General features: G+C 74.4%; 55 protein-coding genes and 1 riboswitch (2 of these 56 running past the window's edge). Of the genes, 38 read left to right on the top strand and 17 right to left on the bottom strand.

What is annotated here, in order from left to right; genetic code table 11:
• The 3 genes from JOL79_RS09505 to JOL79_RS09495 all read right to left on the bottom strand — a co-directional run.
• Window positions 1-1,317, bottom strand: partial view of a cellulose binding domain-containing protein gene (locus JOL79_RS09505; RefSeq protein WP_210155347.1) — the 5' portion only. 33 nt of this gene lie to the left of the window's left edge; the window shows 1,317 of its 1,350 coding nt (coding positions 1-1,317); it begins with the start codon at window positions 1,315-1,317; its stop codon lies off the left edge, out of view.
• 168 nt (window positions 1,318-1,485) lie between these two features.
• Window positions 1,486-1,704 carry a hypothetical protein gene (locus JOL79_RS09500; protein WP_210155346.1) on the bottom strand — a complete coding sequence of 73 codons (219 nt, stop codon included), beginning with the start codon at window positions 1,702-1,704 and terminating at the stop codon, window positions 1,486-1,488.
• Between the two features lie 97 nt (window positions 1,705-1,801).
• Window positions 1,802-2,443, bottom strand: a complete 642-nt coding sequence (locus JOL79_RS09495; protein ID WP_210155572.1) for a hypothetical protein — start codon at window positions 2,441-2,443, stop codon at window positions 1,802-1,804.
• Window positions 2,444-2,475: 32 nt separating this feature from the next.
• On the opposite strand from JOL79_RS09495, the gene JOL79_RS09490 reads away from it, so the two are divergent.
• Window positions 2,476-2,634, top strand: a complete 159-nt coding sequence (locus tag JOL79_RS09490) for a hypothetical protein (RefSeq protein WP_210155345.1) — start codon at window positions 2,476-2,478, stop codon at window positions 2,632-2,634.
• An 84-nt stretch (window positions 2,635-2,718) separates the two neighbouring features.
• On the opposite strand, the gene JOL79_RS09485 is transcribed toward JOL79_RS09490, so the two are convergent.
• Window positions 2,719-3,681, bottom strand: coding sequence for a sulfite exporter TauE/SafE family protein (locus JOL79_RS09485; RefSeq protein ID WP_307848434.1), 963 nt, complete (start codon window positions 3,679-3,681; stop codon window positions 2,719-2,721).
• Between the two features lie 52 nt (window positions 3,682-3,733).
• Here JOL79_RS09485 and JOL79_RS09480 point away from each other — a divergent pair, with 52 nt between their 5' ends.
• From JOL79_RS09480 to JOL79_RS09470, 3 genes are read left to right on the top strand one after another with little or no spacing between them, the layout of a single operon-like run.
• Complete coding sequence (locus JOL79_RS09480; protein WP_210155344.1) at window positions 3,734-4,192, top strand: hypothetical protein; 459 nt, start codon at window positions 3,734-3,736, stop codon at window positions 4,190-4,192.
• Complete coding sequence (locus tag JOL79_RS09475) at window positions 4,177-5,019, top strand: HTTM domain-containing protein (RefSeq protein ID WP_210155343.1); 843 nt, start codon at window positions 4,177-4,179, stop codon at window positions 5,017-5,019. Before JOL79_RS09480 ends, JOL79_RS09475 begins: the two co-directional genes overlap by 16 nt.
• A gap of 36 nt (window positions 5,020-5,055) precedes the next feature.
• Entirely contained in the window at window positions 5,056-6,090 is a 1,035-nt protein-coding gene (locus JOL79_RS09470; RefSeq protein WP_210155342.1) for a LacI family DNA-binding transcriptional regulator, read from the top strand.
• A 28-nt stretch (window positions 6,091-6,118) separates the two neighbouring features.
• Here JOL79_RS09470 and JOL79_RS09465 read toward each other — a convergent pair whose 3' ends face one another.
• A complete protein-coding gene (locus JOL79_RS09465) occupies window positions 6,119-7,492 on the bottom strand; it encodes a GH1 family beta-glucosidase (protein ID WP_210155341.1) in 1,374 nt (457 codons plus the stop codon).
• A gap of 237 nt (window positions 7,493-7,729) precedes the next feature.
• Between JOL79_RS09465 and JOL79_RS09460 the strand changes: the two genes are divergently transcribed.
• Window positions 7,730-8,272, top strand: a complete 543-nt coding sequence (locus JOL79_RS09460; protein WP_210155340.1) for a hypothetical protein — start codon at window positions 7,730-7,732, stop codon at window positions 8,270-8,272.
• Between the two features lie 30 nt (window positions 8,273-8,302).
• Here JOL79_RS09460 and JOL79_RS09455 read toward each other — a convergent pair whose 3' ends face one another.
• Window positions 8,303-8,767, bottom strand: coding sequence for an SPW repeat protein (locus JOL79_RS09455; RefSeq protein ID WP_210155339.1), 465 nt, complete (start codon window positions 8,765-8,767; stop codon window positions 8,303-8,305).
• A 210-nt stretch (window positions 8,768-8,977) separates the two neighbouring features.
• Between JOL79_RS09455 and JOL79_RS09450 the strand changes: the two genes are divergently transcribed.
• Window positions 8,978-9,853 (top strand): DMT family transporter, encoded by an 876-nt coding sequence (locus tag JOL79_RS09450; protein ID WP_210155338.1) that lies wholly within the window; start codon window positions 8,978-8,980, stop codon window positions 9,851-9,853.
• Between the two features lie 80 nt (window positions 9,854-9,933).
• Here JOL79_RS09450 and JOL79_RS09445 read toward each other — a convergent pair whose 3' ends face one another.
• A complete protein-coding gene (locus JOL79_RS09445) occupies window positions 9,934-11,121 on the bottom strand; it encodes an MGDG synthase family glycosyltransferase (RefSeq protein ID WP_307848433.1) in 1,188 nt (395 codons plus the stop codon).
• A 29-nt stretch (window positions 11,122-11,150) separates the two neighbouring features.
• Between JOL79_RS09445 and JOL79_RS09440 the strand changes: the two genes are divergently transcribed.
• The 7 genes from JOL79_RS09440 to hpnH all read left to right on the top strand — a co-directional run bounded on the left by JOL79_RS09440 (window position 11,151) and on the right by hpnH (window position 19,157).
• On the top strand, window positions 11,151-11,858 hold the full coding sequence (locus JOL79_RS09440; protein WP_210155337.1) for a polysaccharide deacetylase family protein: 708 nt from the start codon (window positions 11,151-11,153) through the stop codon (window positions 11,856-11,858).
• A 321-nt stretch (window positions 11,859-12,179) separates the two neighbouring features.
• A complete protein-coding gene (hpnC, locus tag JOL79_RS09435) occupies window positions 12,180-13,037 on the top strand; it encodes a squalene synthase HpnC (protein ID WP_210155336.1) in 858 nt (285 codons plus the stop codon).
• Window positions 13,038-13,041: 4 nt separating this feature from the next.
• Entirely contained in the window at window positions 13,042-14,034 is a 993-nt protein-coding gene (locus JOL79_RS09430; RefSeq protein ID WP_210155335.1) for a phytoene/squalene synthase family protein, read from the top strand.
• Window positions 14,007-15,449, top strand: a complete 1,443-nt coding sequence (gene hpnE, locus JOL79_RS09425; protein WP_307848432.1) for a hydroxysqualene dehydroxylase HpnE — start codon at window positions 14,007-14,009, stop codon at window positions 15,447-15,449. The genes JOL79_RS09430 and hpnE overlap by 28 nt, the downstream gene beginning before the upstream one ends.
• A complete protein-coding gene (gene shc, locus JOL79_RS09420) occupies window positions 15,446-17,503 on the top strand; it encodes a squalene--hopene cyclase (RefSeq protein WP_307848431.1) in 2,058 nt (685 codons plus the stop codon). Before hpnE ends, shc begins: the two co-directional genes overlap by 4 nt.
• Window positions 17,500-18,153: a phosphorylase family protein gene (locus JOL79_RS09415; protein WP_210155334.1), complete on the top strand. Its 654-nt coding sequence runs from the start codon at window positions 17,500-17,502 to the stop codon at window positions 18,151-18,153. Before shc ends, JOL79_RS09415 begins: the two co-directional genes overlap by 4 nt.
• A complete protein-coding gene (gene hpnH / locus JOL79_RS09410) occupies window positions 18,153-19,157 on the top strand; it encodes an adenosyl-hopene transferase HpnH (RefSeq protein ID WP_210155333.1) in 1,005 nt (334 codons plus the stop codon). The genes JOL79_RS09415 and hpnH overlap by 1 nt, the downstream gene beginning before the upstream one ends.
• Before the next feature lie 25 nt (window positions 19,158-19,182).
• On the opposite strand, the gene JOL79_RS09405 is transcribed toward hpnH, so the two are convergent.
• The 4 genes from JOL79_RS09405 to JOL79_RS09390 all read right to left on the bottom strand — a co-directional run bounded on the left by JOL79_RS09405 (window position 19,183) and on the right by JOL79_RS09390 (window position 23,711).
• A complete protein-coding gene (locus tag JOL79_RS09405; protein ID WP_210155332.1) occupies window positions 19,183-20,700 on the bottom strand; it encodes a pectinesterase family protein in 1,518 nt (505 codons plus the stop codon).
• A 176-nt stretch (window positions 20,701-20,876) separates the two neighbouring features.
• On the bottom strand, window positions 20,877-21,722 hold the full coding sequence (locus JOL79_RS09400; RefSeq protein ID WP_210155331.1) for an LLM class flavin-dependent oxidoreductase: 846 nt from the start codon (window positions 21,720-21,722) through the stop codon (window positions 20,877-20,879).
• A gap of 196 nt (window positions 21,723-21,918) precedes the next feature.
• Window positions 21,919-22,677: an SDR family NAD(P)-dependent oxidoreductase gene (locus JOL79_RS09395; protein WP_210155330.1), complete on the bottom strand. Its 759-nt coding sequence runs from the start codon at window positions 22,675-22,677 to the stop codon at window positions 21,919-21,921.
• 80 nt (window positions 22,678-22,757) lie between these two features.
• Complete coding sequence (locus JOL79_RS09390; protein WP_210155329.1) at window positions 22,758-23,711, bottom strand: AraC family transcriptional regulator; 954 nt, start codon at window positions 23,709-23,711, stop codon at window positions 22,758-22,760.
• A 127-nt stretch (window positions 23,712-23,838) separates the two neighbouring features.
• Here JOL79_RS09390 and JOL79_RS09385 point away from each other — a divergent pair, with 127 nt between their 5' ends.
• The 5 genes from JOL79_RS09385 to JOL79_RS09365 all read left to right on the top strand — a co-directional run bounded on the left by JOL79_RS09385 (window position 23,839) and on the right by JOL79_RS09365 (window position 27,964).
• On the top strand, window positions 23,839-24,393 hold the full coding sequence (locus tag JOL79_RS09385; RefSeq protein WP_210155328.1) for an anthrone oxygenase family protein: 555 nt from the start codon (window positions 23,839-23,841) through the stop codon (window positions 24,391-24,393).
• 71 nt (window positions 24,394-24,464) lie between these two features.
• Entirely contained in the window at window positions 24,465-24,698 is a 234-nt protein-coding gene (locus JOL79_RS09380) for a ribbon-helix-helix domain-containing protein (protein WP_210155327.1), read from the top strand.
• Window positions 24,695-25,144, top strand: a complete 450-nt coding sequence (locus JOL79_RS09375) for a hypothetical protein (RefSeq protein ID WP_210155326.1) — start codon at window positions 24,695-24,697, stop codon at window positions 25,142-25,144. Before JOL79_RS09380 ends, JOL79_RS09375 begins: the two co-directional genes overlap by 4 nt.
• A 216-nt stretch (window positions 25,145-25,360) precedes the next feature.
• Window positions 25,361-26,299: a ZIP family metal transporter gene (locus JOL79_RS09370; protein ID WP_210155325.1), complete on the top strand. Its 939-nt coding sequence runs from the start codon at window positions 25,361-25,363 to the stop codon at window positions 26,297-26,299.
• 93 nt (window positions 26,300-26,392) lie between these two features.
• Window positions 26,393-27,964: a M28 family metallopeptidase gene (locus JOL79_RS09365; protein ID WP_210155324.1), complete on the top strand. Its 1,572-nt coding sequence runs from the start codon at window positions 26,393-26,395 to the stop codon at window positions 27,962-27,964.
• A 167-nt stretch (window positions 27,965-28,131) separates the two neighbouring features.
• On the opposite strand, the gene JOL79_RS09360 is transcribed toward JOL79_RS09365, so the two are convergent.
• Complete coding sequence (locus JOL79_RS09360; RefSeq protein ID WP_307848476.1) at window positions 28,132-29,136, bottom strand: family 2 encapsulin nanocompartment cargo protein polyprenyl transferase; 1,005 nt, start codon at window positions 29,134-29,136, stop codon at window positions 28,132-28,134.
• A gap of 507 nt (window positions 29,137-29,643) precedes the next feature.
• Between JOL79_RS09360 and JOL79_RS09355 the strand changes: the two genes are divergently transcribed.
• A complete protein-coding gene (locus JOL79_RS09355) occupies window positions 29,644-30,621 on the top strand; it encodes an aldo/keto reductase (protein WP_307848429.1) in 978 nt (325 codons plus the stop codon).
• Window positions 30,622-30,722: 101 nt separating this feature from the next.
• Here JOL79_RS09355 and JOL79_RS09350 read toward each other — a convergent pair whose 3' ends face one another.
• The 3 genes from JOL79_RS09350 to JOL79_RS35385 all read right to left on the bottom strand — a co-directional run bounded on the left by JOL79_RS09350 (window position 30,723) and on the right by JOL79_RS35385 (window position 32,489).
• Entirely contained in the window at window positions 30,723-31,046 is a 324-nt protein-coding gene (locus JOL79_RS09350) for a nuclear transport factor 2 family protein (RefSeq protein WP_210155323.1), read from the bottom strand.
• A gap of 67 nt (window positions 31,047-31,113) precedes the next feature.
• Window positions 31,114-31,401 carry an SDR family oxidoreductase gene (locus JOL79_RS09345; protein WP_210155322.1) on the bottom strand — a complete coding sequence of 96 codons (288 nt, stop codon included), beginning with the start codon at window positions 31,399-31,401 and terminating at the stop codon, window positions 31,114-31,116.
• Window positions 31,402-31,463: 62 nt separating this feature from the next.
• A complete protein-coding gene (locus JOL79_RS35385; protein ID WP_210155321.1) occupies window positions 31,464-32,489 on the bottom strand; it encodes a helix-turn-helix transcriptional regulator in 1,026 nt (341 codons plus the stop codon).
• A gap of 229 nt (window positions 32,490-32,718) precedes the next feature.
• Window positions 32,719-32,838, top strand: a riboswitch (cobalamin riboswitch).
• Between the two features lie 225 nt (window positions 32,839-33,063).
• Here JOL79_RS35385 and JOL79_RS09335 point away from each other — a divergent pair.
• The 15 genes from JOL79_RS09335 (at window position 33,064) to JOL79_RS09265 (ending at window position 51,844) form a co-directional block, all read left to right on the top strand.
• On the top strand, window positions 33,064-34,593 hold the full coding sequence (locus JOL79_RS09335) for a cobyric acid synthase (protein ID WP_210155320.1): 1,530 nt from the start codon (window positions 33,064-33,066) through the stop codon (window positions 34,591-34,593).
• A 49-nt stretch (window positions 34,594-34,642) separates the two neighbouring features.
• Window positions 34,643-38,185 (top strand): cobaltochelatase subunit CobN, encoded by a 3,543-nt coding sequence (gene cobN / locus JOL79_RS09330; RefSeq protein ID WP_210155319.1) that lies wholly within the window; start codon window positions 34,643-34,645, stop codon window positions 38,183-38,185.
• Entirely contained in the window at window positions 38,182-40,203 is a 2,022-nt protein-coding gene (locus JOL79_RS09325; RefSeq protein ID WP_210155318.1) for a putative cobaltochelatase, read from the top strand. Before cobN ends, JOL79_RS09325 begins: the two co-directional genes overlap by 4 nt.
• Complete coding sequence (gene cobO, locus JOL79_RS09320) at window positions 40,204-40,818, top strand: cob(I)yrinic acid a,c-diamide adenosyltransferase (protein ID WP_210155317.1); 615 nt, start codon at window positions 40,204-40,206, stop codon at window positions 40,816-40,818.
• Window positions 40,819-40,822: 4 nt separating this feature from the next.
• Window positions 40,823-42,193, top strand: coding sequence for a cobyrinic acid a,c-diamide synthase CobB (locus JOL79_RS09315; protein ID WP_210155316.1), 1,371 nt, complete (start codon window positions 40,823-40,825; stop codon window positions 42,191-42,193).
• On the top strand, window positions 42,190-42,912 hold the full coding sequence (gene cobI, locus JOL79_RS09310; RefSeq protein ID WP_210155315.1) for a precorrin-2 C(20)-methyltransferase: 723 nt from the start codon (window positions 42,190-42,192) through the stop codon (window positions 42,910-42,912). The genes JOL79_RS09315 and cobI overlap by 4 nt, the downstream gene beginning before the upstream one ends.
• A complete protein-coding gene (gene cobM / locus JOL79_RS09305) occupies window positions 42,909-43,745 on the top strand; it encodes a precorrin-4 C(11)-methyltransferase (RefSeq protein ID WP_210155314.1) in 837 nt (278 codons plus the stop codon). The genes cobI and cobM overlap by 4 nt, the downstream gene beginning before the upstream one ends.
• Window positions 43,742-44,905, top strand: a complete 1,164-nt coding sequence (locus JOL79_RS09300) for a cobalt-precorrin-5B (C(1))-methyltransferase (RefSeq protein ID WP_307848427.1) — start codon at window positions 43,742-43,744, stop codon at window positions 44,903-44,905. The genes cobM and JOL79_RS09300 overlap by 4 nt, the downstream gene beginning before the upstream one ends.
• Entirely contained in the window at window positions 44,902-46,200 is a 1,299-nt protein-coding gene (gene cbiE / locus JOL79_RS09295) for a precorrin-6y C5,15-methyltransferase (decarboxylating) subunit CbiE (RefSeq protein ID WP_307848426.1), read from the top strand. The genes JOL79_RS09300 and cbiE overlap by 4 nt, the downstream gene beginning before the upstream one ends.
• A gap of 16 nt (window positions 46,201-46,216) precedes the next feature.
• Window positions 46,217-48,007, top strand: coding sequence for a precorrin-3B C(17)-methyltransferase (cobJ, locus tag JOL79_RS09290; RefSeq protein ID WP_307848425.1), 1,791 nt, complete (start codon window positions 46,217-46,219; stop codon window positions 48,005-48,007).
• Window positions 48,008-48,027: 20 nt separating this feature from the next.
• Entirely contained in the window at window positions 48,028-48,231 is a 204-nt protein-coding gene (locus JOL79_RS09285; RefSeq protein WP_307848424.1) for a 4Fe-4S binding protein, read from the top strand.
• Window positions 48,228-49,286, top strand: coding sequence for a HoxN/HupN/NixA family nickel/cobalt transporter (locus tag JOL79_RS09280; RefSeq protein WP_210155313.1), 1,059 nt, complete (start codon window positions 48,228-48,230; stop codon window positions 49,284-49,286). Before JOL79_RS09285 ends, JOL79_RS09280 begins: the two co-directional genes overlap by 4 nt.
• Complete coding sequence (locus tag JOL79_RS09275) at window positions 49,283-49,873, top strand: precorrin-8X methylmutase (RefSeq protein ID WP_210155312.1); 591 nt, start codon at window positions 49,283-49,285, stop codon at window positions 49,871-49,873. Before JOL79_RS09280 ends, JOL79_RS09275 begins: the two co-directional genes overlap by 4 nt.
• Before the next feature lie 31 nt (window positions 49,874-49,904).
• Entirely contained in the window at window positions 49,905-50,771 is an 867-nt protein-coding gene (locus tag JOL79_RS09270) for a sirohydrochlorin chelatase (RefSeq protein WP_210155311.1), read from the top strand.
• Window positions 50,772-50,863: 92 nt separating this feature from the next.
• Entirely contained in the window at window positions 50,864-51,844 is a 981-nt protein-coding gene (locus JOL79_RS09265) for a zinc-binding dehydrogenase (RefSeq protein WP_210155310.1), read from the top strand.
• A gap of 139 nt (window positions 51,845-51,983) precedes the next feature.
• Here JOL79_RS09265 and JOL79_RS09260 read toward each other — a convergent pair whose 3' ends face one another.
• Window positions 51,984-53,144, bottom strand: coding sequence for an MFS transporter (locus tag JOL79_RS09260; protein ID WP_307848423.1), 1,161 nt, complete (start codon window positions 53,142-53,144; stop codon window positions 51,984-51,986).
• An 82-nt stretch (window positions 53,145-53,226) separates the two neighbouring features.
• On the opposite strand from JOL79_RS09260, the gene JOL79_RS09255 reads away from it, so the two are divergent.
• Window positions 53,227-53,700 carry a MarR family winged helix-turn-helix transcriptional regulator gene (locus tag JOL79_RS09255; RefSeq protein WP_210155309.1) on the top strand — a complete coding sequence of 158 codons (474 nt, stop codon included), beginning with the start codon at window positions 53,227-53,229 and terminating at the stop codon, window positions 53,698-53,700.
• A gap of 38 nt (window positions 53,701-53,738) precedes the next feature.
• Entirely contained in the window at window positions 53,739-54,194 is a 456-nt protein-coding gene (tsaA, locus tag JOL79_RS09250; protein ID WP_210155308.1) for a tRNA (N6-threonylcarbamoyladenosine(37)-N6)-methyltransferase TrmO, read from the top strand.
• A gap of 67 nt (window positions 54,195-54,261) precedes the next feature.
• Here tsaA and JOL79_RS09245 read toward each other — a convergent pair whose 3' ends face one another.
• Entirely contained in the window at window positions 54,262-54,894 is a 633-nt protein-coding gene (locus JOL79_RS09245) for an HNH endonuclease family protein (RefSeq protein ID WP_210155307.1), read from the bottom strand.
• Between the two features lie 415 nt (window positions 54,895-55,309).
• Between JOL79_RS09245 and JOL79_RS09240 the strand changes: the two genes are divergently transcribed.
• Together JOL79_RS09240 and JOL79_RS09235 are read left to right on the top strand one after the other, a co-directional pair.
• Complete coding sequence (locus JOL79_RS09240) at window positions 55,310-56,020, top strand: CBS domain-containing protein (protein WP_210155306.1); 711 nt, start codon at window positions 55,310-55,312, stop codon at window positions 56,018-56,020.
• 142 nt (window positions 56,021-56,162) lie between these two features.
• Window positions 56,163-56,511: the start of a hypothetical protein gene (locus JOL79_RS09235; protein WP_210155305.1), read on the top strand. 557 nt of this gene lie beyond the right edge of the window; only the first 349 of its 906 coding nucleotides appear in the window; it begins with the start codon at window positions 56,163-56,165; its stop codon lies off the right edge, out of view.

The raw sequence follows: 56,511 nt of genomic DNA, 5'->3' as shown, positions 1-56,511 counted from the left end.
GGAGGGGCCGGACGCCTGGAGGCCGAAGGTCGCCGACGCGCCGGGCGCGAGGCTCGAGCCCCAGGAGGGCGCGGTCGCCGTCCACCGTGAGCCGCTGATGCTGACGCCCGCGTTCCACGCGCTGTTCAGAGCCACCCCGGAGGGCATCGTCCAGCTGATCTTCCACGGGTTCCAGGTCGTCGTGCCGGTGTTCTTCACGGTCACGTCGGCCGTGAAGCCTCCCTGCCAGGAGTTCGTCACCCGGTAGGTGACCTGGCAGGGGCCCGTACCGGGACTGGTGGACGGGCTCGCGGAGGGCGACGGGGAGGCGGAGGGAGACACCGACGGCGACACCGAGGGGGACGCCGACGGGGACGGGCCGGATCCGCCGCTGGTGGTGTAGGCCGCCCCCGTGTAGGCGGCGGAGCAGCGCGAGCCGCACGAGCCGGGCAGCGAGAAGCTGTAGACCCGGCCGCCGTTGATCAGCGTGTCGGTGACGTCCTTGACGCGGATCTGGAACTGGGTGGAGCCGGAGGTGGTCCCGCCGATGATGTACGACTGGCCCATGTCGCCGTTCATCTGGGCCGGCCGCCAGGAGCCGTCCGCGTAGTACTCGACCCCGTGGATGCCGTTGGCGAGGTGGGAGACGGCGATGGCGGGCCAGTAGGCCTGGGCGCCCTGCATGAAGCCGATCCTGATGTCACCCGAGTAGTCGGGGGCCGGGACGAACGACCAGGTGATATGCCGGTTGTTCCAGTGGTTCGGGTACATGTCGCCGACCGGGGCGCCGTTCTTGACGAACTGGTTGAGCGACGGCTTGGACAGGTCGAGGTGGTAGCGGTCGTCCCGGCACCAGGCGTTCGTGTCGCCGCAGCTGTCGGCGACCAGCATGGTCAGGGTCGCCCCGTTGTAGGCGTCCTGCGTCCACGCGCCGTTGCGGCAGAACGCCTGCCCGGCCGCGCCGTCGTTGACGCCCGTGCAGTAGTCGGCGATGGTCACCTTCACGTACCGGCCGCAGTTGAGCCCGTTGTTCCACATGCCGGTCTTCGAGGCGTTCGCCCCGGTCAGCGGTCGTGGATAGAACGAGTAGTCGCCGGGCGTGTCGTACACGTTGAGCGCGACGAAGTCCTGCGAGTCGATCTCCGACTGCGGCAGGCCACAGCCGCCGTACGGCGAGCCAAGCGCGTCGAAGTAGGTGGCGTTGCCGGTGACGGGCGCGGGCGGGTCGGCGACCGCGGCGGCCGGGAGCCCACCCGAGGCGAGCCAGGCGGACAGCAGCACGGCGACGACGGCGAACAGCCGGGCGCGGCTCCAGGTGAAGGGTGCGTGGCCGGACATGGGGCTCCCTGCGGTCAGGTCCTGCTCCGAACCCGGCGATGGTCGCGGCCCGGCCGCGGCCCGGTCAAGGACGACCGCCGGCCACGGCCCGCTGAACTGCGCCCTCACGCTCCCGGCACGTGCAACTTTCAGCTCCCGGCGGCCGCCGGGCGGGCCCTGCGCCGGGCGTCAGCGCGGCCCGAGTAGCCGCGCCAGGTCGCTCTCCATCTTGGCCATGACCCGCTGGTACCCCTCCCAGCCGTACAGCCGCACGAACTCCGCCTTCATCCGGAGTGTCTCCTCCTGCACCGCCTCCGGGCCCTGCCGGCGCAGGGCGTCGAGCACGTCGTGGGCCTGGCGGCTCCGGTGCCCGGTGAAACCTTCGTTTCTGATCTCAGGAGTAGGCATGGGGTGGTGCCCTCCGCGTCTCGACGAACGGTGCCTACACCTGACGCGCCGCTTGCGCGGAAGGTTGACGAGCCGGTGAAATTCTTTCCGTGCGGCCTTACTCCCCCCGACTCCCCTCCCGAACAGGGATGTCCACGGCGATCTCCCCGCCCAGCCTGGCGCCGCCGGACAGGTCCAGATCGTCGCCGCTCCAGAACCGGCCGGGGTCGTACCAGTTGGGCCGGCGGCCGGGCGGCAGCAGGCCCATCGCCTCGTAGGTGACGGCCACGACCTCCGCGCAGTAGGCGGTCTCCAGGGCCGAGTCGTACCCGCCGCGGCGCAGGGCGGGCAGCCGCCCGCGCAGCCACCGGCCCGCCAGCCGGGCCGTCGAGGGGAACGGCGTCCCGTCGAGCCGGGCGATCGCGCGCAGGGCGGCGTTCTCCATCTCCGCGCTCGCGGGCGGCTCCAGCTGGCGCAGCCACGCCCGCTGGCCGTACCGGCCGGCCCAGACGCACACCGCGTCGCGCAGATCGTGCAGCTGGACGCCGCGCTGATGGGTGCCCGACCACAGGTCGGGCAGAGACCGTCCCAGCTCGGCGTGCCACATGAGCGGGGGCAGGTCCTCGATGACGACCGCCATGCCGACGTGGTTGACGGGACTGTTCGTCGTGACCTGAATGGCCCGGTCTGGGATGGAACGCCCTCGGAAGACCCACACATCGCCGGTCCGGCTGAGCTCGATGGCTTCGTCAAGACTTATCCGTGTATCGGGCACGCCAGTAGCCTAGGCACATGCGCTGGTGGAAAGTACTGGGCCTGGCGGCTTTCGCCGGGGTCGCGGCGACAGGTGTGGTGATCGCCCGGGCGGAGCGCCGCAGGCGTGCCTACACGCCGGAGGAGATCAGAGAACGGCTCCGCGCCCGGCACGCCGAAGTGGCCGACCGGCGGTAGGACCCTCTCGGTTCCCGGCTCTCCCCGCGTCCACCGGTTCGGATCGGCTCTCCGGCTGATTGCGTCTGAGGTCGCCGGGCGCGGTCAGCCGCCGTAGGCGTCGATCCCGAGCTTGATCGCGAGCGCCGCCCCGCAGACCGCCGCCAGCACCCGCAGCGACGCGCCCGGCAGCCGCCGGGCGACCGCGGGGCCGACCCAGCCGCCCACCAGGAAGCCCACGGCGAGCGGTACGGCCGCCGACCACCGGACCGGCCCGAACAGGGCCAGCTCAACGGCGGCGACGCCGTTGGCGGCGGCCGTCACCACGTTCTTGACCGCGTTGACGCGGGCGGGCACCTGGTCGAGGACGGCGGTGAGGACGGCGAACATCAGGATGCCGCCCGCGGCCCCGAAATATCCGAGGTAGACGGCGGTGAGGAAGAGGGCCGCGCGCAGGGCGAAACCCATGCCGCCGCCGATGTCCCCAGCGAGGCCACCGCCGGCGCCACCGCCGAGCCCCGGCCGGCCGAGCCTGAGCGGCCGGAGAAGGAGCAGCGAGGCGGCCCCGATGAGCCACGGGGCGATCGCCCCGAAGGCCTCGGACGGCGTGACCAGCAGCAGCACCGCCCCGGTGGCGCCGCCCGCCGCCGTCACCAGTCCCAGCCGCCCGACGAGGCGCGCCTGACCGGCCAGTTCCGGCCGGGATCCGGCGGCCGCCCCCAGACCGGTGAACAGCAGGGCGACCGTGTTGGTGACGTTCGCGGTCAGCGGGGGCAGCCCGAAGGCCAGCAGCGCCGGATATGACACGAGCGAGGCGACGCTCACCACGGTCCCGGCCACCCCGGCCAGGATCCCGGCACCGATCAGCCCCAGCGACTCGACGAACACGGCCACGACCCAACCACATCCCGCCGGGCGGGCGTCGGGCGGGGCCGGCGGCGTGACCGGTGGAATGGCCGGGAACGTGGCCGGTGGAATGGCCCGCGGCGTGGTCAGCGGCATGAGGTCTGCGGCATTTCCCGTTAGATCACCCGCCGTCACCTGCGCGGCCGCGTCCGCGGCCGACACCGTTTCGTCATAAGTCCTCACCCGCGCGGTTTCCGGTGCTACGTTCCCGATCATGAACGGGTCCGACGGCACGACGACCCTGGCACGGGGCGGGCGGGTGTGGCGGCTGGCCGCCACGGGGGCCGCTCTCGCGGTGCTCGGCTACGGCACGGTGGCCGGCGACGACGATCTCTTCCCGCTGGGCCCAATGGTCCAGTATGCCTTCAGCATCCCGCCCGACGGCGAGATCCACTCGCTCTTCCTGGAGGCCGACACGGCCGCCGGGGCACGCGTCGAGGTGCCGATCGAGCCGCAGTACGTCGGCATCCGGCGGGCCGAGCTGGAGGGCCAGCTCGGCCGCTTCATCCGGCGGCCCGAGCTGCTGCAGCAGCTCGCCGAGGCGCACGCGCGCCTGCGCCCCCATGATCCGCGGCTCACGGCGCTGCACGTGATGACGAAGGTCGTCACGCTCCGGAACAGGGTCCCCGACCGCACGTACGCACAGGAGCGGGTGTCATGGGTGGTGCGCTGACCCGCTGGTGGTTCGCCCCGGCCGACCCGCGGCGGGTGACCGTGCTCCGGCGGATCGTCTATCTCTTCCTGCCGCTCGACATGCTCCTCTTCACCGGCAGCGTGCTCGGCCACACGCAGACGGCCTCCGCCTACCAGCCGGTGTTGCTGGCGCGGCTGCTCCACCTGCCCGGGGCGGGGCCGGTGCTGGTGCCGGCGCTCTTCGCCGTGGTCGTGGTCGCGGCTCTGACGGCCGCCGCGGGACGGCTGCCGCGTGCCGCCGGATACACCGTGGCGGCGGGATATCTCTACTGGGCCCTGCTGGCCATGTCGTACGGCAAGGTCGACCACGACCACCTGGCGCTGATCACGGCCCTGTGGGTGCTGCCCACGGTCACCCCCGGAGGCGGGAGGCAGGCCGCCGGCTGGGCGGTGCGCTGCGTCCAGGTCGCGGTGGTGGCGACGTACTTCCTGTCGGCCTACGCCAAGATCCGGTGGGGCGGCTGGGAGTGGCCGAACGGCGCCACCTTCGCCTGGGCCGTCAGCCGGCGGGGCACCTTCCTCGGCGTCTTCTTCGCGGGCGTGCCGAACCTGCTCTGGTTCGCCCAGTGGGGGATCCTGCTCGCCGAGACGGCCTCACCGGTCCTGTTTCTCCTGCGCGGCCGGTGGCTGTACGCCGGGGTGGCGTTCTTTCTCGGCTTCCATCTGATCACCTGGGCGACGATCACGATCCACTTCCTGCCGCACGTGATCTGCCTGACCGCCTTCCTTCCGCTGGAGCGGCTGGGCCGCCGGGGACCCGGGCCCGCGGCGGCACGACAGTTCTCGGAGAGCGCTCTCCCGCTGTAATAGCGCATGTTATAGCGCGTGGTATTAATGGGCGGCATGAGCACCGATCTCCCGGGCTCCCCCACTCTGGAGGACGTGGCGCGGGTGGCCGGAGTCTCCCGGGCCACCGTCTCCCGGGTGATCAACGGGATCCGCAACGTGGCGCCGGAGATCCAGGAGGCGGTCAACCGGGCCGTCGCCACGGTCGGCTACGTCCCCAACAGGGCCGCCCGGTCGCTCGTCACCCGGCGGGCGGGAGCGGTCGCGCTGGTCGTCTCGGGAGCGGGCGACGAACGGCCGTCCGAGGCGCGTGTCTTCGCCGACCCGTTCTTCGGCCGGGTCGCCGGCGGGATCCTGGGCTTCCTGCGTCCCCGGGCCGTCCACCCGGTGCTGATGCTGGCCGAGACGCCCGAGGCACGCGACGAGGTGATCGCCTTCATCCGGCAGGGCAGCGCCGACGGCGCGCTCGTCGTGTCGGCCCACGGTGAGGACCCGCTGCCGGGGCTGCTCGCGGCCGCCGGCGTGCCGGCGGTGTTGTGGGGACGGCCCGCGCGGCCCGTCCCGATCAGCTACGTGGACCTGGACCAGCGGCTGGGCGCGGCGCTGGCCGCCGGCCGCCTCGTGGAGCGCGGACGCCGCCGGGTGGCCACGATCTCCGGACCGCCCGGACTGCCCGCGAGCCAGGACCGGCTGTCGGGCTTCCGGGAGGCCATGGCCAGGAGCGGGCACCCGTACGTGCCCGACGCCGAGGGCGACTTCAGCGTCACGGGCGGAGAGTCGGCGATGCGCCGGCTGATCGCGGACCATCCCGGCCTCGACGGGGTGTTCGCGGCCAACGACCTGATGGCCGAGGGGGCCCTGCGCGCGCTGCGCGACCGGGGCCTGCGGGTGCCCGAGGACGTGGCGGTGGTCGGCTTCGACGACGCCCCCGCGGCCGCCCAGTGCCTGCCTCCGCTGACCACCGTGCGGCAGCCCATGGAGGAGATGGCGGCCGAGATGGCCCGGCTGCTGCTCGCCCACGTCGACGATCCGGGCCTGGAGGCGACCTCGCGCGTCTTCCGTCCCACCCTGGTGGTCCGGGGGTCCGCGTGACGGGCCCGGGCCCGTCACGCGGGGCCGGTCAGGACACCCGCGGGCTCCTGCTCGCCCGGATCAGCTCGGCGTACCGGCGGCCGCTGGCCTTGACGGTCCGCTCCTGCGTCTCGTAGTCGACCCGGACGAGGCCGAACCGCTTGTCGTATCCGTACGCCCACTCGAAGTTGTCCATCAGCGACCAGGCGAAGTATCCGGCCAGGGGGGCGCCGCGGCGGATCGCCCGCGCGCACGCGGCGACGTGGCCCTCCAGGTAGGCCGTGCGCTCGGGGTCGTCCACCGCGCCGTCCGGGCCGGCCGTGTCGGGCCAGGCCGAGCCGTTCTCGGTCACGTAGATCCGCCGGGCCCCGTACTCCGAGGTCAGGCGGAGCAGCAGTTGCTCCAGGCCGGCCGCGTGGACCTCCCAGCCCATCGCGGTGGTGGGCGCGTCCGGCACGGGCACCTGCCGCGCGTACGGCGCCGGGCCGTCCGGGTCGTCGGCCGCGATCTGCCGGAAGTAGTAGTTGAGCCCGAGGTAGTCGAGCGGCTGGGCGATCGTCTCCAGGTCGCCGTCGCGCAGCGGGAGATCGACGCCGTACACGCTCACCATGTCATCGGGGTAGCCGCGGCCGGTCACCGGGTCCATCCACCATCGGTTGACGTGCCCGTCGAGACGGCGGGCGGCCGCCACGTCCTCGTCGCGATCGCCGGCCGGCTCGCACGGGCTGAGGTTGTTGACGATGCCGACCGACGGCGTCAGCCGCGCCGCCGCCCGGATGGCCTGGGTGGCGAGACCGTGGCCCAGGTGCAGGTGGCAGGAGGTGCGCACGGCCGCCTCCAGGTCGCGCAGCCCCGGAGCCATCGTCCCGTCGAGGTGACCGATCCAGGAGGAGCACAGCGGCTCGTTGAGCGTGGTCCAGTCGGTGACGCGGTCGCCCAGCGCCGCGGCCACGGCCTCCGCGTACTCGGCGAACCGGTACGCGGTGTCGCGCTCCGGCCAGCCGCCGCGGTCCTGCAGCGCCTGCGGGAGGTCCCAGTGATAGAGGGTGAGGAACGGGCGGATGCCGGCTTCGAGCAGCCCGTCCACGAGCCGGTCGTAGAAGGCGAGGCCCTTCGGATTGACGGGCCCGGAGCCGGTGGGGATCACCCGCGGCCAGGCGACCGAGAAGCGGTACGCGTCCACGCCGAGGCCGGTCATCAGGTCGACGTCCGCGCGCCAGCGGTGGTAGTGGTCGCAGGCCACGTCGCCGGTGTCGCCGTTGGCGACCGCACCGGGGACCCGGCAGAAGGTGTCCCAGATGGAGGGCAGGCGGCCGTCCTCGTCGGCGGCGCCCTCGATCTGGTAGGCCGCCGTGGCCACACCCCAGACGAACTCATCCCCGAAGGCCGCGAGATCAGGACCGTCGGCGGGCAGCGGCTGCATGTGGCGGTTCTCCTTCTGGTCGTGGCGGCGACCTGGGGCCACCGGGAGCCCGTCGGAGAGCGCTCTCCGCACGGGAGAGCGTGTCGCGGCCGGGCGGTCACTGTCAAGCCACCGATCGCGGGCGGGCGACGCCGGTCCGGCCGGGGGCCGGATATCGGCAGGTCAGCCGGGGCGGGGTGGAAAAGGGCGGCTCCCGATGGGGGTTTTGCCGGAATCGGCCGGGGGCATCGACCGCCTATGGAAACCCAGGACGGCAGGGGCGCCGTGGCTCTGGCCCGCGCCCATGGGCTCTTCAACATCGCCGGTGGGCTGTGGCCGCTGATGCACCGCCCGAGCTTCGAGACGGTCTTCGGCCAGAAGGCCGATCGGTGGCTGGAGCGCACCGTCGCCGGGCTGCTGGTGGGAGTGGGCTGGACCCAGCTCCGGGCGGCCTCCACTCCCGAGGGCGTCCAGCACGCCCGCAGGATCGGCATGGCCACGGCCGCCACGCTGCTGGCCGTCGACCTCACCTACGTGCCCATGGGCCGGATCCGTCCGACGTACCTGCTGGACGCGCTGGCCGAGGCGGCCTGGCTGCGGGCCTGGCGCGGGTCGGCGGTGCGCGCGGGCACCGCCGAGACGGGACGCACCGGTCTGGCCACGGCCGCCGCCCTCGTGACGGGCTGCGTGGCCGGCGCCGTCCTGGCCGCCCGGACGTACAAGGGCCGGCCGGGCCCGGGGTCCGAGCCCGCCGACCTCTCCGCCCGGGCCAGGTACGTGCGGCGCCCCGTGGCCCGCTGACCCGCCACCCGCCCCCTCAGGGGCGTGCTGTTACCAGGTGCCGAGCCGGTGACCGGCCCGCTCTCCGCGCTCGTGCCGGCGGAAGAAGTACGCCGAGGCGAGCGCCCCCGCGCCGAACAGCAGGATCAGGATCCCGGCTCCGACGTTGTTCCAGACCGCGCCCGGGGTGCCCGGCGCTCCGCGGACGACCCAGGGCGAGATGATCGACCAGACACCGAGCAGGGGCAGCACCCAGCTCACGCCGTACGTGCGGCCGAAGGCGGACGCACATCCCAGAGCGAGCGCGGCGACGGCGAGACCGACGATCAGGTTGTTGACGGTGAGGGACGTCGACGGGTGGAACCCGATGACCCACGGCGAGATGGCGAGGTAGAGCCCCGCCAGGAAGGTGAGTCCCTCCATTATCTGCGCGGGCGCGGTCGATCCCGCGCGATCATAGGTCTCCCGCAGTTCTACGACGTCGGGATGGCCAGCCAGGCCGGTCGGTCGCACCATTTCTCGTTCCGCCTTTCGCGATAGTCGAGATGGACAAACCGCCCGTACCCTGAATTGAGATCTTTTTCTGACAAAAAACCAATAAACAGCTATTCGTTTGGTATTAGGACGATAAAGCACTACGCAGCGCGGCCGATCAGACATGGATACGTCATCGCCGGGGACGGTGACGATACCGGAGACAGCCCGGCGCGAAAGTGAGGCCCGACCGTGCTGCTGTTCGAGGTGCCACTCGCGGTGTCCGCCGCCGCCGCCAACGCCGTCGCGTCGGTGCTGCAGCGGCGGGCCGCGCGCACCGCCCCGCCGAGCTACGCCTTCCGGGCGGCCCTCATCTGGGACCTCGCCCGCAACCCGTGGTGGCTCGGCGGCATCGGGGCCCTCATCGCCGGATTCCTGTTCCAGGCGGCCGCGCTGACCCGCGGCGGGCTCGCCCTGGTGCAGCCCCTCCTCGTCGCGGAGCTCCCCATCACGATGCTCCTCGCGGCGCGGATGTTCCGGACGCGGATCGACCTGGTTTCCTGGATCGCCATCGGCATGGTGACCGCCGGCCTCGCCTCCTTCCTCGCGGCGGCGTCCCCCTCTCCGGGCGACCGGATTCCCGGACTGGCCGGATGGCTCGTGTCCGCGGGCGTGACGGGGGCGGTGATCACGTCGCTCGCCGTGGTGGCGGTGGGCATGGGCGGCGCCGCGCGGGCGGTGCTGCTGGGCGTCTGCGCGGGGCTCGCCTTCGCGTACACGGCGGTGCTGATGAAGCGGGCGACGCGGGTGCTGGAGTACAACGACCTGTCCGCGCTCCCGGTCACCTGGTCGGTGTACGGCATGGTGGCGGCAGGCCTGTGCAGCCTGTTCCTGCTCCAGAACGCGCTGCAGAGCGGGCCGCTCGTCGCGGTGCAGCCGGCGCTGACCGTGACCGACCCGGTCGCCAGCACGGCGTACGGCGTCGTCCTGTTCGGCGAGGACATCCGCACCGGGCCGTGGATCCTGCTCGAACTGGCCGGGCTCGGGCTGATCCTCTACGGCAGTGTGCTCCTGTCGCGGTCGGCCCCGTTGCGGCGCGACGTCCCCGTCATGACGGCCGAGGGTTGACGGCCGAGGGTTGACGGCCGAGGGTTGACGGCCGAGGCAGGACGACCCGCCCTTCCGGGGGCGGGACTCATGGGCGGGACTCACGCCGTGCCCGGCCCGAGCGGGAGCAGGTCCTCGGCCTGCGGAGCGAGGAACAGGGCGTCGGCCCGGGCGAGCAGCGCGGCCCTGCCGGTCGCGCCCGGCCCGCCGCGCCACCCGTCAAGCCTGTCAAGCCCGCCCGGCCGGTCGAGCTCGCCGAGCGCGTCAAGCCCGTTCAGCCCGCCCGGCCTGTCGAGTTCGCCGAGTTCGCCGAGTTCGTCGAGGGCCTCGACCAGTTCGGCCGGGCCGCGGGCGTAGCGGCCGAGCCCGGCCCGCGCCATCGCGAGGGCCCCGTCCCTGCCGTGGCCGGGAATGGGCCGGTAGGAGATCACCGGCACCCCGGCCGCGAACGCCTCCTTGCACGTCAGCCCGGCCGCGTTGTCCACCAGGGCGTAGGCGGAGGCGAGCAGGCCTGGCACGTCGTCGCGCCAGCCGAGGGCGAGCCCCGGCCCCACCGCGCTCCGCAACCGGCGGCGGAGCCGTTCGTTGCCGCCGCAGAGCACCACGGGCACATACCGGCCCGTCGCGGCGAGGACCCGGGCCGCCTCCTCCACCCGGCCCACGCCCCACGACCCCGCCGAGATGATCACCCGGCGGCCGTGTTCACGGGACCCGGACGCGGCCCGTCTCGCCGCGGCGAACTCCGGCCGTACGAGCGGGGCGTGCGGGCGGGCCGGACGGCCGGTGGCCTCCGCGACGTACGCGGCGGTCGCCTCGTCGGAGCACAGGTACGCGTCGTTGCCCGGGTGGAGCCACAGCCGGTGGGCCGCGAAGTCGGTGACGACCACGACGCTCGGCGCCCCGAGCCGTCCCTTCGCCCGCAGGTGCCCGGCCGCCTGCGCCGCCACGTGGAAGGTCGAGACGACCGCGGCCGGACGCGCGCGCCGCACCAGCCGTTCCAGCCGGGCGGCCACTACCAGGGTCAGCGGCGAGGCCGGCGGGGGGTGCCGGGAGACGAAGAAGACCCGGTAGACCAACTCGTACAGCCAGGGCGCGTTTCCGACCGCCCAGCGGTAGCCGCGGCGCAGCGCCGCGCCCAGGCGCAGGGGCAGCAGGTCGAGCACGTCGGCCGTGTCCGTCACGACCCCTCGTGCGGCAAGGCGGCGGGCGAGCTCGGCGGCCACGCCGTCGTGCCCGGCTCCCATCCCGGCGCTGAGGATGAGCACCCGCGGGACCCCGGGCGAGGTCACCTCCGGCCCCCTGTCGGACACTGGAGGTCATGACCGGTGTCCTGGCGCCGTTCGCGCTCGCCGCCGCCCTGCTGCACGCGGGGCCGGGAGCCGCGTGGCTGCCCGTCGTGCGCCGGCGCCTGCCCCGCCTGGCCGGGCTGGGCGCGCCGGGCCATGTCGCCCTGACGTTCGACGACGGGCCCGACCCCCGCTCGACCCCGCTGTTCCTCGACGAGCTCGACCGGCTCGGCTGCCGGGCGACGTTCTTCCTGCTGGGCGAGATGCTGGAGCGCCATCCGGAGGTGGGCCGCGACGTGGTGCTCGCGGGCCACGAGGTGGCCGTGCACGGCTGGGGTCACGGCAACGCCCTGCTCGCCCCGCCCGGCCGGGTCACGGCCGAGGTGGGGCGGGCCGCCCGGCTCGTGCGCGCGGTCACCGGGCTCCGTCCCGTCTGGTACCGGCCGCCGTACGGGGTGCTCAGCGCGGAGACGCTGTTCGCGGCCCGGCGGCACGGGCTGCGCCCGGTGCTCTGGACGGCGTGGGGCCGGGACTGGACGGCCCGCGCGACACCGGAGTCCGTCATGGCCACCCTGGCTCCCGGTCTGCGCGGCGGCGCGACGCTGCTGCTGCACGACTGCGATCACACCTCCGCCCCCGGTTCGTGGCGCTCGGCGCTGGGCGCCCTCGCCCCCGTCGTGGACCTCTGCCGGCGCGCGGGCCTGCGGGTCGGGCCGCTGGGCGAGCACGCCGCGCGCTAGGCACTCGCCGGTCCCGCGCCGGCGGCCCCGAGTTCTCTCGCCGCGTCACGCTTCACGGGCGGGAGTTCTACCCGGGTTCTTCCCCGGCCACCGGGACGGACCGGGCAGGGCTTGGCGGCAACCTTTACCCTCCGCCCGGCCCTCGTGGACGGCGCGGAGGTACGGCGAGCGGGCGCGGGCCCCCATCTTCGCCAGACCTTTGCCCCGCCAGCGGGGCCGTTGCCGGGACTGGGCCGCCGCGTTTCCCCGCTCTTTGCCACCCCCCGGCCACCGTCCGTTATGTCACGTTTTGTAGCTACTTGCGAAGGACATTCTCCAGGCATGCTCTCCCGGGGAGGCGCCCTGGCGCACAGTTCGGACGATCTCGGCGCGGCACGGGCTCGCCGGGAGAACTTCCCGGTCGCGTCACGGCTGCTCCCCCGCCCCGTCCGCCGCCACCTCCTCGCCGTGTACGGCTACGCCCGCTACGTCGACGACGTCGGCGACGAGGCGGAGCCCGCGGACCGGCCCGCCCTGCTCGACGCCGTGGACGCCGATCTGGACCGCCTCTACGCGGGCGCCGCCCCGCGCCTGCCCGTCGTCAGGGCGCTCGCCCCCACCGTCGCCGCGTGCTCCATCCCCGCCGAACCGTTCCGCCGCCTGGTGCGGGCCAACCGGCAGGACCAGACGGTCACCCGGTACGAGACGTTCACCGACCTCCTCTCCTACTGCGAGTTGTCCGCCAACCCGGTCGGCCGGATCGTGCTGCACGTCTTCGACGCCGCCACCCCCGCGCGCCAGGAGCTGTCGGACCGGATCTGCTCGGCCCTGCAGGTGATCGAGCACTGCCAGGACGTGGGCGAGGACCACGCGCGCGGGCGGATCTACCTGCCGGGCGCGGACCTGCGCAGGTTCGGCTGCGCGGACGCCGATCTCGCGGGCCCGGCGACCCCGGTCCGGCTGCGCCGGGTGGTGGCCCTCCAGGCCGCCCGCGCCGCACGGCTCCTCGACCAGGGCGCCCCGCTGGTCGGCACGCTGGACGGCTTCGCCCGCACGGCCGTGTCGGGCTATCTGGCCGGCGGCCGGGCGACCATGGCGGCGCTCTCCCGCGGCCGGTACGACGTGTTGCGCCGGCGGCTGCGCCCGCGGCCCGCGCGCCTGCTGGCCGAGTGGGTGCTGATCCTCACGAGAGGGAGGTGAGCGGGTGAACGTGTCGGAGGCATATCGGCACTGCGAGTGGGTCGTCCGCGTCCGGGCGCGGAACTTCGCCTACGGCATCCGGCTGCTGCCGCCGCCCAAGCGGCGGGCGCTCAGCGCCGTCTACGCGTTCGCCAGGCGCATCGACGACATCGGCGACGGCGCCGGTTCGGCCGAGGAGCGGCTGGCGGCCCTCGCGCGCGCCCGGGCGCGGCTGCACGAGACGCCGCCGCGCACCGGCGACCCCGTGCTGGTGGCGCTGCACGACGCCGCGGCCCGCTATCCCATCCCGCTGGCCGCCTTCGACGAGCTCATCGACGGTTGCACCGCGGACGTCGCCGGGGCGACGTACGAATGCTTCGACGACCTGCTGGCGTACTGCAGGAACGTCGCGGGATCGATCGGGCGGCTGTCGCTCGGCGTGTTCGGCTGCGCCGCCTCTCAGGGCGGCCCGCACGGCCCGGGCCGCATGCGCGGCACGCACGGCCTGAACGGCCTGAGCACCATGAACAGGCCCGACGGCCTGAACGGCCTGCACGGTTTGGACGGTCTGAACGGTCTGGACGGCGCCGGTCACGGACGGCCCGATCGGCTGGCCGACTCCCTCGGGGTGGCGCTCCAGCTCACGAACATCCTGCGCGACCTGGTGGAGGACCGCGCCGCCGGGCGGATCTATCTGCCCGCCGAGGACCTGCGGCGCTTCGGCTGCACCCTCGGCCTCGACGCCCGGGGCAGGTTCACCGACCCGCCGGAGCGTCTGACGCGGCTGGTCAGGTTCGAGGCGGGCCGCACGCTCGACTGGTACGCCGAGGGGATGTGCCTGGTGGGCATGCTCGACCGGCGCAGCGCCGCCTGCACCGCCGCGATGGCCGGCATCTACCGCCGGCTGCTCGCGCGGATCGCGGCCGACCCGCTGGGCGCGCTGTCGGGACGCGCCTCGCTTGCCCCCTGGGTGAAGGCGGTGGCGGCGGCGTGCGCCGTCGCGGGGGCGGGCCGGTGACGGCCCGCGCGGCGGGCCCCGCCCGGCCGCCCGTCGCCGTGGTGGGCGGCGGGCTCGCCGGGATCGCCGCCGCGCTCGCCCTGGGCGAGGCGGGCGTCCCGGTGACGCTGTACGAGGCCCGGCCGCGGCTCGGCGGCGCGACCTGCTCGTTCGACCGCGGCGGCCTGGTCGCCGACAACGGGCAGCACGTGTTCCTGCGCTGCTGCACCGCCTATCTCGGGCTGCTGCGCCGCCTCGGCACGGCGGACCGCGTGCTGCTGCAGGACCGCTTCGACGTGCGGGTGCTGACCCCGGAGGGCAGGCGCGGGCGGCTGCGCCGGGCTCGCCTGCCCGGGCCGCTGCACCTGCTGCCCACGCTCGCGGCCTACTCCCTGATGTCCCCGGCCGACCGTGCGGGCGCCATGTGGGCCGCGCTCGCGATGCGCCGGCTCGACCCGGGCGATCCGGCCCTGGACGGGATCCGCCTGGGCGACTGGCTGGCGGCTCACGGGCAGCGTGCCGCCGCCAGGGACGCCCTGTGGGACCTGTTCGCGGTGGCGGCGCTCAACATCGGCGCCGACGAGGCGTCGCTCGGACCCGCGGCCATGGTCTTCACGACCGCCCTGTTCGGGCGGGCGGACGCGGCCGACATCGGCGTCCCCGCGGCGCCGCTCGGTGAGCTCCACGGCTCGGCGGCGCTCGCCGCGATCGAGAAGGCCGGCGGCCGGGTCGCGCTGTCGGCCAAGGTCCAGGCGGTCGGCCCCGGTCCATCCGTCATCGTGGACGGCACCCGGGTCGCCGCGTCGGCCGTCGTCGTCGCCACCCCGCACCAGCAGGCGGCCAGGCTCGTCCCCGTGGAGGCCGCGCCCGACCGGGACCGGTGGCGGGGTCTCGGCGCCAGCCCGATCGTCAACGTGCACGTCGTCTTCGACCGGCCCGTCATGTGCTCGCCGTTCGCGGCGGTGGCCGGCTCACCCGTTCAGTGGATCTTCGACAGGAGCGCGCCGGGAGGGCTGACGCGTGGTCAGTACCTCGCGGTCTCGGTGTCGGCCGCGGGCCGCTGGATCGACGTCCCCACCGCGGAGGTGCGCGACGTCTTCCTGCCCGAGCTGGCCAGGCTCCTGCCCGCCGCGAGAGGAGCGCAGGTGAGGGACTTCTTCGTGACCAGGGAACGTCGGGCGACGTTCCGGCAGGGGCCGGGCAGCGGGGCGCTCCGCCCCGGACCGGCCACCCGGTGGCCCTGGCTCCACCTCGCCGGCGCGTGGACCGACACGGGATGGCCCGACACGATGGAGGGGGCGGTGCGCAGCGGGCTGGAGGCAGCCCGTCTGACCCGCCGCCACCTCGACACCCTCCCCCACGCCCTCTCCGGCTCTTTCACCGCCGGCGACGCGCGGGGCGCTGAGGGCGCTGAGGGCACGGAGGTGGCGTCGTGACGCCCCGCACCTCGGGCACGGCGGCCCGGGCGGTCAGCGGCACGGTCGCGAAGACCGTGGCGGGCACGAGCACGGGCACGAGCACGGGCACGGGTTCGGCCGCGGGAACAGCCGCGCACCCCCGATCCGCCCGATCCGGCGGCGCCCCGGCTCGCGAGGACGTGGCGGCCGCGCTGACCGCCGCCCGCGACCACCTGCTGGGGCTGCGGTCGCCCGAGGGGTGGTGGAAGGGCGAGCTGCAGACCAACGTCACCATGGACGCGGAAGACCTCCTCCTGCGCGAGTTCCTGGGCGTCCGGACGGCCGCCGACACCGCGGGGGCCGCGCGGTGGATCCGTTCCCAGCAGCGTGACGACGGCACCTGGGCGAACTTCCACGACGGGCCGCCCGACCTGTCCACCACCGTGGAGGCGTACACGGCGCTGCGGCTCGCCGGCGATCCGCCGGACGCCCCGCACATGCGGGCCGCGGCCGCCTACGCGCGTGAAGCCGGGGGCGTCGAGGCAACCCGGGTCTTCACCCGCGTGTGGCTGGCCCTGTTCGGGCAGTGGCCCTGGGACGACCTCCCGGTCATGCCGCCGGAGCTGGTCCTCCTGCCGTCGTGGTTCCCGTTGAACGTGTACGACTGGGCCTGCTGGGCCCGGCAGACGATCGTGCCGCTCACGATCGTGAGCGCGTACCGGCCGGTCCGGCCGCTCCCGTTCGACCTGGCCGAGCTCCGGACCGGGCGCCCGCCCCTGGCCCGGACGAGGGACGGATGGGATGTGGCCTTCGGTCTGCTCGACCGGGCGCTGCACCGGTATGCGCGGCGGCCGGTCCGCGGCCTGCGGGAGGCCGCGCTGCGCCGGGCCGCCGACTGGGTCGTGGCCCGCCAGGAGGCCGACGGCTCGTGGGGCGGCATCCAGCCGCCGTGGGTCTACTCGCTGATCGCCCTTCATCTGCGCGGATACGGTCTCGACCACCCGGTCATTCGCCGCGGGCTCGACGGGCTCGAGCGGTTCACCGTCCGGGAGGGCGGCGTCCGCCGGCTGGAGGCGTGCCAGTCGCCCGTGTGGGACACCGCGCTCGCCGTCACGGCCCTGCTCGACGCCGGCCTGCCGGCCGGCCATCCCGCCGTCGCGGGCGCGGCCGGGTGGCTGCTTGACGAGGAGATCCGGGGGCCGGGCGACTGGGCGGTCCGGCGGCCGGGGCTGCCTGCGGGCGGGTGGGCCTTCGAGTTCGACAACGACGATTATCCCGACACCGACGACACCGCGGAGGTGCTGCTCGCCCTGCTCCGCGCCGGCCTGCCGGAGGCGGCGCCCGCGATCGAGCGGGGGCTGCGCTGGATGGCGGGCATGGCGTGCCGGGACGGCGGCTTCGCCGCGTTCGACGCCGACAACACGCGGACGCTGTGCGCAAAGCTGCCGTTCTGCGACTTCGGCGCCGTCATCGACCCGCCGACCGCCGACGTCACCGCGCACGTCGTCGAGGCGCTCGCCGCGGCGGGCCAGGCGCGTTCGCGGGTCGCACGGCGGGCCGTCCTGTGGCTGCTGCGGGCCCAGGAGGCGGACGGCTCGTGGTTCGGCCGGTGGGGCGCCAACCACGTGTACGGCACCGGCGCGGTGCTGCCCGCTCTCGTCGCCGCCGGGGTGCGCCGCGACGCCGCCTGCGTACGGCGCGCGGTGGCGTGGCTGGACGCGCACCAGAACGACGACGGCGGCTGGGGCGAGGACATGCGCTCCTACCGCGACCCCGCCTGGATCGGACGGGGCGCGTCGACCGCCTCCCAGACGGCCTGGGCCGTCATCGGGCTGCTGGCGGCGGACGGCCACACCCCCGCCGTCGAACGCGGCGTGCAGTGGCTGGTGGAGCGTCAGCGCCCCGACGGCACCTGGGACGAGCCTCACTACACCGGCACGGGGTTCCCCGGCGACTTCTACATCAACTATCACCTGTACCGGCTGGTCTTCCCGGTCAGCGCCCTCGGCCGCTATCTGAGCCCACCCGTGTCACCACTCGCGTCGCCGCTTGTGTCACCGCCTGTGTCACCGCCTGGGGAGGCGGGGCCGTGACCGCGCTGGTCATCTGCACCGCGCTCGGGGTCGAGGCGCGTGCCGTGCGCAGGGGCCTGCGCGGGCTCACCGGGCTCGCCGGGGTCGCCGGGGTCAACGGGCTCGCCGGGCTCACGGAGCCGCCGGTCGTGTTCCGCACCGGCATGGGACCGGAGCGGGCCGCCCGCGCCGCCGCACGCCTGCCGCCCTGGACGGCCCTCGCCGTCACCGGCTTCGGGGGCGCGGTCGACGCGACGCTGCGGCCGGGCGACGTGTTGGTGGCGACCGAGGTCCGGTGCGGGAACCGCAGCTGGCCCTGTCCCTCCGCGGCGTTCCTCGAAAGCGAGCTGGCCCGCGCCGGGCTGCCCGCGGGCACCGGCCCGCTGGTGACCAGCGCCAGGATCGTCGGCGGCGTCACCCGGGGGCGGCTGGCCCGCCAGGGGGCCAGGGCCGTCGACATGGAGAGCGCCCCGCTGGCCGAGGCGGCCGGTCCGCGCCCGTTCGCCGCCCTGCGGGTCATCGTGGACGCCCCCGGGGCGCCGCTGCCGAGTCTCGCGGCGCTGCGCGGCGCGCTGTCGGCGCGGATCACGCTCGGCCGGATCGGTCCCGTCCTCGTCCGGTGGGCCGCCCGGGAGACCTGTCCGCAGAACCGGAAGGAGGCCGGTCCCTGATGCCCATGCCCATACGCCAGAGCCTGCGGGTGAGCGGCTACATCCTCCGCCAGAGGCTGCGCCGGCGGGCGCGGTTCCCGCTGCTGCTCGAACTGGAGCCGCTGTTCGCCTGCAACCTGAAGTGCGCCGGTTGCGGCAAGATCCAGCACCCCGCCGACGTGCTGAAGCGGCGCATGCCGGTCGAGCAGGCCGTCGCGGCCGTGGAGGAGTGCGGCGCCCCGATGGTGTCCATCGCCGGCGGGGAGCCGCTCATGCACCCGCAGATCGGGGAGATGGTGCGGGCGCTGACGGCCCGGCGCCGGTATGTCTTCCTGTGCACCAACGCGCTGCTCATCCCGCGCAAGATCGACGAGTTCGAGCCGTCGCCGTACTTCGCCTGGACCGTCCACATCGACGGGCTGCGCGAACGGCACGACGAGTCCGTGTGCAAGGAGGGCGTCTTCGACGAGGCGGTCGCCGCGGTGCGCGAGTGCCGCCGGCGCGGGTTCCGCGTCACGACCAACACCACCTTCTTCAACACCGACAGCCCGCGGACGGTCATCGAGGTGCTCGACTACCTCAACGACGACCTCGGCGTCGACCAGATGATGATCTCCCCGGGGTACGCGTACGAGAAGGCGCCCGACCAGGACTGCTTCCTCGGCGTGCGGGAGACGCGGGAGCTGTTCCGCAAGGCCTTCGCCGACGGCAACCGGAAGAGGTGGCGCTTCAACCACTCACCTCTCTTCCTGGACTTCCTGGAGGGGAAGACCGACTTCCCCTGTACGGCCTGGGCCATCCCGTCGTACTCGTTGTTCGGCTGGCAGCGGCCCTGCTATCTCATGTCGGACGGCTACGCGAAGACCTACCGGGAGCTGGTGGAGGAGACGGACTGGGACGCCTACGGGCGCGGACGGGACCCCCGGTGCGCCAACTGCATGGCGCACTGCGGATACGAGCCGACCGCGGTCTTCGCCACGCTCGGCTCGCTGCGCGAGTCCATCCGCGCCCTGCGCGGGGTCTGACCCGTACGTCTGATCTCCGCCCGGTTCAGCCGATCGGGCGCCAGCCGTCGGATCCGGCCAGGTATCGCTGCGGGGTGTAGTTGGCCGCCTGCGCGTCGCTCATCTGCGGCCGGTTGGAGTTCACACCGGCGCCCGCCCCGGTGTTCTTGTACTCGAAGAACCGGGCGTTCTTCCATGAGTTGCCCGACATGTCGGTCCACGGCTGGGAGGTCTTGATCGTCGAGCTGAGGGTGGACTCGCGGTAGAGCACCTGGGCGCTGGGCCCCCACGGGCGGCCCAGCTGCGTGGTGTTCGCGGTGGCGCCGGTGATCCGCGATCTGTAGATGAGGAAGCCGTACGTCTTGGCGGGGTCGGTCCTGGCGGCGGTGATGGGCGCGCCGGTGCTGCGCTTCTCGTAGATGTCGCTGTTGTCGATCACGATGGTTCCGTCGCCGAAGATGAAGTCGACGGTGCCCTCGACGTAGGAACCGCTCATGTAGGCGCGGGCGGACGCGTTGACCAGGAAGGTGTCCTGGTCGCCGAGCAGCCGCACGTTCGACAGGACCGAGCGGTCGGCGTTGAGGTTCAGCGCGACGGCCTGCTGCCCGACGGTGGTGGAGTTCTCGACGTAGTCGTTGGAGATCGTCAGGTTGGTGAGGGCGGCGTCGTGGCCGTTGACGAAGGCCGTGGCGCTGTTGAAGGTGCCGTAGACGTCGGCGTTGTGGTTGTTGACGATCACCACGTCCCTGGGCGACGAGCCGAGACCCTGCAGGGTGATGTACGGCTTGTTCGCGGGAATGGTGACGATCTCCCGGTACGTCCCCGGTTTGATCGTGATGACCTTCCGGCTGGCGTTGCCGGTGGGCACGGCGTCGATGGCGGCCTGCACCGTCCGGTACCTGCCCGTCCCGTCCGCCGCCACCGTGGGCGTCCCGGTCGTGGGCGACGCGCTGGGCGACGCGCTGGGTGACGCGCTGGGCGAGGCCGACGGCGACACCGTGGGCGATGCCGTGGGCGATGCCGTGGGGCTGGCCGAGGGAGACGCACTGGGGCTCGCCGACGGCGACACGCTGGGGCTCGCGGTGCCGGTCGAACCGGTGCAGGTGACGCCGTTGAGCGTGAAGGCGGCCGGCTTGGGGTTGGACCCGGACCAGGCGCCGTTGAAGCCGACGGAGACGCTCCCGCCGGTCGGGATCGCGGCGTTCCAGTCCAGATTTCTGGCGGTGACGTCCTGGCCGCTCTGGCTCCAGGTCGCCGACCAGCCGGAGGTCACCGCCTGACCGGAGTCGGGGAACCGGAACCCGAGCGTCCACCCGTTGACGGCGTCGCCCAGGTTCTGGATCGTGACCGAGGCGCTGAAGCCGCCCGCCCAGTCGCTGGTGGTGTAGGTGACCGCGCACCCCGTCGCGGCCGCCGCCTGTGTGACGGGCCAACCGGCGGCGAGGCCGCCGACGACCAGCGCGGTGACGGCGGCGGCCGTCCGCCCTCCGGACGGTCGCGCGCGGAGGGCGCTCTGGCGATGTCCACGCGCCGCGGACGGGCGCGCCGATTCCGATGCGTTCACAGAGGGTTCCTTTCGACCTTGCCGTTGGCTCGTGAATCATCGGATTCTCGCCCGCCACACGAAAAGCGCCCGTCCGGTGGCATATGCGTTCCACCAGGCCAAAAGGATTTCCGGCCCGAGGATTTTGAAATTTTCAGATTTATTCCGAAATTTCGAGTTATTCGCCGCTGCTTACGTCACACGACGTCGGCGAGCCGGTCCACCTGTTCCGGATCGAGGCCGTAGCAGTAGAGCATGACCTCGTCGGCGCCCAGGTCGGCGAACCGGGCGATCGCGTCGCGGATCTCGCCGGGCGTGGTGAGCATTCCGGCGACCATCCGATCGGCCATGCCAGTGAAGCTGTAGTAGGCGCCCATGGCCGCGCGGGCGTCGTCGATCACGTCCTGAGGACCGAGAGCGGCGTTGACCTGCGCGACGATGCGGGGCGCGCCGGCTCTGCCGTACTCCTCCCAGTGCCCGCGGACGGTGTCGAAGAGGCGGCCGGCGAACGCGGGCGCCGCGGCGGCGAGAAAGCCGTCGCCCCAGCGCGCGACGCGTTCGAGCGCGGCGGGCGCGAAGCCGCCGAAGAGCACCACGGGACCGCCGGCGCGGGCGGGCGCGGGACCGATCGGGCAGTCGCCGTCGCCGTACGGCTCGCCGGACCACACGCGGCGCATCACCGCCATCTGTTCGTCGAGGCGGCGGCCGCGGCTTCTACGGTCGGTTCCGGCGACCCGGTAGTCGTCGTCCCGGCCGCCGATGCCGAGGCCGAGGATCAGGCGGCCGCCGGTCATCCGGTCGAGAGTCGCCGCCTGCTTGGCGAGCAGGAGGGTGTCGCGCAGCGGGGCGAGCAGCACCTCGGTCTGGACGCGTACCCGCGACGTGGCGCCCGCGAGGACGGCGAGGGCGACCAGCGGTTCGGGGTTGTGGTAGACGAGCCGGTCGAGCAGGGCGAGGGTGCTGAACGGCCCGCGGTCGACGCGCCGAGCCCACTCGGGCAGGACGGCAGGGTCGCCGACGGGCAGTCCGATACCGACGTTCATTCGTGAGACCTCCGGATTGAAGGGACGGCGAATTCCGCTGCCGCCCCTCCGCCACCTCGTCGAGGTCTGGACGCTCCCGCTCTGCGGCGTGCTTCTGGAGAGCGCCAAATCGAAGTGATCGCACGATAGGGCGAACGCCGCCCGCCCGGCAAATCGGCCGCCGGGCCAGAGCCGGCCCACGCGCCGGCGGGACCGCTCATGGCCGGCCGAATCGGCGTGCGAGAACGCGGAAGGGACCGGGGGCGGCCCCGGCGAGACGGGCGGGCAGCCTCAGCCAGCCCGGCACGAAGGTCTCCGCCCGGCCCCGCTCCACCGCGCCGACGATCGCCCGGGCCACCCGTTCCGCGGGCAGGGGGGCCGGACGCGAGCGGCCGTACGGTCTGCCGCGTCGCTCGAAGAACGGCGTGTCGACGACGCCGGGCAGCACGACGGTGACATGGACGCCGGACACCTCATACCTGAGGCTCTCGGCGAAGGCCAGCAGGCCCGCCTTCGTCGCGGAGTAGACCGCCTCCTCCCGCACGCCGACGGCACCCGCGATGGAGGCCACGTAGACGAGGTGGCCCCGGCCCCGCGCCGTCATGCCGGGCAGCAGCGCACGGGTCAGCCGGATCGGAGCGGTCAGGTTGACCGCCACGAGGCGCTCGACCGCGCCGGCCGGCATCTCGGCGAGCGGGCCACACCAGCCTTCACCGGCGTTGCCCACCAGAACGTCGATCTGACCGGCCCGCTCGGCCAGATCGTCCACGTCCGTCCTGAGATCGGCGAGGAGGACCCGGCCGCCGGTCCGGGCCGCCACCGCCTCAAGTGCCTCGCGGTCGCGCCCGGTCAGCACGAGACGGGCGCCTCGTGCCGCCATGGCTGTGGCGGTCGCCGCGCCGATGCCCGAGGACGCACCGGTGATCAGCACTCGCGCCCCCGCCAGCGCCCCGTCCGCTGCTCTCGTCACCGCCATCCGCGCCTCCCTGTGACCTGGTCTTCCCCCCGGCGGAGGCACGGAAGCGACCCCAACGGGCCGGGTCCGCTCCCATCGCGTTACGAGTCGTCACCCGCCGGTTCGGGGCCGCGGCGGTACTCCCGCGGGCTGACCCCGTGCACCCGTTTGAAGGCGACGCTCAACGCGAAGGCGCCGCCGTACCCGACCTGCCGCGCGACGGCCGCCACGGTGGCGTCGGTGCCGCGGAGCAGGTCGGCGGCGAGGGCCAGGCGCCATCCGGTGAGGTACGCCATGGGAGGCTCGCCCACGAGGCCGGTGAAGCGCCGGGCGAGCGCGGCGCGGGAGACGCCGGCGTGTTCCGCCAGCGCGGCCACCGTCCAGGGGCGGGCGGGTTCGCGATGGAGCTCCCGCAGCACCGGACCCACGACCGGGTCGGCGTGGGCCCGATACCAGGACGGGACGCCTGCCTGAGGGCGCGACAGCCACGCCCGCAGGACCGTGATGAGCAGCAGGTCCAGCAGCCGGTCGAGCACCGCCTCCTGGCCGGGTTCGTCCTTGACGATCTCGTCGCGGAGCAGCGGGACGAGCGGCGGCCCGAGGGCGCCGGCGGGGAGCACCGCCAGCGCCGGCAGGACGTCCAGGAGACGGCGGCTCACCTCACCGCGCATCTGGTAGGTGCCGGTCAGCATCGTCGTGGCGCCGTCCAGGCTGTCGCCCCAGGTCCGGACGCCGAGACGCATGGCGTCGCCGAGCGGCTCCCCCGCCGGGGTGGTGCACCGCTGACCGGCGTGGATCACGACGCGGGGCGGGAGCCCCGGGTCGGCGGCGACCGTGTACGGGCCGGGTCCGCGCAGGACGGCGACGTCACCCGGGCCGAGCCGCTCGGCGGGAGCCTCGTCCGGCACCACCCACGCCTCTCCCTCGACCTGCGCGAGGAGGGTGAGCGGGGCCCGGTCCTCGACGCGGAGCGACCAGGGCGGCGTGAAGATCGAGCGCATCAGGAAGGCTCTGCGCGCCCGCGGACCGTCGAGGAGGTGCGCGAGTGCGTCCACGTGCCCAATGTAGACGCGCGCGTATGGGAACGCGCGTCTCGGCGATTGCCCGTCTCACGCCCTCCCACTTGACTGGGGTCTCACGAGGGCCGGTCGCACGCGACCGGCCGCAGGAGAGAGGAGACGCATGCCGGGGTTCCTTCCGGCCGCCGCGCTGCTGGTCGCGACGCTGACGTCCGGCCTGATCGCCGGCCTCTTCTACGCGTACACCTGCTCGGTCATGCCGGGGCTGCGCCGAGCGGGCGACCGGAGCTTCGTCGACGCGATGCAGCGGATCAACGTCGCGATCCTGAACGGCTGGTTCGCGCTGACGTTCGCCGGAGGACCACTGGCGACGGCCGCCGCGGCGGCGCTGCACCTGGGGTACGGCCAAGGGGACGGCGGAGGTGACGTCGGAGGTCTCGACGGCCTGCACCGCGGGCGGCACGACGGGGGCGGCGTGCTGCCGTGGACGGTGGCCGCGCTGCTGTGCCATTGCGCGATGCTCGTGATCACCTTCGCGGTCAACGTCCCGCTGAACAACCGGCTCGACGCGGCGGGGCCGCCCGAGCGGGTCGCGGATCCCGCGCTCGTCCGCGCGCGGTTCGAGGCGCGCTGGGTGCGGTGGAACCTGGTGCGGACGCTCGCGTCCGTCGCCGCCTTCGCCTGCCTCCTCGCCGGCATGACCGCGCAGGCCGGCTGACCTTCGCCGGAGGATCGCGTAAATCGCGGAACCGGTGGACCGCCAAGGTATGACTGGGTAACCTCCCAAGTATGACCAAGAAGATTACGATCTCTTTGCCGGACGAGCTGGCGGACGAGGCGCAGGCGTCGGGGAACGCCTCCGCCTACATCGCCGCGGCCCTCCGCGAGCGGCGCCGCATCCAGGGCGACCTCGCGATCATGGCCGATTTATGGGGGCCGGACTGGCAGGACGGCATCAGCGATGAGGACCGCGCCCGGGCGGCCCACCTCCTCGGCGGCGACGCCACGGCGGACGCGGCGTGACCGACCCCGTCCCACCGGCGGGGGCGCTCTCCGGGCACGTGCTCGACGTCGACGCCGCCACCCACCTCGTCGAGGGCAAGAGCATGTACGGCAGGGCGGTCGTGCGCCAGTCGTCCGCACACGGCGTCACACTGCTCATCCCCGCCCTCGCCGTGCAGATCCTCTCGCTGGGACCGGCCCAGCCGCGGCTCGAACGGTTCCTCCGCATGTCGATGGTCGTGACCGGGGCGCTCTCCCCCGGCGACGCGGTGGCGGGCGGCCCCTACGCCCAGGCGATCCTGGCGAGCCTGCGCCGCCATCGGCCCTCCGTGCCGGACGCCGAACTGGCGGAGGTCCTGGTCGCCGCGCACGCGGCCGTCCTCGCCGCGCGGCGCGGGTGGCGGATCATCACGACCACGCCGTACCTCTATGAGGGCCTCGACCTGCGGATCGAGATCCTGCCCTGACCTCCCTCGCGCCGGGAACCGGGATCCGCGCCTCCCGCCGCTTCGAATCACCGCTTCGAATCACCGCTTCGAATCACCGCTTCGAATCACCACCTTGACGCCCCCATCGAACGGTCTCGACCGCTCCCCCCGCCGCCGCCATGTGTAAACGAAGGGTAATTGGACAACTACTATGAGCGAGCGGATGGTCGAGCAAGCGACAGGAGGTGCGCCCGTATGCCGGCATCGGCGGCCGAGTGGGCCCTTACACCGGTGCCAGGCGTCTCGGCGCCTCCGCCGGGAGCGGTGGGGGCGGTGCTGCTCGTGTGCGCCTCCACGCTCGTCGGCGCGGCACTGGCCCGGCGGAACTTCGAACGCCTGACCGTGTGGCTGGCGACGGCCTCCGCCACCATGCTGATCACGGCGCTGGTCGACCTGCTGCCCCGGCTCTGGACGGAGGCGGCCCGATCCTCGATCCCGCTGTGGGCGCTCGGATCGTCGGGCGGCTTCGGCTTCGTGGTCGTCGCGTACTTCACCCGCCGCGGCTGCGCGTGCCCGGGTGACGGGGAGCAGCCGGGGGCGCACGCGCCCGGCCTGCACCGGAGGGCCACGCGGAGCGTCGAGGCGGCCCTCTACGGAGGTGTCGGCACCGCCGCCGCGCTGACCCTGCACCGGGCCCTCGAAGGAGCCGCCCTGGCGCTGACCGCCTCCGTCGTGGTGATCGTCGCGCTGGTCGTGCACTCCGCCAGCGAGGGCATGACCCTGGGCGCCCTTCTGGCCGTCGCGGGGCGGCGACCGGCTCCGTGGCTGGCGCTGTCCTGTATCGGCCCGGCGGCCGGGCTGCTGATCGCCTCCCTCGGCCGGCTCCCCACCGCCTGGGTGCCGATCCTGCTCGCCATGGTGATGGGGGTGCTGTGCCGCACGGCCTATGTCGGCATAAGGCTGGCGGCCGGCCGGCAGCGCGACGGCCGGCTGTCCGGGCGGCAGATCGCGATCGCCGCCGTCACCGCGACCGCCGCGGGCGCGCTCATGGCCGGCGCGCACACATTGGGCGGCCCGGACGGCGCTCCCCGTCCGAATCCTCTTTCGCCCGGCGCCGCCCCCGCGCGAACCGCGTTCCCGCACCTGGCGCCCCCGTGCGGGCACGCGATCCGACGGCTTCCGTTGACGGCCTGATTGACAGCCCTTCACGGATCACGTGATGGCGGCTAGTTTTCCTGATCAGTAGTTATCGGGAGATCTCGGTCATTGGACCCGAAGGAGAGCCCAATGCGCATCACCCTCGGCATGCGGGCCGGCGTCGCCACCGCGGCGGCCGCCCTCATGCTCCCCCTCCTCCAGGCGCCCGCGAGCGCCGACCCCGACCCCGGACAGGTGGCGCGGTCGATAGCGGTCGCCGGCATCAAGAAGCACCTGCAGAAATTACAGGACATCGCGACGGCGAACGGCGGCACCCGCGCGGCCGGCACCCCCGGCTTCACCGCCTCGCGCGACTACGTGGCCGCGCAGCTCAAGAAGGCGGGCTACGAGGTCACCGTGCAGCCGTTCGAGTTCCCCTACTTCCAGGAGAACGCCACCGCCGTCCTCCAGCGGGTCTCGCCCTCTCCCCGGACCTACACGCCGACCCCACCCGACGGCAGCGCCGTCGGCGACTTCGCCACCATGACGTACTCGGGCTCCGGTGACGTCACCGCGACCGTGCGCAACGTCGACCTGACGCTGCCGCCCGGGCCCACGGCCAACTCCTCGACCTCGGGCTGCGAGGCGAGCGACTTCGCCTCGTTCACCGCCGGCGACATCGCCCTGCTGCAGCGCGGCACCTGCAGCTTCCAGGTGAAGGCCGAGAACGCGCAGGCCGCCGGCGCGGCCGGGGCGATCATCTTCAACGAGGGCCAGCCGGGCAGGACCGAGACCCTCCAGGGCACCCTGGGCGCGCCGACCGTCACGATCCCCGTGGTCGGCTTGAGCTTCGCCGCCGGCGAGGAGCTCGCGGGCATGACGGGCGCCGTCGTGCACGTCAAGACGGACACCATCAGCGAGACCCGGACGACGCAGAACGTCATCGCCGACTCCAAGTGGGGCGATCCCGACAAGGTCGTGCAGTTCGGCGCGCACCTCGACAGCGTCCCGGCCGGGCCCGGCATCAACGACAACGGCTCGGGCAGTGCGACGATCCTGGAGATCGCCGCGAAGCTCGGCAAGATCCCGACCAGGAACAAGCTCCGCTTCTCGTTCTGGAGCGCGGAGGAGCTGGGACTGCTCGGCTCGGAGCACTACGTCTCCAGCCTCTCCCCGGCCGAACTGGCGAAGATCAAGCTGTACCTGAACTTCGACATGGTCGCGTCCCCCAACTACGCGCTGATGATCTACGACGGTGACGACTCGGACGCGCAGGGCGCCCCGGCCGGCCCGGCGGGCTCCGACGAGATCGAGAAGCTCTTCGCGAAGTACTTCGACACGCTCCGGCAGGGACACGTGGGCACCGACTTCGACGGCCGGTCGGACTACGGGCCGTTCATCGACGCCGGCGTCCCGGCCGGCGGCCTGTTCACCGGCGCGGAGGGCGTCAAGACGCCCGAGGAGGCGGCGCTGTTCGGCGGCACCGCCGGAGAGGCCTACGACTCCTGCTACCACCAGGCATGTGACGGCATCAACAACATCAACGACAAGGCACTGCTGCTGAACGCCGGGGCGATCGCCACCGCCGCCGTGGTCTACGGGTTCAGCCGCGACCTCCCCGGGCCGGACACCCGCGCCGCCACGGCGCGCGCGGCCACGGCCCGGACCGCGAACGCGGGCACCGGCGCCACGGCGCACGCCGGTCCCCAGACCGCGGCCTGACAGCCAGGGTGCGTGGCCGTTCCCGGCGGAACGGCCACGCACCCGCTGGGGCCCGGCCGTGTGGTTCCGCGGCTCAGGCCCGCGATTCCGGCCTGTGATTACGGCCTGTGGTTCCGGCCGCTGGTCCCGGTGAGCGATGTGGATCACTATGCGGATCAGTGGGCGGATCAGTGGTCCCGGTCGGTGACCAGCCGGGCGAGAGTCGCGAGCTCGGCTCCGGCCCTGGACGACCCGGCCGCGGATTCCGGGATCGCCGCCTCCAGCCGGGCGAGCGCCTCGGCCAGCAGGTCGTCGGCGGTGGCCCGCACCCAGTCACGGCCGCCGGCGTCCTCGACGAGCCCGGCGGCCCGCTCCAGATCTCCGGGCGACAGCGGGCTCTCGCCACGATAGATCTCCGCGAGTTCGGCCGCGGCCGGGGCGCCCGAGGTGAGGGCGGCCACGACGGGCAGCGACTTCTTCCTGCTGCCGAGGTCGGAGTGGACCGGTTTCCCGGTGACCGCGGGGTCGCCCCAGATGCCGAGAAGATCGTCCACCAGCTGGAAGGCGAGGCCGAGGCGCCCGCCGAAGACCCGCAGATGCTCGGCCTGCTCGTCGGTCGCCCCGCCATACCGGGCCCCGAGAGCGCAGGCGCAGGCCATGAGCACTCCCGTCTTGCCCTCCGCCATGCGGAGGCACTCCGCCAGGCCGACGTCGGACCGCCGCTCGAACTCGACGTCGGCGCTCTGGCCGTCAAGCAGCGCCTGGACGCACGCGCCGAGGGCCCGTCCGCCGTCCTCGGCCCGCGGGCCGTCGGCGAGCACCGTGAACGCCAGCGACAGCAGGGCGTCACCGGCGAGGATGGCGGCGGTCGTGCCGAACACGGTCCAGGCCGTGGGACGGTGGCGCCGGGTAGTGTCCCCGTCGATCACGTCGTCGTGCAGCAGCGAGAAGTTGTGCACCAGTTCGACGGCGGCGGCGGCCGGGATGGCCTGCTCCGCCTGCCCGCCCACGGCTTCGGCGGCGAGCAGCGCGAGGGCCGGCCGCAGCGCCTTGCCGCTCCCCGCGTCGGTCGGCCGCTCCCGCTCGTCCCACCACCCGAAGTGATAGCCGGCCACGCGGCGCATCGGCGGGGCCAGCGTCGCGACCGCCTCGCGCAGCGACGGGTCGAGCACGTCGCGCGCCCAGCCGAGGATCTCGTCGGCGGGCCGGGGCGCCCGCGCCCCCGGTGTGCCGCCCGAGGCCGCCCGGGGCGTCTTCCGCGTTCTGTGGGAGTCGACCGTCACAGCGTTCACCACCCCATCGGTTCGGGACCATCGGAACGGCGTGCCGGAAAAGCGCCGGACACCCTGTGTGTACCCCGAGCATCCGCGGTGGGCACCGCCGCGCCCGTCACCCGTGGCGAAACGGGCCGCACACGGCCCGCCCCGGTTCCGGCCTCCCCCTCGGCCGGCGTCCGCGTGGTGAATGCGGTCTGCCACAAACGTCCGACATTTGCCGAATTGATTATGTGGCTGGGCAATTTTGGGTGTCAATCGTCGATGGGAGGCGTGCTGCGCTGAATGTCCGGCGGCGGCCCGGTGCCCTTCGGAGGCACCGGCGGGAAAGGGAGCCACCGGCCTCGGGGTTAGGGTGTGGACGTGGACGATCCGGCTGCACGACCGGCGGCGGAACCGGCTGCCGACCCGGGTGAGGATCCGGGTGTGAATCCGGCTGTGAACCTGGCCGCGCGACCGCTCGGCCGTACCGGCCTGCGGGTCACCCCGGCCGGTCTCGGCCTGGCCGCTCTGGGCCGCCCCGCGTACATCACCCTGGGACGCGACGAGGACCTCGGCGACGACCGGGGCGTGGAGACGATGCGGGCGCGGACCTGGGCGGTGCTGGACGCCGCCTGGGCGGCCGGCGTCCGCTACGTCGACGCGGCCCGGTCCTACGGCCTGGCCGAGGAGTTCCTCGCCGGTTGGCTGCGGGACAGAGGCGTCCCGCCCGGCGCGGTGACGGTCGGCTCCAAGTGGGGTTACCGGTACGTCGGGGGCTGGCGGCTCGACGCGGAGCGCCACGAGGTCAAGGAGTTGTCCGCGGAGCGGTTGCGCGTGCAACTGGCGGAGACGACGGCGCTGCTCGGCGATCACCTGTCGCTGTACCAGATCCACTCGGCCACGGTGGAGAGCGGCGTGTTCGACGACCCGGAGGTGGCCGAGGGCCTGCGGGCGCTCCGCGCCGGGGGCGTGGCCGTCGGTCTGTCCACCACCGGCCCCCGCCAGGCCGAGACGATCGACCGGGCGGTCGAGTCGGGGCTGTTCGACACCGTGCAGTCCACCTGGAACCTGCTGGAGCGTTCGGCGGAGGGCGCCCTGGACCGCGCCCACGCGGCGGGCCTCGGTGTGATCGTCAAGGAGGGCGTCGCCAACGGGCGGCTGACGGCCCGCGCCGCGCCCGCCGCCCTCGCGGAGGCCGCCCGCGAGCGCGGCGCGACCCCGGACGCGCTCGCGCTGGCCGCCGCGCTCTCCCGGCCCTGGGCGGGGGTCGTGCTGAGTGGCGCGGCGTCGCCCGGCCAGCTGCGCCAGAACCTGGCCGCCACGGCGGTCGCCTGGGACGACGACCTGGAGGCGCGCCTGTCCGGCCTGGCCGAGGACGCCGAGCACTACTGGGACACCCGGGCGAGGCTCGCCTGGTCGTGACCCGGCCCCCAGCCGCCGACCGGCCGGACCCGCGGCTCCGCGTGCCCCGGCGAGCGTCCGGCCGGGCCTCGACCCCGCCGGATCCCCTCGCGCCGGATGCCCTACGGGCGGATCGTCATCCGCGACACCCGATCGCCCGCCACCCGGAAGGCGAAGTGGCTGGGACCGTTGAACCCGTTCCCGCCGACCTGCGCGGCGACGACCGTCTCCCCGTCCTGCTCGGCGACGCGCGTGATCGCCAGGCTGACCTGCTTGCCGATGAACTCGGCGTCGCTCCAGTCGCGGATGCGGCCGGCCCCGCGGAACTCGCGGCCCCAGTCGTCCACGACGCCGTCCTCGGTGAAGGCCGCCAGGAAGGCCGCCGTGTCCCCGGCGTTGGCGGCGTCGAGCAGGGCCCGTACGGGCTCCGGCGTCTCGTCGGTCATCGTTTCTCCCGTTCCATGCTCGGGCAGCTCAGTGATCAAGCGGCCCGGTGATCAAGCAGCCCGGTGATCAGATCGCTCCGCCGTTGACGGGGATGACCTGACCGTTGACCCACCGGCCGGGCCCCGCCAGGAAGGAGACGATCTCCGCGACGTCGGCCGGCTCCCCGAGGCGCTCCAGCGGCGGCTCGCTCGCGATGCGCTGGACGAGTTCGTCGCTCTTCCCGTTGAAGAACGGCGACGTCGCGATCGGGCCGGGCGCGACCGTGTTGACCGTGATGTCGCGACCGCGCAGTTCCCGGGCGAGCATCAGGGTGATCGCCTCGACCGCGACCCGGCTCTCCTGCTCGGTAATCATCGACGCCCCTCATCGGTCGCCCGGCGTCACCGGACGCCGGGCCGTTGACCAGGATGGCGAGTTCAGGCGCCGTCGTTCTCTCCCTCGATTGCGGCGGCATCCCCCGGGATTGCGCCATCGGCGGGCACGAGCCCGTGCGACCGGCGGAACTCGCTCGGGGCGACGCCGTACCGCCTGCGGAACGCGGCGGCGAACTGGCCGGGACTGCGGTAGCCGCAGGCGATGGACACCTGCAGGATCGTCTGGGAGGTGTCACGCAGCAGGTCGGACGCGTGGTCGAGGCGCAGCCGGGTCAGGTAGCGGTGCGGTGTGAAACCGGTCGAGCTCGCGAACATCCGCAGGAGGTGATACTTGCTGAGGTTCGCCTGGGCGGCGAGATCATCCAGACGGATGTCCTCGTGGAGGTGCTCGCGCATGTACGAGGTGACCAGGCCGAGGGCGCGGGGCCCGAGGACCGCCTTCCCGGACGCCGCCGGGCCGCCGGACCACGGGCTCGCGGGCCCCGGGCCCCCGGTGACCGGGGAGACCCGTCCGTGGGCGCGGTAGAGCAGGTGGACCGCGAGCGTCTGGGCGAGCGAGTCCGCGTAGAGAGGGCCCACGCCCTCCCGCAGCCCCCGGGAGATCGCCCGCCCCGCGGCCACGACCAGCTGGTCGTCCAGATGGAGTGCGTCGGGCAGCGGCCCGGGGGTGCGCAGGCCCTCCTCGCCGAGCAACCGGCAGGTCTCCTCAACCAGCGCCCCGCCGATGTGGATGTGAAGTGACTCCAGCGGCTCCGGGGCGGTGCTGCGCCAGCGCAGCACGCTGACGTTGCCGGGAGCGGTCACTCCGACCGAGCCCGGGTGGTAGGCCGCCCGGCGCCAGGAGCGGCCCTTACGGCTCTCGATGAGGTAGCTGCCGCTCGTCACCAGCACGACGAGCAGATCCGGGGACGCCGCGGTGGCGAACTCCTCCGCCACGGGCGAGTCGCGGTACGTCCGGGCGAGCAGGGTGCGCCACCCCAGGTCCTCACTGGACAGCAGACGCCGGGCGGGCAGGGCGCTCTCCGCGGTCCGGCTGCGGCCGAACGCGTCCGCAGGCGTCCTCCGCACCCGCGAGTCGTCCCCAATGGATGTGCCGTTTTCCCCCATTTACCGGCAACCCTAACCCATCGTCCCAGTTCAGCATGGTCGCCCCCCGGCCGCCACAGGCGCACGGCCGGAGCAGGCGACGATCACCAAAATGGGACAACCCAGTTACCTAGGTCGGTTTCGGATAGAACGTGCCTTGCCTACCCCTTGGTCGCGGGGTGTATGTTTGCAGCCGCAAGCGACGGATGTGGAGGAAGCCGGTGTGATTCCGGCGCGGTCCCGCCACTGTCACCGGGGAGCGATCCTCACCACGCCACTGCCCACGGGCGGGAAGGCCGGGGAGAGCGTCGATCCGGGAGCCAGGATACTCCGGCCGTCGGATCTTCGACCGGGGGCGCGGACCCCCAGGGAGGACGCCGTCATGGCCGTGCCCGGCCTGCGCGAAGGCACCTCGTTGCCGATCGCGCCCCCCGCTTCCTGACATGCCGCACGGCGGCAGGATCGCCCACTCCCCCGCACCCGGCGCAACCGAAATAGCCGGCACACCCGACATAGCGGGCGCAGACGACATGCGCGACGGTGAGCGGGGGCCGCGATGAGCGGCGCGCTGCTGGTCGCGGGCACCACCTCCGACGCCGGCAAGAGCGTGCTGACCGCCGGCCTGTGCCGGTGGCTGGCCCGCCGCGGCGTGCGGGTCGCGCCCTTCAAGGCGCAGAACATGGCGCTCAACTCCATGGTCACGGCCGACGGCGGGGAGATCGGCCGCGCCCAGGCCATGCAGGCCGCGGCCGCCCGGGTGGAGCCCGAGGCGGCGATGAACCCGGTGCTGCTCAAGCCGTCAGGCGAACGGCACTCCCACGTCGTCGTGCTGGGCCGCGCCCACGCCGACGTGGACGCGATGTCCTACCGCGACCACAAGATGCGGCTGCTCGACGTGGCCGTGGACGCGCTGGCCGATTTGCGCCGCCGGTTCGACGTCGTGATCTGCGAGGGCGCCGGCAGCCCGGCCGAGGTCAACCTCCGCGACCGGGACATCGCCAACATGGGCCTGGCCCGCGCCGCGGGCCTGCCCGTCCTCGTCGTCGGCGACATCGACCGCGGCGGTGTGCTGGCCCACTTCGCCGGCACGCTGGCCGTGCTCGACCCGGCCGACCAGCGGCATCTGGCGGGCTTCGTCGTCAACAAGTTCCGCGGCGACCCGGCGCTGCTCCAGCCGGGGCTCGACTGGCTGCGCGCGGCAACCGGCCGCCCGTGCCTGGGCGTGCTGCCCTGGCGGTCCGGCCTGTGGCTCGACGTGGAGGACTCTCTCGACCTGGACAGCCGTCCCGGGCTGTTCACCCCGCCCGTCGGCCCCGACGTGCTCAACGTCGCGCTGGTACGGCTGCCGCGCATGTCGAACGTCACCGACGCCGACGCGCTGGCGGCCGAGCCTGGCGTCGCCGTGCGGCTCGTCACGTCGGCCGCCGAGGCCGAGGAGGCCGACCTCGTCGTCGTTCCGGGCACCCGGGCGACGGTCTCCGACCTGAACTGGATGCGCGAACGCGGCATCGACGCGGCGCTGCGCCGCCGGGCCGCCGCGGGCCGGCCGGTAGTCGGTGTGTGCGGCGGCCTGCAGATGCTCGGCGCGGTCATCGACGACGAGGTGGAGAGCCGGGCCGGCCGGATCGAGGGCCTGGGCCTGCTGCCGGTCCGCACCGAGTTCGGGCCCGAGAAGGTGCTCGCGCTGCCGAGCGGCCGCTGGCGCGGCCACGAGGTCACCGGCTACCAGATCCACCACGGCCGGGTGCGGGTGGAGGGCGGCGAGCCGTTCCTCGACGGCTGCCGCGTGGGCCAGGTCTACGGCACCACCTGGCACGGCCTGTTCGACGGCGACGGCTTCAGGCGGGCCTTCCTCGCGGAGGTCGCGGCCGCCGCCGGGCGCGACTGGCGGCCCGGGACCGGGACGTTCGCCGAGCGGCGCGAGGCCCGTCTCGACGCCCTCGGTGACCTGGTGGAGGAGCACCTCGACACCGACGCCGTGTGGCGGCTCATCGAGGGCGGGGTGCCCGCCGGGCTCCCGCCCGTCGCCATGACCCTCGGCGCTCCCGGCGCCGGAACGCCGGGCGGTTCCGTGGAGGGCGGATGACCTCCGCGACCCATCCCGCCGCCACTGTGACGCTGGAGGACGATCCCGCATGACGATGCTGCTGCTGTCGGCGGCCGACACCGAGCTCCTCGCGGCCCGCCGCAGTGGGGCGTCCTGGCGGGTGGCCAACCCGGCCAGGGTCGCCGCCGCCGACGTCCCGGCCCTGGTGGACGGCGTGGACGTCGTCGTCGTACGGCTCCTCGGCGGCCGCAGGTCGTGGCCGGAGGGCCTGGACGCGGTGCTCGCCTCGGGCCGCCCGGTCGTGGTGCTCGGCGGCGAGCCCGCCCCCGACGCCGCGCTGATGGCGCTGTCGACCGTGCCGTCCGGGGTGGCCGCGGAGGCGCTCGCCTACCTCGCCGAGGGCGGCCCCGGCAACCTGCTCGAACTGCACCGGTTCCTGTCCGACACCCTGCTGCTGACCGGGGAGGGCTTCGCCCCGCCCCGCGGCACCCCGGCGTACGGGATCCGGCCGGGCCGCGTGCGGCACGGCGACCGGCCTCTGGTCGGCGTGATCTACTACCGGGCGCACGAGCTCTCGGGCAACACCGCGTTCGTCGACGGCCTGTGCGACGCGGTCGAGGCCGCCGGGGCCGACGCGCTGCCGGTCTTCTGCGGATCGCTACGTGGCGCCGATCCCGCGCTGTTCGACCTGCTCCGTGGCGTGGACGCGCTGGTCGTCACCGTCCTCGCGGCGGGCGGCGCGGTCGCGACCGAGGCCGTGGCGGGCGGGGACGACGACGCGTGGGACGTGGGGGCGCTGGCCGCGCTCGACGTGCCGGTGCTGCAGGGCCTGTGCCTGACCACCTCGCGGGCCGTCTGGGCCGAGTCCGACGCCGGGCTGTCGCCGCTGGACGCGGCCATGCAGGTGGCGGTGCCCGAGTTCGACGGGCGGCTCGTGACGGTGCCGTTCTCCTTCAAGGAGGACGGCCCGGACGGTGTGCCCGTCTACGTCGCCGACCCCGGGCGGTGTGCCCGGGTGGCCGGCCTCGCGGTCGCGCACGCCCGGCTGCGCCGGGTGCCGAACGGCGACAAGCGGCTGGCCGTCGTGCTGTCGTCGTATCCCACCAAACACGCCCGCGTCGGCAACGCCGTCGGCATGGACACCCCGGCCTCGGCCATCGTCCTGCTCGGCGCGCTGCGCGAGGCCGGTTACGACGTGGGGGCCGTCCCCGGCGACGGCGACACACTGATCCACGCGCTGATCGCGGCCGGCGGTCACGACGTGGAGTGGCTGACCGAGGAGCAGCTCGCCGCCTCACCGGCCCGGGTGCCGCTCGCCGCGTACCGGGAGTGGTTCGCGGAGCTGCCCGCCGGCCTGCGGGACGCGGTCACCGAGGCCTGGGGGCCGCCGCCCGGCTCGCTCTACGTCGACGGGGACGACATCGTCATCGCTGCGCTGCGGTTCGGCAACGTCATCGTGGCGATCCAGCCGCCGCGCGGCTTCGGCGAGAACCCGGTGGCCATCTACCACGACCCCGATCTGCCGCCGAGTCACCACTATCTGGCGACGTACCGCTGGCTGGCCCGCGACTTCGGCGCGCACGCCGTGGTGCACCTCGGCAAGCACGGCACGCTGGAATGGCTGCCCGGCAAGGGCCTCGGCCTGTCCGCGTCGTGCGCCCCCGACGCGGTGCTCGGGGACCTGCCGCTGGTCTACCCGTTCATCGTCAACGACCCCGGCGAGGGCACCCAGGCCAAGCGGCGCGGGCACGCAACCGTCGTCGACCACATGATCCCGCCGATGGCCAGGGCCGACTCGTACGGCGACCTCGCCCGGCTCGAACAGCTCCTCGACGAGCACGCCACCGTGGCCGCCCTCGACCCGGCCAAGCTGCCGGCCGTGCGGGCGCAGATCTGGACGCTGATCCAGGCCGCCCAGCTCCACCACGACCTGCACGTGGACGACCGCCCGGGCGACGCGGAGTTCGACGACTTCCTGCTGCACGTCGACGGCTACCTCTGCGAGATCAAGGACGTGCAGATCCGGGACGGCCTGCACGTGCTGGGCCAGGCCCCGGCCGGGGAGGCCCGGGTCAACCTGGTGCTCGCGGTGCTGCGGGCCCGGCAGGTGTGGGGCGGCGCGGCCGGCGCGCTGCCCGGACTGCGCGAGGCGCTCGGCCTGGCCGAGGGCAAGGAGGCCAGGGGCGAGGTCGACCGGTTCGAGGAGGAGGCCAGGCGCCTGGTCGGGGCCATGGAGGAGCGCGGCTGGGATCCGGCCGCGGCCGCCGAGGTCTCCCCCGTTGCCGGCGTCGCCCGGGTGCTGCGCTTCGCCGCCGCCGAGGTCGTGCCGAGGCTGGCCCGCACCACCGACGAGGTGACCCACGTGGTGCACGCGCTTGACGGCGGATACGTGCCCGCCGGACCGTCGGGCTCGCCCACCCGAGGGCTGGTCAACGTGCTGCCGACCGGCCGCAACTTCTACTCCGTCGACCCGAAGGCGATCCCGTCGCGGCTCGCCTGGGAGACGGGCGCGGCGCTGGCGGCCTCGCTGGCCGAGCGCTACCGCGCCGACACGGGCGCCTGGCCCCGCACGGTGGGCCTCACGGTCTGGGGCACCAGCGCGATGCGCACCCAGGGCGACGACATCGCCGAGGTCTTCGCCCTGCTCGGCGTGCGGCCGGCCTGGGACGACGCCTCCCGCCGGGTCACCGGTTTCGAGATCATGACGCCGGAGGAGCTCGGCCGCCCCCGCGTCGATGTGGTGGTGCGCATCAGCGGCTTCTTCCGCGACGCCTTCCCGCACGTCGTCGCGCTGATGGACGACGCCGTCCGGGCCGTCGCCGCGCTCGACGAGCCGGCCGAGATCAACCCGCTGCGCGCGCACGTCGCCGACGAGGTGGCCCGGCACGGCGACCACCGCCGGGCCACCAGCCGCGTCTTCGGCTCCAAGCCCGGCGCGTACGGCGCGGGCCTGCTGCCGCTGATCGACGCCCGCAACTGGCGGGACGACGCCGACCTCGCCGAGGTCTACGCCGTATGGGGCGGCTACGCGTACGGCAGGGGGCTGGACGGCCGGGAGGCCAGAGCCGACATGGAGTCGGCGTTCCGGCGCATCGAGGTGGCCGCGAAGAACCAGGACAACCGCGAGCACGACATCGCCGACTCCGACGACTACTTCCAGTACCACGGCGGCATGGTGGCCATGGTCCGCCACCTGACCGGCACCTCCCCCGCCGCGTACGTGGGCGACTCGCACGTGCCGGACACGGTGCGCACCAGGACGCTGGGCGAGGAGACGCGCCGGGTGTTCCGCTCCCGCGTGGTCAACCCCCGCTGGATCGCGGCGATGCGGCGGCACGGCTACAAGGGCGCGTTCGAGATGGCGGCGACCGTCGACTACCTGTTCGGCTTCGACGCCACCGCCGGGGTCGTGGACGACTGGATGTACGAGTCGCTGGCCCAGTCGTACGTGTTCGACCCGGAGGTGCGGGAGTTCATGCGCCGCTCGAACCCCTGGGCGCTGCGCGGCATCGCGGAGCGGCTGCTTGAGGCGGCCGAGCGGGGCCTGTGGGCGGAGCCGTCCGCCGACACCCTCGACGGCCTGCGGGCGACATATCTGGAGATGGAAGGCGACCTGGAGGCCGGCCGGTGACCGCGACGTATCCGTTCAGCGCCGTCGTCGGGCTCGACGACCTGAAGCTCGCGCTGCTGTTGAACGCCGTGTCCCCCGCCATCGGAGGGGTGCTCGTGCGGGGCGAGAAGGGCACGGCCAAGTCGACCGTGGTGCGGTCGCTCGCCGCCCTGCTGCCGCCCGTGGACGTGGTGACCGGCTGCCGGTTCTCCTGCGACCCGGCCGCGCCCGACCCCGCCTGCCCCGACGGGCCGCACGACAAGCCACACGACGGGCCACACGACGGGCCCCAGGCCCTTTCGCGGCCGGCCCGGCTGGTGGAGCTGCCTGTGGGTGCGAGCGAGGACCGGGTGGCCGGCTCGCTCGACCTGGAGCGGGCCCTGACCGAGGGCGTCCGGGCGTTCGACCCCGGTCTGCTCGCCGCCGCTCACCGCGGCGTCCTGTACGTCGACGAGGTCAACCTCCTCCACGACCACCTGGTCGACCTGCTCCTCGACGCCGCCGCGATGGGCACGTCGTACGTCGAGCGCGAGGGCGTGTCGGTGCGGCACGCAGCCCGCTTCCTGCTGGTGGGCACGATGAACCCCGAGGAGGGGGAGCTGCGCCCCCAGCTGCTCGACCGGTTCGGCCTCACGGTCGAGGTGCGCGCCACCCGCGAGCCCAGGGAGCGGGCGGAGGTGGTCCGCCGCCGGCTGGCGTTCGACGAGGACCCGGCCGGTTTCGCCGCCGCGTACCGGGAAGGCGACGCCGGGCTCGCCGCGCGCATCGCGGCGGCCCGGGCGCGGCTGACCCGCGTGACGCTGCCCGACTCCGCGCTGCGCCAGATCACCGCCGTATGCGCGGCGTTCGGTGTCGACGGCCTGCGGGCCGACCTGGTGACGGCCCGTGCGGCCGTCGCGCTGGCCGCGTGGGAGGGCCGCGACGAGGTGACGGGGGACGACGTGCGGGCGGCGGCCCGGCTCGCGCTCCCGCACCGCCGCCGCAGGGATCCGTTCGACGCGCCGGGGGCGGACGACGAGCAGCTCGACCGGGCGCTCGCCGAGGCCGCGCGGAGTGAGGAGGACGACGATCCCGAACCCGACCCCGACGGCGGGCCCGGCACGGACGGTCCCGAAGGCGGCCCCGGCAGCGGTCCCGGCACGGACGGCCCCGGCGACGCGGGCGACGCGAGCGGCCGTGCCGGGAACCGCGAGGAACCGCGCGGCGGCGACGGGAGCAGGGAGCAGTCCCCGGCCGCCCCGGGCACGCCCTACCGGCCCCGGCTGCTCGCCCCGCCCACGGTCGGGGAGGGCGGCCCGGCCGGGCGGCGCGGCCGGACCACGGGCGGCGCCGGCCGGGCGGCGGGCGCGCGCCCGCCCGCGGACCGGCTGCGGCGGCTCCACCTCACGGCGACCCTCGCCGCGGCGGCCCCGCACCAGCTCGCCCGGGGCCGTGACGGCGGCGGCCTCGTGCTGCGCCCGGACGACCTGCGCGAGGCGGTGAACGAGGGCCGCGAGTCCAACCTCGTGCTGTTCTGCGTGGACGCGAGCGGCTCGATGGCGGCGCGGGCCCGCATGACGGCGGTGAAGGGCGCGGTGCTGTCGCTCCTGCTCGACGCCTACCAGCGGCGCGACAAGGTGGGCCTGGTGACGTTCCGGGGCGAGGACGCGACGGTGGCGCTGCCGCCGACGTCCAGCGTCGAACTCGCGTCCGCCCGGCTGGCCAGGCTGCCCACGGGCGGCCGCACGCCCATCGCCGCGGGCCTGCGCCGGTCCGCGAACGTGCTGGCCACCGAGCGGCTGCGCGACCCGCGCCGCCGCCCGCTGCTGGTGGTCGTGACCGACGGCCGTCACACCGCCGGCCCCGACCCCGCCGCCGTGGCCGCCCGGCTGGCCGCCCACGGCGTCGCGAGCGTGGTCGTCGACTGCGAGCAGGGTCCCGTACGGCTGGGCCTGGCCACCCGGCTCGGCGCCGCGCTGGGCGGCGTGACGCTGCGGCTCGGCGACCTGGCGGCCGGTGACCTGGCCGGAGTGGTCCGCGACGTGAGGAGGGTGGCGTAGATGCCGCAGGGCAGGCCGGCCGCGGTGCCGGACGACGGGCTGACGACGCGGGAGCGGCGCAACCGGCCGCTGGTCATCGTGCACACGGGCGAGATGAAGGGGAAGTCGACGGCCGCCTTCGGGCTCGCGCTGCGCGCGTGGAACCAGGGCTGGCCGATCGGGGTGTTCCAGTTCGTGAAGAGCGCGAAGTGGCGGGTCGGCGAGGAGGCGGCGCTGCGCGCGCTCGGGCGCGTCCACGCCGAGACCGGCGAGGGCGGCCCGGTGACCTGGCACAAGATGGGCGAGGGCTGGTCGTGGATCCAGCGTCCCGGCACCGAGGCCGACCACGCCGCCGACGCCAGGGAGGGCTGGGAGCAGATCCGGCGCGACCTGGCGGCCGAGAGCTACGGGCTCTACGTGCTCGACGAGTTCACCTACCCCATGAAGTGGGGCTGGGTGGACGTCGACGACGTGGTGGCGACGCTGCGCGACCGGCCGGGACGGCAGCACGTGGTCATCACCGGGAGGGACGCCGACCCCCGGCTGGTCGGGGCGGCCGACCTGGTCGTGGAGATGACGAAGGTCAAGCACCCGATGGACGCGGGGCAGAAGGGCCAGCGGGGCATCGAATGGTGAGCGAATGGTGACGGTGCCCCGGCTCGTGGTCGCCGCCCCGGCGTCGGGGGCGGGCAAGACCACGGTGGCCACCGGGATCATGGCGGCGCTGGCGGCACGCGGGCTGCGGGTGTCGCCGCACAAGGTCGGCCCCGACTACATCGACCCCGGCTACCACGCGCTGGCCACCGGCCGGCCCGGCCGCAACCTCGACGCGTTCCTCACCGGGGACGGCCTGGTCGCCCCGCTGTTCGCGCACGGCGCCCGCGGCGCGGACGTCGCCGTCGTCGAGGGCGTGATGGGCCTGTTCGACGGCCGGGGCTCGACCGGCGAGGCGTCCACCGCCCACGTCGCCAAGCTTCTGGACGCCCCCGTGCTACTGGTCGTCGACGCGTCGTCGCAGTCGTCGTCGGTGGCCGCGCTGGTCCACGGCTTCGCGACGTACGACCCGTCCGTGCGGGTCGCCGCCGTGGTGCTGAACCGGGTGGGCTCCGCCCGGCACGAGCAGATCCTGCGGGAGGCGCTCGCGTCCGCGGGCGTGCCGGTCGCGGGCGCGCTGCCGCGCGACGCCGGCGTCCACGTGCCCTCGCGGCACCTCGGCCTGGTCCCCGCGCGTGAGCGGGAGACGCAGGCCCGCCGGGCCGTGGCCGCGCTGGGCGAGCTGGTGGAGCGCCACTGCGACCTCGGCCTGATCCTGCGCGTCGCGTCGGCCGCGCCGCCGCTGGCCGCCGTCCCGTGGTCGGCCGGCGACGCCCTCGCGTCCGTATCCGCGTCCGGGTGGGTGTCCGGCTCCGGGTCCGCCGCTCGGGCGGGCCGGCCGGTCGTCGCGGTGGCCGCGGGGGCCGCGTTCACCTTCGCCTACGCCGAGACGGCCGAACTCCTGGAGGCCGCCGGAGCCGACGTGGCCCACGTCGACCCGCTGACGGACGAACGGCTGCCCGAAGGGACCCGCGGCCTGGTGCTGGGCGGCGGGTTCCCCGAGGTCCACGCCGCCGACCTGTCGGCCAACGCCCCGCTGCGGGCCGAGGTCGCCCGCCTCGCGGCGCGCGGACTGCCCGTCTGGGCCGAGTGCGCCGGGCTGCTCTACCTCGCCCGGTCCCTCGACGGCGCCCCGATGTGCGGGGTGCTGCCGGCCGACGCCCGCATGACCGGCCGCCTGACCCTGGGCTACCGGGAGGCGGCCCGGCCCGACGGGTCGGCCGTGCGGGCGCACGAGTTCCACCGCACGGCCTGCTCCCCCGCCGCCGGCGCGCCCCCCTCGTACGGCCCCGCGTACACGCTGGAAGGCGGGCGGCGCGAGGGGTTCGTCCGGGGCGGTGTGCACGCCTCCTATCTGCATGTCCACTGGGCCGGCGCGCCGCGCCTCGCCCGCGATCTGGTGGAGGCCGCCGCATGAGGCCCACGCTGTACGGGGTCGGCGTCGGCCCCGGCGACCCCGACCTCGTCACGGTCAGGGCCGTGCGCGTGCTGCGGGACGCCGACGTCGTGGTGGTGCCGGTGGCCGACACCGGCGAGGAGGGACGCGCCGAGCGGATCGTCCGCGCCAACGTGGACCGCGAGGTGCGGCGGCTGGTGTTCGCGCTGACCGACGGCCCCCGGCGGGACGACGCCTGGGACGCGGCCGGGGAGGCCGTCGCCCGCTGCTACGCCGAGGGCGGCCGGACCGTCGCCTTCGCCACTATCGGAGACCCCAACGTCTACAGCACGTTCACCTACCTCGCGGACACCGTGCGCGCGCTCGTGCCCGCAGTACGGGTGGAGACCGTGCCGGGGATCACCGCCATGCAGGCGCTGGCCGCGGGCAGCGGCACCGTGCTGGTCGAGGGCCGCGAGTCGCTCGCGCTGATGCCGCTGACCGCCGGGGTCGGCGCGCTGCGCCGGGCGCTCGACGCCCACGACACCGTCGTCGCCTACAAGGGCGGCCGGGTGCTGCCCCAGGTGCTCGACGCCGTACGCGACGCGGGCAGGCTCGACGGCGCCGTCTACGGTGCCGCGCTCGGCCTGCCCGACGAGGACATCCGGGCCGCCGCCGACCTGGACCCCGGGGCTGCCGCGCCGTACCTGTCGGCGCTGCTGGTGACCCCGAAGCGGACCGGCCGAGGAGGAAGACTGTGAAAGACGGCGCGACGAGCGGAGGCCGCGAGAGCGGCGGCTCCGTCACGTTCATCGGGGCCGGGCCCGGCGCGGCCGATCTGCTGACCCTGCGCGGGGCCGCGGCGATCGGCCGGGCGGACATCGTGATCTGGGCCTCCAGCCTGGTGCACCCGGGTGTGCTGGAGCACGCCCGGCCGGACGCCCGGATCGTCGACTCGGCCGCCGTGCCGCTTGAGGAAGTGGTGGCCCTTTACGAGGAGGCCGCCAGGGACGGCCTGCGCGTGGCGCGGGTGCACTCCGGCGACCCGGCGTTGTGGGGCGCCGTGCAGGAGCAGCTCGACCGGTGCGCCGCCCTCGGCCTGACCGCCGAGATCGTGCCCGGCGTGTCGAGCTTCACCGCGGTCGCCGCCGCGGCCGGGCGGGAGCTCACCGTCCCCGAGGTGGCGCAGTCGGTGGTGCTCACCCGGCTGGAGGGCGGCAAGACGCCGATGCCCGCCGGCGAGACCGTCCGCGGCTTCGCGGCGCACGGCGCGACCATGGCCCTGTTCCTGTCGGCCGCCCGATCGGCCCAGCTCCAGCACGAGCTGCTGGAGGGCGGCTATCCGCCGGAGACGCCGTGCGTCATCGGCTACCGGGTGACGTGGGACGACGAGCTCGTGCTGCGCTGCCGGCTCGACGAGCTGGCCGCCACCGTGCGGGCGCACAAACTGTGGAAGCACACGCTGGTGCTGGTGGGGCCCGCGCTCGGCGCCGAGGGGACCCGGTCGCACCTCTATCACCCGGGGCACTTCCACGGGCACCGCCGCCCTGACCCCGCCGCCCGGCGCGCGCTGCGCGCCAGAGGCGCGTCGTGACCGCGCCGCCCGGCTCCCCCGGGTCGCCTTCGGGGCCCGAGCTGCGCGAGCCCGACCTGCCCCGCACGATGAAGGTCCGCAAGCGGGCGCTGCGCACCGGCTGGACGACCGGGACGTGCAGCGCGGCGGCGGCGAAGGCCGCGAGCATCGCACTCGCCCGCGGGGAGACCCCCGCCGTCGTGGACACCCCGCTGCCCGGCGGTGACCGGGTGACGCTGCCGGTCGACTCCTACGAGGTGCGCGACGGCCGGGCGACGGCCGTCGTGGTGAAGGACGGCGGCGACGACCCCGACGTCACCCACGGCGCGCACATGACGGCGACGGTGTCGTGGCGCCCCGAGGCCGGGATCGAACTGGACGGCGGCGTGGGCGTGGGCGTGGTGACCAAGCCCGGCCTCGGGCTTGAGGTCGGCGGCCCGGCAATCAACCCGGCCCCCCGCGCGCAGATCACGCGGGCCGTCGGCGAGGTGCTCGACCTCGGCGAGCGCGGGGTGCGCGTCGTCATCAGCGTGCCCGAGGGCGAGCGCATGGCCCGCAAGACGACCAACGCCAGGCTCGGCATCCTCGGCGGCATCTCGATCCTCGGCACGACCGGGATCGTCCGGCCGTTCTCCACCGAGTCGTGGCGGTCCTCCGTGGTGCAGGCCATCGGGGTGATGGCGGCCCAGGGCGAGCGGACGCTCGTGCTGTCCACCGGCGGCCGGACCGACGGCGCGGCCATGCGGCTGCGACCCGGCCTCCCCGAGGTGTGCTTCGTCGAGGTGGGCGACTTCACCGGGGCCGCGCTGCGCCGGGCGGTCGACGAGGGGATCACCGACGTGCTCTTCGTGGGCATGGCGGGAAAGCTCACCAAGCTCGCCGCCGGCGTGCTCATGACCCACTACACCCGATCGAAGATCGACCGCGATCTCCTCGCCTCGGTGACGCGGGAGGCAGGCGGGGACGACGCGCTCGTGGCCGAGGTCGCCGCCGCCAACACCGCCCGCCACGCGTACGAGCTGTGGGAGGCCGCGGGGCTCCTTGCCCGTGCGGGCGGGCTCATCTGCGGCCGGGTGAAGGACGTGCTGGAGCGGTTCACCGGCGGCGTCGTCACCGCCAGCGTGATCATGGTCGACCCGGACGGCCGCGGTCCGGTCGCGTCGAGCGGGGAGGCGCCGTGACCGACCAGGCGGCTACTCAGGCCACCGGCCACCCGACCGACCAGGCGACCACTCAGGCGACCGGCCACGTGGCCGCTCGGGTGACCGTGATCGGCGTGGACGGGCGGCCCCTGCCGGAGCGGGCCGCCGCCCGGCTGGCCGGGGCGACGCTGGTGGCGGGGGCCAGGCGGCACCTCGACGCCCTGGCCGTGCCCGAGGCGGCGGAGCGGCACGTGCTTGGCGACGTGGCCGCGGGTGTCGCGGCGGTCCGCGCCCATCGCGGGCCCGCCGTCGTGCTCGCCTCCGGCGACCCGGGATTCTTCGGCATCGTCCGCCTGCTGCGCCAGGCCGGGCTCGACCCCGACGTCGAGCCGGCCGTGTCGTCGGTCGCGGCGGCCTTCGCGCTGGCCGGGGAGACCTGGGACGACGCCGTCGTCGTCAGCGCGCACGGCCGGGACCCGCGGCCCGCCGTCAACGCCTGCCTGGCGCTGCCCAAGGTGGCCGTGCTCACGGCGCCCGGCAGCGGGCCTGCCGAGATCGGCGCGGCGCTGCGCGGCCGGCCGAGACGGCTGGTCGTCGCCGAGCGCCTGGGCACCCCGGAGCAGCGGGTCACCGAGTGCGCGCCCGAAGAGGCCGCGGCCCGGTCGTGGGCGGAGCCCAACGTCGTGCTGGCGCTGGCCGGCCGTGAGGCCGCCGGGCGCGGATGGGCGGCGCCCCGCCGCCTGACCCCCGCCCGCTGGGGCCTGCCCGAGGAGGCGTACGACCACCGCGACAGCATGATCACCAAGGCGGAGGTGCGGGCCCTCGCGCTCGCGCACCTCGGCCCCGGCCTGGGCGACCTGGTGTGGGACGTGGGCTGCGGGAGCGGCTCGGTCGCGGTCGAGTGCGCCCGTTTCGGCGCGGCGGCCGTGGCGGTCGACCGCGACCCCGCGCAGTGCGAGCGGGCCCGCCGCAACGCCCGCGGCCACGACGTCGACGTGCTGGTCGTCGGCGGGGACGCCCCCGCCTGCCTGGCCGGTCTCCCCGACCCCGACGCCGTCTTCGTGGGCGGCGGCGGCCCGGAGGTCGTCGCCGCCGCGGCGGGCCGGGGCGCGCGCGCCGTCGTGGTGGCGCTGGCCGCCGTCGACCGGATCGCGGCCACGCGGGACGCCCTCGCCGCCGCGTCGTACGAGGTGGGCGGCGCCGTCGTCAACGCGTCGCGTTTCGCCCCGCTGCCCGGCGGCGCCACCCGGCTCGACGCGACCAACCCGGTCTTCCTCGTCTGGGGGCACCGGGTCGTGAGGCACGGGGTCGTGAGGCACGGGAGGCACCGATGAGCATCAAGGAGGCAGCGTGAAGACCGGGCTGGTGACCGGGGTGGTGACCGCCACCAGGGCGGGCGGCGTGGCCGCCGACCGGCTGGCCGGGGCGTGGGGAGACGTCCGGCGTTACCCGGTCGCCGATCTGGCGGACGCCTGGCGCGAGTGCGACGAGATCGTCTGCTTCCTCGCCGTCGGGGCCGCCGTACGGCTGCTCGCGCCCCTCCTCGGCGACAAGCGGACCGACCCCGGCGTGGTGTGCGTCGACGAGGCGGGCCGGTTCGCGGTGGCCGTCGTCGGCGGGCACGCCGGCGGCGCGAACCGGCTGGCGCGACGGGTGGGCGACGTCCTCGGCGCGCTGCCGGTCGTCACCACCGCCACGGACGCCACGGGGACAAGCCCGCTCGACGAGCTCGGCCTGCCGGTCGAGGGCGACGTCGCCGCAGTGACGCGGGCCATGCTGGACGGCGAGGAGGTGGCGCTGGTCGCCGACGCGACCTGGCCGCTGCCGCCGCTGCCGGTCACCCCCGGCCGGGCCGGGGACGGCACTGGCGGCGCGGACGGCGTGCCCCGCATCCTCCTCACGGACCGTGCCACAGACCTTGTCACAGACCTTGTCACAGACCTTGTCACGGACCTTGTCACAGGCCGTGATACGGACCATGCCACAGACCATGTCACGGACAGCACGGCCGCACCGCCCCGGCCGGTCGTGATCGTCCGCCCGCCGAGCCTGGCCGTCGGCGTCGGGGGCAGCCGCGGCGTGCCGGCCGAAGAGGTCATCGGGCTGGTGCGGGCCGCCCTCGCGGAGGCCGGGCTGGCCCTGGGCTCGGTTTCCCGGCTGGCCACCGCCGACGTGAAGGCCGACGAGCCCGGAATCGTCGAGGCGGCGCGGGCTCTCGGCGTGCCGCTGGTCACCTACCCGGCGGACCGGCTCGCCGGCGTCGCCGTGCCGAACCCGAGCGAGGTCGTGCGTGCGGCCGTCGGGACGCCGAGCGTCGCCGAGGCGGCGGCGTTGGCCGGCGGCGGCGAGCTGGTGGTGCGGAAACGGAAGTCGGCGATGGCCACCGTCGCGGTGGCGCGGCTGCGCCCGCGCGGGCGGCTCGCGATCGTCGGGCTCGGTCCCGGCTCCCGCGACCTGCTCACCCCCCGGGCGGTCGCCGAGCTGCGCCGGGCGGGTCACGTCGTCGGCCTCGACCAGTACGTGGCGCAGATCCGCGACCTGCTGCGGCCCGGCACGCGCGTCGTGGAGTCCGGGCTCGGCGCCGAGGAGGAACGGGCCCGCGCCGCCGTGCGGCTGGCCGCCGAGGGTCACGCGGTGGCGCTGATCGGCAGCGGCGACGCCGGAGTGTACGCGATGGCCTCGCCCGCTCTGGAGAACGCCGACGACTCGTTCGACGTGGTCGGCGTGCCGGGCGTCACGGCGATGCTGGCCGCCTCGGCCCTGCTCGGCGCGCCGCTCGGTCACGACCACTGCGCCATCAGCCTGTCCGACCTGCACACGCCGTGGGAGGCCATCGAGCGGCGGGTGACCGCGGCCGCGGAGTCGGACCTCGTGGTCGCGTTCTACAACCCCCGCTCGCGCGGCCGCCACTGGCAGCTGCCGAAGGCCCTGGAGATCCTCGCCCTGCACCGGCCGCCGGCCACCCCGGCCGGAGTGGTGACGGACGCGAGCCGTCCGGCCCAGCACGTCCTGCTGACCACGCTCGGCGAGCTCGATCCCGAGCTGGTCACCATGCGGAGCCTGGTGATCGTCGGCTCCAGCCGGAGCCGGGTGGTCGCCGGCCGTTTCGTGACACCGAGGGAGTATGTGTGGCAACGCTGAGCTCCTCCATGAGTCCCGCCGTGAGTCTCGCTGTGAGTCCCGCTGTGGGTTACGCCGTGACGGCCGCCTGCGCGGGATGCGGGGCGTGCCTGCTCACCTGCCCCGAGCACGCGATACGGCCCGCGGACGGCGGGGGGCTGGTGGTCCTCGACGACCGCTGCACGCGCTGCGGGGAGTGCGCCGAGATCTGTCCCGTCGACGCGGTCGTGGAGGTGCGCTCGTGAATCCGCCCGCGTACGCCGGGGTGAGATGGACCGCGCGGGAACGCGCGCGGATCGGCGGCATCGTCGCCGTCGTCACGGCCCTGCACATCGCCGGATGGTCGCTGTACCTCTACTACGCCGAGGGCCTCGCCGGGGCGGGCGCCTTCGCCGGGGCCGGGACCCTCGCCTACAGCCTCGGCGTCCGGCACGCCTTCGACGCCGACCACATCGCCGCGATCGACGACACGACGCGGCTGATGCTCCAGCGGGGACGCCGCCCGGTCGGGGTCGGATTCTTCTTCGCGCTCGGGCACTCCACCGTGGTGCTGGCCCTCGCCCTGATCGTGGCGATGGCCGCCGGGGCCGCCGGGCACGACGTCGAGAGCTTCCGCCGGGTGGGCGGGATCGTCTCGCAGGTCGTCGCCATGTCGTTTCTGCTGCTCGTCGCGGTGCTGAACGGCATGGTGCTCGCCGGGGTGATCGGGCTGTGGCGGCGCATGACGCGCGGCCGGATCGACCGGGACGAGCTGGAACTCCTGCTGCTGAACCGGGGCCTGATGAACCGCGTGCTCGGCAGCCGCGTCCGCGGGCTGATCCGGTCGTCGTGGCACATGTACCCGGTCGGCCTGCTGTTCGGGCTGGGCCTGGAGACGGCCAGCGAGGTGACGCTGCTCGCCCTGTCGGCCAGCACGGCCTCGCAGGGCAGCCTCCCGACGACGGCCGTGCTCACGCTGCCCCTGCTGTTCGCCGCCGGCATGACGGCCTGCGACACCGCCGACAGCCTGCTCATGTCGCGGGCCTACTCGTGGGCCTACCGCAGCCCGGCGCGGCGGCTCTACTACAACGCGGCGACGACCGGGGTGACCGTCCTGGTCGCCGCGTTCATCGCGACCGTCTACCTCGCCGGGCTGGCGGCCGAGGCGACGGGCGCCGGCGGTGCGCTCGCCGCGTACGCCTCGCTCGCCGACCACTTCGAGCTGTTCGGCTACGTCATCGTGGCGCTGTTCGCGACGGTGTGGGGCGGGGCCGCCCTCGTGTGGCGGGTGTCGGGGCTCGGCCGGAGGTACGCCGAATGAGCCGGCCGCCACGCCCGAGGACGGTCCACCCCATCGAGGTCCGGTCGTACGAGATCCTCCGCTCGCGGGCGGACACCTCGGGCCTGCCTCCGCTGACCCGCGCCGTGACCGAACGGGTGATCCACGCCAGCGCCGACCTCGACTACCTCGGCGACCTCGTCGTCTCCGGCGAGGACGACCTGGCGGCCGCGGCCGCCGCGCTGCGGGCCGGCACGCCCGTCGTCGCCGACGTCGAGATGGTCGCCGCCGGCATCACCGCGGTCACCCCCGTCTGCCGGGTGCGCGGCGCCGCGGCCGGGCCGGGCCTGACCCGCAGCGCCGCCGCCATCCGGATGGCGTACGACGAGGTGGGGCCGGGAGCGGTGTGGGTGGTGGGCAACGCGCCCACGGCGCTGGAGGAGATCCTTCGGCTCGGCGTCCGGCCCGCGCTGGTCGTGGGCCTGCCGGTCGGATTCGTCGGGGCGGCCGAGTCGAAGCAGGCCCTGCGCGAGGCATGCCTGCCCGCGGTCAGCAACCGGGGCGAGAAGGGCGGGTCGGCGGTCGCCGCCGCCGCCGTCAACGCACTGCTCTACTGGGAGGGGTCATGAACGAGCCGACCGCCACGCACCGGGGCGGCGCATGAGCGCGCTGCTGCTGGTGGGCCACGGCACCACGGACGCGGCCGGCGTGCGGGACTTCCACCGGCTGGTCGACATCGTCGCCGAGCGGGCGTCCGTCCCCGTCGCCGGAGGATTCATCGAGCTGTCGCGCCCGCCGCTGCGGGACGCCGTCGCGACGCTGGTCGCCTCCGGGCACCGCAAACTCGGTGTCGTCCCGCTCGTGCTGGTCGCCGCCGGGCACGCCAAGGGCGACATCCCGGCCGCGCTGCGCCGCGAGGCCGACCGGCACCCACGGCTCGCCTATTCGTACGGCCGCCCGCTCGGCCCGCACCCGGCGCTGCTCGACCTGCTGGAGGAGCGGCTCGACGCGGTGCTCGACCCGAGCGAGCGCTCGGGCACGACGGTGGTGCTCGTGGGCCGCGGATCCACCGACCCCGACGCGAACGCCGAGCACGTGAAGGTCGCCCGGCTGCTGTGGGAGGGACGGGGTCTCGCCGGGGTCGAACCCGCGTTCATCAGCCTCGCCTCCCCCTCGGTCCCCGAGGCCCTGGAGCGGGCCAGGCTGCTCGGCGCCCGCCGGATCGTGGTGCTGCCGTACTTCCTGTTCAACGGCGTGCTCCCGGCCCGCAGCGCCGAGCAGTCGATCGCGTGGGCGGCCACCCGGCCGGAGGTCGACGTGCGGTGCGCCGACGTGATCGGGCCCGCCCCGGCGCTGGCGGACCTCGCGCTCGAACGCTTCCGCGAGGCCCTGCGCGGCGACATCCGGATGAACTGCGACACCTGCGTCTACCGGATCGAGATGCCGGGGCACGAGCACCGGGTCGGGGCCCCGCAACACCCGCATCACCACCCGGACGACCCGGCGCACACACACGCCCACGCCTGACCGCCGGCCTGATCCCGCGAGTTGACCTCAACCTCACTTCAGGTTGCACGGTGGACGGGACGGATCGCCACCCGGTGAGTGAGGAGACGCACGTGCGCGCTGTCCGGCAGTACGAGTTCGGCCCGGCGGAGAACCTGCGATACGAAGAGGTGCCCGATCCGGAGCCCGCCGCCGGGCAGGTGCGCGTCGTCGTCGCGGCGTCCGGCGTGCACCTGATCGACACGGCGATCCGGGCGGGAACGGCGAAGGTGCCGTTCCCGCTTCCTGAGCTGCCGATGACGCCCGGCAGGGAGGTGGCGGGGACCGTCGACGCGGTCGGCCACGGGGTGGGCCGGGAGTGGCTGGGCCGGCGCGTCGTCGCGCATCTCGGCATGACCAGCGGCGGCTACGCCGAGATGGCCGTCGCCGACGTGACCGCGCTGCACGAGCTGCCCGGCCACCTCGACGAGGCGACGGCGGTGGCCATGATCGGCACCGGCCGCATGACGATGGGCATCCTGGCGCTGGCCAGGATCACCCCGGCCGACGTCGTGCTGGTCACCAGCGCCGCGGGCGGGATCGGCACCCTGCTCGTGCAGGCGGCCCGTGAGGCGGGCGCCACCGTGGTGGGCGCGGCGGGCGGCGGCGCGAAGACCGCGCGGGTGCTGGCCTCCGGGGCCGACGTGGCGGCCGACTACACGTCGCCGGGCTGGCCGGACGAGGTGCGCCGGGCGCTCGGCGGGCGCGAGGTCACCCTGGCCCTCGACGGCGTGGGCGGCGAACCCGGCCGCGCCGCCCTCGACCTGCTGGGCGCGGGCGGGCGGATCGTCCTGTTCGGGTTCTCCTCGGGCGAGCCGACCCGCTTCACCTCCGAGGATCTCCTGAGGCGGAGCCTGACGGCCGTCGTCGCCCTGGGCGCGCCGATCCTGAAGCTGCCCGGCGGCCTGCGCGCGCTGGAGGAGCGGGCGCTCGCCGAGGCCGCCGCCGGCCGGCTCGTGCCCGCCCTGTCGGCGTTCCCCCTCAAGGACGCCGCGGCCGCGCACGCCGCGCTGGAGAGCCGGGCCACCTCCGGCAAGGTCGTGCTGGTCCCCTGACCCGCCGCCCGCATCCGTTCGCATCTGCTCGGCCGTGACGTCCCGCTCGGGCTGGGCGGTGGCGACGCGCTCGGCTCCAATCGCGGGTCGGTGGCGACACGGGCTTCTGCGTGATGACCGGCACCGCGGTCAAGCTGCGCTAATCCTCGATGGCCGGTGTGAGCGCGCGGTCGCGCCGCAGCGAGTGGAGCGCGACGAGCAGGCCCACGACAGTGAGGGCGGCGGCGGCCGGGTAGATCGAACGCGGACCCGGGCCGTCGATGAGCCGGCCGCCGAGCCATCCCGCGAACGCCGCGGCGAGCTGGAAGCTCGCGGCGTTGACCGCGACGGCCAGGGTCGGGGCGGCCCGGGCGGCGGCCACCACGCGGGTCTGCATGCCCGGAACGACGGCGAACGCCAGCACACCGAGCACGAACCACAGCACGGCGGCCGACGCCCGGTGTCCACTGGCCGGCCAGCCGATCGTGAGCACGCCCACCAGGACGGCCAGCAGACCGGTGAGGGAGGGCATGAGCGCCCGGTCGGCCAGCCACCCGCCCAGGACGTTGCCGGCGACGGCGCCGGTCCCGTAGACCAGCAGCAGCACCGGCACCGCGCCGTCGGAGAACCCGCTGACGTCCGTGGCCAGGGGTGCCAGGAAGCTGAAGACGGTGACGACCCCGAGGTTGCCGGCCGCCGTCAGGGCGATGGCCAGCAGCACGTCCCGTCGGGTGAAGACGCGCAGCTCGCCGAGGAGCGAGCCGACGTCCGGCGCGGGCCCGGCGGGAACGGACCGCAGCACCGGCAGCAGGGCGGCGAGGGTGAAGACCGCGATCGCGGCGAAGGTCGCCCGCCAGCCGAGGTGCTGACCGACGGCCGTGCCGATCGGGGTGCCCGCGATGATCCCCAGGTTCATGCCGAGGGTCAGCCTCGCGACGGTGGAGGCCTCCCGGCCCGGCGGGGCGCCCGAGACGGCTGTGGCGATCGCCACGGCGAAGAAGGTGGCGACCACAAGGCCGGCGGCGAGGCGCGCGGCCAGCAGGACGGGATAGGTGGGGGCCAGGGCCGACGCGGTGTTGGCGACGACGGAGGTGCCGACGAGCATGGCGATGAGCGACCGGCGGGGCAGCCGGGCGGTCAGGAGCGTGACCACCGGCCCTCCGACGATCATCCCGACGGCGTACGCGCTGACCAGCAGCCCCGCGGCCGGAATCGACACCGACAGATCATGCGCCACGCCGGGCAGGATCCCGGCGATGACGAACTCCCCGGTGGTCAGGCCGAAGACCACGAGCATGAGCGAGAAGACCGGAAGCGGCACGGCGTCATCCCCCAAATACTTCGAACTCAAATGATTCCAGCCATAACTATCATGGTTCGAACAGCCTCGCTAGACTCCGGGCATGGCGCGACGGCCCGGCCCGGCGGGAGACACGACGGCGACCACGGTTGACGTGGAGCTTGACGGGCAGATCGACCGCGAGATCGACCGGGAGGTCTGCAAGCTGGCCCACCGGTTCACCCAGCGGCTTGACGCCTACGTGCGCCGGGCCGCGGAGGAACTGGGCCTGACCCCGACCCAGGTGATCGCACTGCGGGAACTGCCCGACCCGATCACCGCGCGGGAACTGGCCGGCCGGATGGCCTGCGAGCCGTCCAACGCCACGTTCGTCCTCGACCGGCTGGAGCAGCAGGGACTGATCGAGCGGCGCCCCCACCCGACCGACCGGCGGGCCAAGCGCATCGTGCTCACCCCGGCGGGTGAGCGGCGCAGAGCCGAGGTCATGGAACGACTCGACGCCGGCTCGCCGCTGGCCGCACTCAGCCCCGCGCAGCAGGAGTCTCTGCGCGATCTTCTCCGTACACTCGTCACCTGAGCCGGCCGCCTGACGCCGGCGCCGAAAGGACCGAGCCGATGACCGAGCCCATAAACGGGCCGATAAACGGGCTGACGACAGGGCGGGGCGGGTACACGCTGACGCCCGTCGGAACCGTCCGATCCGCCCTCACGTCCCTGGACGACGCGCCCCGGCAGGGACGCGAAGGAGCACCGGAGGCCTGGCTGGAGATCGACACGTCGTACGACGACGCGCTGGACGGTCTCACGCCCGGCGCCGAGATCCTGGTGCTCACCTGGCTGCACCGGGGCAGCCGCGACGTGCTGAAGGTCCACCCGCGCAGCGATCCGGCGCGGCCCCTGACCGGGGTCTTCGCCACCCGCTCCCCCGACCGGCCCAACCCCGTCGGGCTGCACCGGGTCACGATCGTGAAGATCGACCCGGACCGGGGCCTGCTGGTCCATCCCCTGGAGACCCTCGACGGCACCCCGGTGATCGACATCAAACCGGTGCTCGACGCGTCCGACCGATGACGGACGGCCCCCGCGCCGCGCCGCGCGGGGGCCCCGGGACCGTACGCGACCGCACGGGGGGTTCAGGTCAGCAGTAGCCGAGCATCGTGGTCAGCGCGGACTTCTCGGCGCTCTGCACGGTCAGGTTGTAGTACCACTTCACCTGGATCCAGGCGCGGGCGTAGGTGCACCAGAACGAGGTCAGTGAAGGCTTCCAGGTGCTCGGGTCCTGGTCGCCCTTGGCCTGGTTGACGTTGTCGGTGACGGCCCACAGCTCGGGACCGCCCAGATCGTTGGCGTACGTCTGGCGCTGGGCGGTCGTCCAGGCCCAGGCACCCGACCTCCAGGCCTCCGCGAGCGGCACCATGTGATCGATGTCGACGTCGGACGCCGCCGACCAGGTGGCGCCGTCGTACGGGCTGTACCAGGTGCCCGACGTGGCGGAGCAGGAGGAGTTCGTCACGACGTTCGCGCCGTCGCGCTTGAGCACGGTCTCCCGGGTGTCGCACGTCCCGGAGATGGTGATCCAGTGGGGGAACAGGGCCCGGTCGTAGGTCGACTGATGCGACTCGGCGGCCACGGTCAGCGAGGCGAGCCGGGAGGCCGCCGTACTGGCCGACGGGATGTTCGGCGGGGTGGCCGAAGCGGCGCCGCCGGAGAGAGTGATCGTGAGCGAAAGGGTGACGACGGCCGCGGCGACGCCGGCCAGGACTCGTCTCACGGGCTTCTCCTTCTGCCCGCTGCTCCGGCCAGGTGGGGGACTGGACGGGAACGGAGCAGCCAGACAGCTTGGAGATTCGTAAAACCGGACAATCACCTGTACATCAGGTGATGATCACCGGATTTGACAGGATTTGTCGGAATCGGCCCATGACGTGGCGGCCGGGCGGCCCGACCTGCCGGGACGCCGCGGCTGGGTCCGATTCCCGCTGAGTCGCCCGGTCGTACGAGGCATGAAGATCGTGTTAACGGCCGGGGCGCGGCTCCGGGAGCGTCATGTGAGGGCGCCGGACGGGGGTCCAACGCCGGGCCGCCGGGGGACCTACGGCCCTGGCCGTCCGGACGCGGACGCGCTGGGATGAAGTGGGGCCGGTCCGCGCGGGGCGGGCCCGGCCGGGCGGCCGGAGGGGGTTGCCATGCGGGTCAAGGTGCAGGACGTGATGACGCGAGAGGTCGCGTCCGTCAACGGCAGCACCCCGTTCAGGGACGTCGCGGAGGTGCTGATCACTCATGGGGTGAGCGCCGTACCCGTGGTCGACGGGGAGAACCACGTCATCGGAGTGGTCTCGGAGGCGGACCTGCTCCGCAAGGAGGAGTTCAGGGAGCAGTTCCGCCGCGAGGGCTACCGTCCGCCGCTCCGGGCTCGGCTGCGGGCCATGCTCGGCGCGGGGCCCGGGAGGCACGGGGACCCTTCGGCCAGGGCCGGGGGCGGGACGGCCGCCGAGGTGATGACCCGCCCGGCCGTCACCGTGCGGCCCCAGACGACCACCGTGGCGGCGGCCAGGCTGATGGACGCGCGGGGGGTCAAGCGGCTCCCCGTGGTCGACGACGAGGGCCGCCTGCGAGGCATCGTCAGCCGCCGCGACCTGCTGAAGGTGTTCGTCCGGGGCGACGCCGACATCGCCGGGGAGATCCGCGAGGAGGTCCTCGACGGGATCCTGTGGGAGGAGACCGGGGGCGTGCGGGTGTCGGTGTCCGGCGGGGTGGTCACGCTGACCGGGCGGACGCGTCACCGCAGCGAGGCCGAGATCGTGGCGCGCATGGCCGAACGCGTCAACGGCGTGGTCGACGTGGTGAACCGGCTGGAATGGACGGTGGACGACTCCCCCGTCTGGAGCGGCGGCTGAACTCCCGGCGCCGGCCGGATGCCGCGGCGTACGATGCGTACCGGGATCCGGGCCGGCCCCTCGGGACTCCGGCGATGTGGGGGGATCCGGAGACCGTTCCGGGGCATGCTGACAGCGACAGGATCCACGCGGGAGGCGACGCATGCCGCGCGACAGACGCCTGAGGGCCGCCGCGGCCCTGGCCGCGCTCAGTGTGGTCGTGGCCGCCTGCGGTGGGACCCGAACTCCCGGGTCCGGCCCGGACGGCGGCGGCGCGAGCGGGCCGGGCGGGCCGGGGATCGCGACCGCCCGCGACGCCGGAGGCGTGGCCGGCGCCCCGTCCGGAACGCCCCCTGCTGAAACACCCGCGGCCGAGACCCCAGGGACGGGAACACCCCCGGTCGGCGGGACGGGCAGCCCGGCTCCCCGGCCGCCCTCGGGCCCCTACCTCGTGGCCGGCCGTTACCAGCCGCTGTGGCCGTTCTCCGATCAGGCGGAGGCGGATGCCTGGC

It is taken from the genome of Microbispora oryzae (genome assembly GCF_017896165.1).
In the GTDB taxonomy this organism is placed as follows: Bacteria; Actinomycetota; Actinomycetes; order Streptosporangiales; family Streptosporangiaceae; genus Microbispora; species Microbispora oryzae.
Note: the sequence above shows the minus strand (reverse complement) of the source record. Positions and strands in the feature narration are given on the sequence as shown.

Bases quoted from the DNA above. Each gene is read 5' to 3' on its own strand.
- JOL79_RS09500 (WP_210155346.1), bottom strand. From the start codon at position 1,704: ATGCCTACTCCTGAGATCAGAAACGAAGGTTTCACCGGGCACCGGAGC.
- JOL79_RS09490 (WP_210155345.1), top strand. From the start codon at position 2,476: ATGCGCTGGTGGAAAGTACTGGGCCTGGCGGCTTTCGCCGGGGTCGCG.
- JOL79_RS09480 (WP_210155344.1), top strand. From the start codon at position 3,734: ATGAACGGGTCCGACGGCACGACGACCCTGGCACGGGGCGGGCGGGTG.
- JOL79_RS09475 (WP_210155343.1), top strand. From the start codon at position 4,177: ATGGGTGGTGCGCTGACCCGCTGGTGGTTCGCCCCGGCCGACCCGCGG.
- JOL79_RS09470 (WP_210155342.1), top strand. From the start codon at position 5,056: ATGAGCACCGATCTCCCGGGCTCCCCCACTCTGGAGGACGTGGCGCGG.
- JOL79_RS09465 (WP_210155341.1), bottom strand. From the start codon at position 7,492: ATGCAGCCGCTGCCCGCCGACGGTCCTGATCTCGCGGCCTTCGGGGAT.
- JOL79_RS09460 (WP_210155340.1), top strand. From the start codon at position 7,730: ATGGAAACCCAGGACGGCAGGGGCGCCGTGGCTCTGGCCCGCGCCCAT.
- JOL79_RS09455 (WP_210155339.1), bottom strand. From the start codon at position 8,767: ATGGTGCGACCGACCGGCCTGGCTGGCCATCCCGACGTCGTAGAACTG.
- JOL79_RS09440 (WP_210155337.1), top strand. From the start codon at position 11,151: ATGACCGGTGTCCTGGCGCCGTTCGCGCTCGCCGCCGCCCTGCTGCAC.
- hpnC (WP_210155336.1), top strand. From the start codon at position 12,180: ATGCTCTCCCGGGGAGGCGCCCTGGCGCACAGTTCGGACGATCTCGGC.
- hpnH (WP_210155333.1), top strand. From the start codon at position 18,153: ATGCCCATGCCCATACGCCAGAGCCTGCGGGTGAGCGGCTACATCCTC.
- JOL79_RS09400 (WP_210155331.1), bottom strand. From the start codon at position 21,722: ATGAACGTCGGTATCGGACTGCCCGTCGGCGACCCTGCCGTCCTGCCC.
- JOL79_RS09395 (WP_210155330.1), bottom strand. From the start codon at position 22,677: ATGGCGGTGACGAGAGCAGCGGACGGGGCGCTGGCGGGGGCGCGAGTG.
- JOL79_RS09385 (WP_210155328.1), top strand. From the start codon at position 23,839: ATGCCGGGGTTCCTTCCGGCCGCCGCGCTGCTGGTCGCGACGCTGACG.
- JOL79_RS09380 (WP_210155327.1), top strand. From the start codon at position 24,465: ATGACCAAGAAGATTACGATCTCTTTGCCGGACGAGCTGGCGGACGAG.
- JOL79_RS09370 (WP_210155325.1), top strand. From the start codon at position 25,361: ATGCCGGCATCGGCGGCCGAGTGGGCCCTTACACCGGTGCCAGGCGTC.
- JOL79_RS09365 (WP_210155324.1), top strand. From the start codon at position 26,393: ATGCGCATCACCCTCGGCATGCGGGCCGGCGTCGCCACCGCGGCGGCC.
- JOL79_RS09350 (WP_210155323.1), bottom strand. From the start codon at position 31,046: ATGACCGACGAGACGCCGGAGCCCGTACGGGCCCTGCTCGACGCCGCC.
- JOL79_RS09345 (WP_210155322.1), bottom strand. From the start codon at position 31,401: ATGATTACCGAGCAGGAGAGCCGGGTCGCGGTCGAGGCGATCACCCTG.
- JOL79_RS09335 (WP_210155320.1), top strand. From the start codon at position 33,064: ATGAGCGGCGCGCTGCTGGTCGCGGGCACCACCTCCGACGCCGGCAAG.
- cobN (WP_210155319.1), top strand. From the start codon at position 34,643: ATGACGATGCTGCTGCTGTCGGCGGCCGACACCGAGCTCCTCGCGGCC.
- cobO (WP_210155317.1), top strand. From the start codon at position 40,204: ATGCCGCAGGGCAGGCCGGCCGCGGTGCCGGACGACGGGCTGACGACG.
- JOL79_RS09315 (WP_210155316.1), top strand. From the start codon at position 40,823: ATGGTGACGGTGCCCCGGCTCGTGGTCGCCGCCCCGGCGTCGGGGGCG.
- cobI (WP_210155315.1), top strand. From the start codon at position 42,190: ATGAGGCCCACGCTGTACGGGGTCGGCGTCGGCCCCGGCGACCCCGAC.
- JOL79_RS09275 (WP_210155312.1), top strand. From the start codon at position 49,283: ATGAGCCGGCCGCCACGCCCGAGGACGGTCCACCCCATCGAGGTCCGG.
- JOL79_RS09270 (WP_210155311.1), top strand. From the start codon at position 49,905: ATGAGCGCGCTGCTGCTGGTGGGCCACGGCACCACGGACGCGGCCGGC.
- JOL79_RS09255 (WP_210155309.1), top strand. From the start codon at position 53,227: ATGGCGCGACGGCCCGGCCCGGCGGGAGACACGACGGCGACCACGGTT.
- tsaA (WP_210155308.1), top strand. From the start codon at position 53,739: ATGACCGAGCCCATAAACGGGCCGATAAACGGGCTGACGACAGGGCGG.
- JOL79_RS09240 (WP_210155306.1), top strand. From the start codon at position 55,310: ATGCGGGTCAAGGTGCAGGACGTGATGACGCGAGAGGTCGCGTCCGTC.